This window comes from Roseixanthobacter psychrophilus (genome assembly GCF_043195195.1).
GTDB lineage: Bacteria > Pseudomonadota > Alphaproteobacteria > Rhizobiales > Xanthobacteraceae > NCEH01.
This window is the reverse complement of record NZ_JBAFWT010000007.1, coordinates 56,854-114,524: the sequence shown is the minus strand read 5'-3', so window position 1 is coordinate 114,524 and position 57,671 is coordinate 56,854. Positions and strand designations below refer to the sequence as shown.

The 57,671-nt window shown below is 65.0% G+C and carries 39 protein-coding genes and 1 pseudogene (2 of these 40 only partly in view); 21 read left to right on the top strand and 19 right to left on the bottom strand.

The features are described 5' to 3' along the window. From V5F77_RS09585 to V5F77_RS09575, 3 genes and pseudogenes are all read left to right on the top strand, one after another. Window positions 1–408, top strand: the 3' portion of a protein-coding gene (locus V5F77_RS09585; RefSeq protein WP_429005117.1) for a peroxiredoxin. The gene continues 66 nt to the left of window position 1, outside the view; 408 of the gene's 474 nt are visible here — the last part of the coding sequence; its start codon lies beyond the left edge, outside the window; its stop codon occupies window positions 406–408. A gap of 57 nt (window positions 409–465) precedes the next feature. Further along, window positions 466–594 (top strand): annotated as a pseudogene (locus tag V5F77_RS09580) (Nmad2 family putative nucleotide modification protein); the annotation flags it as partial. A 71-nt stretch (window positions 595–665) separates the two neighbouring features. Continuing rightward, window positions 666–1,076, top strand: coding sequence for an Nmad2 family putative nucleotide modification protein (locus V5F77_RS09575; RefSeq protein ID WP_429005116.1), 411 nt, complete (start codon window positions 666–668; stop codon window positions 1,074–1,076). A 31-nt stretch (window positions 1,077–1,107) separates the two neighbouring features. On the opposite strand, the gene prfB is transcribed toward V5F77_RS09575, so the two are convergent. The 3 genes from prfB to V5F77_RS09560 form a co-directional block, all read right to left on the bottom strand. Continuing rightward, window positions 1,108–2,238, bottom strand: coding sequence for a peptide chain release factor 2 (prfB, locus tag V5F77_RS09570; RefSeq protein ID WP_429005115.1), 1,131 nt, complete (start codon window positions 2,236–2,238; stop codon window positions 1,108–1,110). Window positions 2,239–2,398: 160 nt separating this feature from the next. Continuing rightward, window positions 2,399–4,849 (bottom strand): penicillin-binding protein 1A, encoded by a 2,451-nt coding sequence (locus tag V5F77_RS09565; protein ID WP_429005114.1) that lies wholly within the window; start codon window positions 4,847–4,849, stop codon window positions 2,399–2,401. A 220-nt stretch (window positions 4,850–5,069) separates the two neighbouring features. Next, window positions 5,070–6,527: an N-acetylmuramoyl-L-alanine amidase gene (locus tag V5F77_RS09560; protein WP_429005113.1), complete on the bottom strand. Its 1,458-nt coding sequence runs from the start codon at window positions 6,525–6,527 to the stop codon at window positions 5,070–5,072. Between the two features lie 702 nt (window positions 6,528–7,229). Here V5F77_RS09560 and V5F77_RS09555 point away from each other — a divergent pair. The 6 genes from V5F77_RS09555 to V5F77_RS09530 all read left to right on the top strand — a co-directional run bounded on the left by V5F77_RS09555 (window position 7,230) and on the right by V5F77_RS09530 (window position 15,668). Further along, window positions 7,230–10,466: an Rne/Rng family ribonuclease gene (locus V5F77_RS09555; protein ID WP_429005112.1), complete on the top strand. Its 3,237-nt coding sequence runs from the start codon at window positions 7,230–7,232 to the stop codon at window positions 10,464–10,466. Window positions 10,467–10,684: 218 nt separating this feature from the next. Next, on the top strand, window positions 10,685–10,915 hold the full coding sequence (gene rpsU / locus V5F77_RS09550) for a 30S ribosomal protein S21 (protein WP_348847404.1): 231 nt from the start codon (window positions 10,685–10,687) through the stop codon (window positions 10,913–10,915). A gap of 422 nt (window positions 10,916–11,337) precedes the next feature. Then, window positions 11,338–12,813, top strand: coding sequence for a glucose-6-phosphate dehydrogenase (zwf, locus tag V5F77_RS09545; protein ID WP_429005111.1), 1,476 nt, complete (start codon window positions 11,338–11,340; stop codon window positions 12,811–12,813). A 52-nt stretch (window positions 12,814–12,865) separates the two neighbouring features. Next, window positions 12,866–13,579: a 6-phosphogluconolactonase gene (pgl, locus tag V5F77_RS09540; RefSeq protein ID WP_429005110.1), complete on the top strand. Its 714-nt coding sequence runs from the start codon at window positions 12,866–12,868 to the stop codon at window positions 13,577–13,579. Window positions 13,580–13,592: 13 nt separating this feature from the next. Further along, window positions 13,593–15,245, top strand: coding sequence for a glucose-6-phosphate isomerase (pgi, locus tag V5F77_RS09535; protein WP_429005109.1), 1,653 nt, complete (start codon window positions 13,593–13,595; stop codon window positions 15,243–15,245). Window positions 15,246–15,434: 189 nt separating this feature from the next. Beyond that, window positions 15,435–15,668 carry a hypothetical protein gene (locus tag V5F77_RS09530; RefSeq protein WP_429005108.1) on the top strand — a complete coding sequence of 78 codons (234 nt, stop codon included), beginning with the start codon at window positions 15,435–15,437 and terminating at the stop codon, window positions 15,666–15,668. 116 nt (window positions 15,669–15,784) lie between these two features. On the opposite strand, the gene oxlT (V5F77_RS09525) is transcribed toward V5F77_RS09530, so the two are convergent. From oxlT (V5F77_RS09525) to V5F77_RS09510, 4 genes are all read right to left on the bottom strand, one after another. Continuing rightward, window positions 15,785–17,044 (bottom strand): oxalate/formate MFS antiporter, encoded by a 1,260-nt coding sequence (oxlT, locus tag V5F77_RS09525; RefSeq protein ID WP_429005164.1) that lies wholly within the window; start codon window positions 17,042–17,044, stop codon window positions 15,785–15,787. A gap of 514 nt (window positions 17,045–17,558) precedes the next feature. Then, window positions 17,559–18,863 (bottom strand): oxalate/formate MFS antiporter, encoded by a 1,305-nt coding sequence (gene oxlT, locus V5F77_RS09520; RefSeq protein ID WP_429005107.1) that lies wholly within the window; start codon window positions 18,861–18,863, stop codon window positions 17,559–17,561. Between the two features lie 88 nt (window positions 18,864–18,951). Beyond that, window positions 18,952–20,181 (bottom strand): formyl-CoA transferase, encoded by a 1,230-nt coding sequence (gene frc / locus V5F77_RS09515; protein ID WP_429005106.1) that lies wholly within the window; start codon window positions 20,179–20,181, stop codon window positions 18,952–18,954. 211 nt (window positions 20,182–20,392) lie between these two features. Further along, window positions 20,393–20,863, bottom strand: coding sequence for a CBS domain-containing protein (locus V5F77_RS09510; RefSeq protein ID WP_429005105.1), 471 nt, complete (start codon window positions 20,861–20,863; stop codon window positions 20,393–20,395). A 315-nt stretch (window positions 20,864–21,178) separates the two neighbouring features. Here V5F77_RS09510 and V5F77_RS09505 point away from each other — a divergent pair, with 315 nt between their 5' ends. Then, window positions 21,179–21,868, top strand: coding sequence for a GntR family transcriptional regulator (locus tag V5F77_RS09505; protein ID WP_348847416.1), 690 nt, complete (start codon window positions 21,179–21,181; stop codon window positions 21,866–21,868). A gap of 58 nt (window positions 21,869–21,926) precedes the next feature. Here V5F77_RS09505 and carA read toward each other — a convergent pair whose 3' ends face one another. Beyond that, on the bottom strand, window positions 21,927–23,132 hold the full coding sequence (carA, locus tag V5F77_RS09500) for a glutamine-hydrolyzing carbamoyl-phosphate synthase small subunit (protein ID WP_429005104.1): 1,206 nt from the start codon (window positions 23,130–23,132) through the stop codon (window positions 21,927–21,929). A 198-nt stretch (window positions 23,133–23,330) separates the two neighbouring features. On the opposite strand from carA, the gene V5F77_RS09495 reads away from it, so the two are divergent. The 3 genes from V5F77_RS09495 (at window position 23,331) to rpoD (ending at window position 28,164) form a co-directional block, all read left to right on the top strand. Continuing rightward, the gene (locus V5F77_RS09495) at window positions 23,331–23,789 is read left to right on the top strand and encodes a GatB/YqeY domain-containing protein (protein ID WP_429005103.1); all 459 of its coding nucleotides are present in this window, start codon (window positions 23,331–23,333) and stop codon (window positions 23,787–23,789) included. A 243-nt stretch (window positions 23,790–24,032) separates the two neighbouring features. After that, on the top strand, window positions 24,033–25,955 hold the full coding sequence (dnaG, locus tag V5F77_RS09490) for a DNA primase (protein WP_429005102.1): 1,923 nt from the start codon (window positions 24,033–24,035) through the stop codon (window positions 25,953–25,955). A 205-nt stretch (window positions 25,956–26,160) separates the two neighbouring features. Further along, entirely contained in the window at window positions 26,161–28,164 is a 2,004-nt protein-coding gene (rpoD, locus tag V5F77_RS09485; RefSeq protein WP_429005101.1) for an RNA polymerase sigma factor RpoD, read from the top strand. A 418-nt stretch (window positions 28,165–28,582) separates the two neighbouring features. On the opposite strand, the gene V5F77_RS09480 is transcribed toward rpoD, so the two are convergent. Beyond that, window positions 28,583–31,903 (bottom strand): autotransporter outer membrane beta-barrel domain-containing protein, encoded by a 3,321-nt coding sequence (locus V5F77_RS09480; RefSeq protein WP_429005100.1) that lies wholly within the window; start codon window positions 31,901–31,903, stop codon window positions 28,583–28,585. A gap of 145 nt (window positions 31,904–32,048) precedes the next feature. Beyond that, window positions 32,049–33,434: a glutamine synthetase family protein gene (locus tag V5F77_RS09475; protein WP_429005099.1), complete on the bottom strand. Its 1,386-nt coding sequence runs from the start codon at window positions 33,432–33,434 to the stop codon at window positions 32,049–32,051. A 316-nt stretch (window positions 33,435–33,750) separates the two neighbouring features. On the opposite strand from V5F77_RS09475, the gene V5F77_RS09470 reads away from it, so the two are divergent. Genes V5F77_RS09470 through V5F77_RS09460 form a run of 3 tightly spaced genes read left to right on the top strand, consistent with a single transcriptional unit; the run spans window position 33,751 to window position 36,741 of the window. Beyond that, a complete protein-coding gene (locus V5F77_RS09470; RefSeq protein WP_429005163.1) occupies window positions 33,751–35,181 on the top strand; it encodes a sensor histidine kinase in 1,431 nt (476 codons plus the stop codon). Beyond that, complete coding sequence (locus tag V5F77_RS09465) at window positions 35,174–35,611, top strand: response regulator (RefSeq protein WP_429005098.1); 438 nt, start codon at window positions 35,174–35,176, stop codon at window positions 35,609–35,611. The genes V5F77_RS09470 and V5F77_RS09465 overlap by 8 nt, the downstream gene beginning before the upstream one ends. Next, window positions 35,611–36,741 carry a response regulator gene (locus tag V5F77_RS09460; RefSeq protein ID WP_429005097.1) on the top strand — a complete coding sequence of 377 codons (1,131 nt, stop codon included), beginning with the start codon at window positions 35,611–35,613 and terminating at the stop codon, window positions 36,739–36,741. Before V5F77_RS09465 ends, V5F77_RS09460 begins: the two co-directional genes overlap by 1 nt. A 102-nt stretch (window positions 36,742–36,843) precedes the next feature. Here V5F77_RS09460 and V5F77_RS09455 read toward each other — a convergent pair whose 3' ends face one another. Both V5F77_RS09455 and chrA read right to left on the bottom strand, forming a co-directional pair. Further along, window positions 36,844–37,185, bottom strand: coding sequence for a rhodanese-like domain-containing protein (locus V5F77_RS09455; protein ID WP_429005096.1), 342 nt, complete (start codon window positions 37,183–37,185; stop codon window positions 36,844–36,846). A gap of 120 nt (window positions 37,186–37,305) precedes the next feature. Then, window positions 37,306–38,460 carry a chromate efflux transporter gene (gene chrA, locus V5F77_RS09450; protein WP_429005095.1) on the bottom strand — a complete coding sequence of 385 codons (1,155 nt, stop codon included), beginning with the start codon at window positions 38,458–38,460 and terminating at the stop codon, window positions 37,306–37,308. Between the two features lie 519 nt (window positions 38,461–38,979). On the opposite strand from chrA, the gene V5F77_RS09445 reads away from it, so the two are divergent. Beyond that, window positions 38,980–39,915 carry an ArgK/MeaB family GTPase gene (locus V5F77_RS09445; RefSeq protein WP_429005094.1) on the top strand — a complete coding sequence of 312 codons (936 nt, stop codon included), beginning with the start codon at window positions 38,980–38,982 and terminating at the stop codon, window positions 39,913–39,915. A 69-nt stretch (window positions 39,916–39,984) separates the two neighbouring features. Next, complete coding sequence (locus tag V5F77_RS09440) at window positions 39,985–41,292, top strand: cell wall hydrolase (RefSeq protein ID WP_429005093.1); 1,308 nt, start codon at window positions 39,985–39,987, stop codon at window positions 41,290–41,292. A 79-nt stretch (window positions 41,293–41,371) separates the two neighbouring features. On the opposite strand, the gene V5F77_RS09435 is transcribed toward V5F77_RS09440, so the two are convergent. Then, window positions 41,372–43,654: an NADP-dependent malic enzyme gene (locus V5F77_RS09435; RefSeq protein ID WP_429005092.1), complete on the bottom strand. Its 2,283-nt coding sequence runs from the start codon at window positions 43,652–43,654 to the stop codon at window positions 41,372–41,374. Window positions 43,655–43,811: 157 nt separating this feature from the next. On the opposite strand from V5F77_RS09435, the gene V5F77_RS09430 reads away from it, so the two are divergent. Further along, on the top strand, window positions 43,812–45,815 hold the full coding sequence (locus V5F77_RS09430) for a hypothetical protein (protein WP_429005091.1): 2,004 nt from the start codon (window positions 43,812–43,814) through the stop codon (window positions 45,813–45,815). Window positions 45,816–45,875: 60 nt separating this feature from the next. Here V5F77_RS09430 and aspS read toward each other — a convergent pair whose 3' ends face one another. Beyond that, on the bottom strand, window positions 45,876–47,660 hold the full coding sequence (gene aspS / locus V5F77_RS09425; RefSeq protein ID WP_429005090.1) for an aspartate--tRNA ligase: 1,785 nt from the start codon (window positions 47,658–47,660) through the stop codon (window positions 45,876–45,878). Window positions 47,661–47,891: 231 nt separating this feature from the next. Between aspS and V5F77_RS09420 the strand changes: the two genes are divergently transcribed. Further along, window positions 47,892–50,204, top strand: a complete 2,313-nt coding sequence (locus V5F77_RS09420) for a putative bifunctional diguanylate cyclase/phosphodiesterase (RefSeq protein ID WP_429005089.1) — start codon at window positions 47,892–47,894, stop codon at window positions 50,202–50,204. 57 nt (window positions 50,205–50,261) lie between these two features. After that, window positions 50,262–51,434 (top strand): ribonuclease D, encoded by a 1,173-nt coding sequence (gene rnd, locus V5F77_RS09415; RefSeq protein ID WP_429005088.1) that lies wholly within the window; start codon window positions 50,262–50,264, stop codon window positions 51,432–51,434. 123 nt (window positions 51,435–51,557) lie between these two features. On the opposite strand, the gene V5F77_RS09410 is transcribed toward rnd, so the two are convergent. The 5 genes from V5F77_RS09410 to V5F77_RS09390 form a co-directional block, all read right to left on the bottom strand. Then, window positions 51,558–52,220: a class I SAM-dependent methyltransferase gene (locus V5F77_RS09410; RefSeq protein WP_429005087.1), complete on the bottom strand. Its 663-nt coding sequence runs from the start codon at window positions 52,218–52,220 to the stop codon at window positions 51,558–51,560. Window positions 52,221–52,373: 153 nt separating this feature from the next. Beyond that, a complete protein-coding gene (gene ppx / locus V5F77_RS09405; RefSeq protein ID WP_429005086.1) occupies window positions 52,374–53,861 on the bottom strand; it encodes an exopolyphosphatase in 1,488 nt (495 codons plus the stop codon). A gap of 34 nt (window positions 53,862–53,895) precedes the next feature. Next, window positions 53,896–56,091, bottom strand: coding sequence for an RNA degradosome polyphosphate kinase (locus V5F77_RS09400; protein WP_429005085.1), 2,196 nt, complete (start codon window positions 56,089–56,091; stop codon window positions 53,896–53,898). Between the two features lie 49 nt (window positions 56,092–56,140). Next, window positions 56,141–56,923 (bottom strand): chromosomal replication initiator DnaA, encoded by a 783-nt coding sequence (locus V5F77_RS09395; RefSeq protein ID WP_429005084.1) that lies wholly within the window; start codon window positions 56,921–56,923, stop codon window positions 56,141–56,143. A gap of 4 nt (window positions 56,924–56,927) precedes the next feature. After that, window positions 56,928–57,671: the 3' portion of an AI-2E family transporter gene (locus V5F77_RS09390; protein ID WP_429005083.1), read on the bottom strand. It continues 348 nt past the right edge of the window; the window shows 744 of its 1,092 coding nt (coding positions 349–1,092); its start codon lies beyond the right edge, outside the window; it ends in the stop codon at window positions 56,928–56,930.

The following is a 57,671-nucleotide window of genomic DNA, read 5'->3' as shown; positions in this document are numbered from 1 at the left end:
AGCGTCTCCCTCAGCGACTTTGCCGGCCGCAAGCTGGTGCTCTATTTCTATCCCAAGGCTGATACTCCGGGATGCACCAAGGAAGCCATTGCCTTCAACCGCCTGCGGGCGGAATTCGCACGGGCCGACACCGACATTCTCGGCGTCTCGGCCGATCCGGTGGCGAAGCAGGACAAGTTCAAGACCAAATACGACCTCGAAATTCCGCTCGCTTCCGACGAGGCCACGGCCATGCTCGCGGCCTATGGCGTCTGGGGGGAAAAGAGCATGTACGGCCGAAAATACATGGGGATAGAGCGCGTGACCCTGCTCATCGGCCGCGATGGCACCATCGCCAAGGTCTGGCCGAAGGTGAAGGTGGACGGCCATCCGGAAGAGGTGCTGGAAGCCGCGAAGGCGCTGGCTTAGCGGTTGCCAACCCAGGATAGTCCCTGCAATTATCGACCAACTCAGGGATATTTAGCCATGAACCTCTGGCGATACGTCATCACGGCGGATAACGGCTCCGCACCGAATTTCGAATCGCCAGCGACCACGCTAGCAATCTGCAAGCCCCGGATCCGCCGACATGCCCAAGTCGGGGATCTGGTGGTGGCCTTCGCCGGGGGCCCCTGGGGAGGCATCCTCATGCCGTTGTCTGGGGCGGCGAGGTTACAAGAAAACTATTGTTTCGTGATTATTGGAATTCTGAAGACTTTCAATGCAAAAAACCAAATAAGAGCGCGTGGCCTGATAATATCTATCAGCCAAATGGTCCCGCATCTCTTAAACAAGTCCACAATCCCGTGCATTGTCCCGCTGAAAAAGAAACCGACGTTTCGGGAAAATACGTTCTGATCTTCGATCGCGCTTGGCGAATCAGCAGCGATGAGGAGCCATTTCCCGGCGAAGGCTATCGCCTGGAAATGAATGCCCGGCGCGGCCATCGCAAGTCACCTCTGGCGACGGACGAGCGAGACCGTTGGCTCGACTGGCTGAAATCGCACGCGAGCCCATTCGATCCGAAAGAGGTCGGGGGTCACGGCACATGCAAGCAGGAGAAACGGCGCCACCGCACTTCCTGCGGACCCTGTTAAGCGGCGCCATCCCGGTGGCGCCGCTGCGCGCTCACTCCACGTCTTCGACCTGATCCGGCCCGCCGCCATAGGCGCGCTGGGCGAGGGCGGCTTCCATGAAGGGGTCGAGATCGCCGTCCAGCACTTCCTGCGGCGTGCCCGACGTGACGCCGGTGCGCAGGTCCTTCACCAGCTGATAGGGCTGGAGCACGTAAGAGCGGATCTGGTGGCCCCAGCCGATATCGGTCTTGGCCGCCTGCTCCGCGATCGCCTCGGCCTCACGCCGCTTCAGCTCCAAATCATAGAGCTTGGCGCGCAGCATGTTCCAGGCGGTGGCGCGGTTCTTGTGCTGGGAGCGGTCGCCCTCGCTCACCACCGCGATGCCGGTGGGAATATGGGTGAGGCGCACGGCCGATTCGGTCTTGTTCACGTGCTGCCCGCCCGCGCCGCCGGAGCGCATGGTGTCCACCCGCACGTCGGCTTCCTTGATGTCCACCACGATGCGGTCGTCCACCACCGGATAGACGTCGACGCTGGCGAACGAGGTCTGCCGCCGGGCGTTGGAATCGAACGGCGAGATGCGCACCAGGCGGTGCACGCCCGCCTCGGTCTTCAGCCAGCCATAGGCATTATGGCCCTTCACCTGGATGGTGGCGGACTTCAGGCCGGCCTGCTCGCCCTGTGATTCGTCCATCAGCTCCACCTTGAAGCCGTGGCGCTCGCACCAGCGCCGGTACATGCGCAGCAGCATCTCGGCCCAGTCCTGGCTGTCGGTGCCGCCGGCGCCGGCATGGACTTCCAGATAGCTGTCGTTGGAATCCGCCTCGCCCGCAAGCAGGGCGTCCAGTTCGCGGCGCGCCAGCTCGGCCTTCAGCCCGTCGAGCGCGGCGGCAGCTTCCGAGATGACCCCCTCATCGCCCTCGGCCTCGCCAAGCTCGATCAATTCGACATTGTCGGCGAGATCGCGATTGACCCGGTCGATGGCGCCGAGCGCGTCCTCAAGGCCGGTGCGCTCCTGCATGATCTTCTGCGCCCGCTCCGGATCGTTCCAGAGGTTCGGATCCTCGGCGATGTTGTTCAATTCGGCGAGGCGCCGACGCGAGCGGTCCACATTGAGATGCTGACGCAGCAGATCAACGGACTGATTGATCTCGTCGACTTTCGCGGCGAGCTCCGCACGCATGGGAAACCTTTCTGATCCGAGGGCCGCGGAAAATAGCGGCGGTGCACCGGCCTGTAAACGGGCGCCGGGCAAAGAGCGAGATGCTTGGGTGGCGTCGCTCAGCTTGAGTGCCCCTCCCCTCGCCCTTCCCCCGCACACGGGAGAGGGAACGGGAAGGCGCTCAGTACAGCCCGCCGGTGCCGCTGCGCACCGCCCGGTCGGCTTCCGGCGTCACGGTCATCGGCGCATCGCTCGCCCCGATCACCGAATAGCTGTCGGGCGGCGCCGTCCCCGGCTTGAAGGCCTCCAGGATGGCGTTTTCGCCCGTGCTCGCCCTCAGGCCGCTCTTGGGATTGATGCGCACCAGCTTGATGCCCGGCGGCACGCGGAACGGAATGGCGGGACGATCGGCCAGCGCGGTCTTCATGAATTCACGCACGATCGGGGCGGAGAGAACGCCGCCGGTCGAGCCCTTGCCCATGGGCTTGGGCTTGTCGTAGCCGAGATAGACGCCCACCACCACTTCCGGTGTGAAGGCGATGAACCAGGCGTCCTTCTCGTCATTGGTGGTGCCGCTCTTGCCGGCCACCGGCTTGCCGAGGTCCTTCAGCGCCGTGCCCGTGCCGCGCTGGACCACGCCCTCCATCATGGAGGTGATCTGATAGGCGGTCATGGGATCGAGAACCACCGGGCGGCGATCGATCAGGGTCGGCTCGGGCTGGTTCTGCCAGCTCTCGGCGTCACAGCCCCGGCACTCGCGCTCGTCGTGGCGGTAGATGGTATGGCCGTAGCGGTCCTGGATGCGGTCGATCAGCGACGGCGTCACCTTGCGCCCGCCATTGGCCATGATCGCATAGGCGCCGACCATGCGCATGAGCGTGGTCTCACCGGCGCCGAGCGCCATGGAGAGCACCGGCAGCATGTCGTCATAGACGCCGAACTTCTTGGCATATTCGGTGATGATCGGCATGCCGACATCCTGGGCCAGGCGCACGGTCATGACGTTGCGCGACTGCTCCAGGCCGAACCGCAGGGTCTGCGGGCCATAGAATTTCTTGGCGTAGTTTTCCGGCGCCCAAACCCCAAGGCCTGGGCCCTGGTCGATCTCGATCGGCGCGTCCAGCACCACCGTGGAGGGCGTGTAGCCATTATCGAGGGCCGCGGAATAGACGATGGGCTTGAACGAGGAGCCGGGCTGGCGCAACGCCTGGGTGGCACGGTTGAACTGGCTTTCGTCATAGGAGAAGCCGCCGGACAGCGCGAGCACGCGCCCGGTCAGCGGCTCCATCACCACCATGGCTCCCTCGATCTCGGGAATTTGGTGGAGGCGGTACTGGCCGTCCTTGCCGGCGATCGGCTCGACATAGACCACGTCGCCCGGCTTAAGCACCTGTGCGACCGAGCTTACCGCCTTGCCAGCGTCCGGCCCCTTGACCCAGCGCGCCCATTTGACGCCGTCCAGATTGATCAGGCCGAGGTCACGCTGCGTCGAGGTGCTGCCCGACTTCTCGCGCGGCGGCTGCAGGCCGATGCGCGCGGTGTCCTTGCCCGAATCGAGCACCACCGCGAGCTTCCAGGGAATGTCGTAATAGGCCTTCAGCTCGGCGAGCTTCTGGCCCCAGTCGCCGGAAATGTCGATGTGATTCACCGGGCCGCGCCAGCCGCGCTGCTCGTCGTATCGCACCAAGCCGTCGGAGAGCGCCTTCTTGGCGATCATCTGCATCTTCGGATTGAGCGCCGTGCGCACCGAGAGGCCGCCCTCGTAGAGCTTGGTCTCGCCATAGCGCTCGTAGACCTGGCGGCGCACTTCCTCAGCGTAATATTCCGCCGCGAAGATCTGCGCGCCGGTGGGACGGGGCGTCACGTCGATGGAGGACTTCTTGGCGACTTCCGCCTGGGCGGCGGTGATGAAGCCGTTTTCCGCCATGCGGTCGATGACCCAGTTGCGGCGGTCGGTGGCGCGCTCGCGCTCGCGGAACGGATTGTAGGAGGACGGCGCCTTTGGCAGCGCGGCAAGATAAGCCGCTTCCTGGACGTTCAGGTCCTCGACCGATTTGTCGAAATAGACCAGGGCGGCAGCCGCGATGCCGTAGGCACCCATGCCGAGGTAGATTTCGTTCAGATACAGCTCAAGGATGCGATCCTTGGAATAGGCGCGCTCGATGCGCAGCGCCAGCAGCGCTTCCTTGATCTTCCGGTCGAACGACACCTCATTGGTCAGCAGGAAGTTCTTGGCCACCTGCTGGGTGATGGTGGAGGCGCCCTGGGGCCGGCGGTTCGAGCCGAAATTCTGGAGATAGACCATGCCGGCGCGGAAGATGCCGACGGGGTCGATGCCGCCGTGCTCGTAGAAATTCTTGTCCTCGGCCGAAAGGAACGCCTCGATCACCAGCTTCGGCACCGATTGGATCGGGATATAGAGCCGGCGCTGGCGCGCCCATTCAGCCACCAGCGACCCGTCGTCGGCATGGACGCGGGTCATCACCGGCGGCTCGTAATTCTGGAGCTGGGTATAGTCGGGCAGGTCCTGGGAGTATTTCCAGACGAAATAGGTCGCCCCCGCCGCCCCCACGAGCAGCACAAGCGTGCCGAGGGCGAACAGAAACCCGAAGAACCTCAACAGCAGCCGCATTTCGCCGGCTCTCCCACCACGACACCCTGAAACAGCAGCCTTGCTGCCTGGCGAGGCCAAGCCTGTCCAAAAGCCGCATTCGCCCCCTTTGCGCAAGGGTCACGGCGCCCAAACAGACGAATTCGGCACCGACGTCACGGCTATGTTGGCCAAAAGTGGCTGCTTCACGACCGCTGGGGAAAAAGGAGAGGACCTTCCCCTGAGGCAAGGGTGGCAAGGGTCAGCGCGGCAGGCTCCCCGTGGCGACCGGCTCGGGAGTGACCGCATTGCCGCCGGCCACCCGCGTGGCGAAGAATTCGTTGATGGCGCTCTGCATCGCGTCCGTCACCTTCTCGCGCCAAGCGTCCGAGGTCATCAGCTTGAGATCCTCGCGGCTCGACATGTAGCCCACTTCCACCAGCACCGAGGGGACGTCGTGCGCTTTCAGCACCCGGAAGCCGGCCGATTTCAACGGCGACTTGTGGATGCGGCCGGCGCCCTTCATGGCCCCGACGAGGGTTCGGGCGAACAGGGCTGAAAAATTCTTGGTCTCGCGCTGGGCGAGGTCGAACAGGATGCCGGCAACTTCGTTGCTCTCTTCCGAGAGATCCACGCCCGCGATGAGGTCGGCTTTGTTTTCCTTTTCCGCGAGATGGGCGGACTCGGCGTCGCTGGCGGTTTCCGACAGGGTATAGACGCTCGCGCCCCGCGCCTGCCCGTCGCCGCTGGCAAGCGCGTCGGCATGGATCGAGACGAACAGGGCGGCGCGATTGGCGCGCGCGATTCGCACCCGCTCCCCAAGCGCGATGAAGGTATCGGTGGAACGCGTCATCACCACGCGATATTTCCCGCTCGCCTCCAGCTTCGCCTTCAGGGCGAGCGCCACATCAAGCACGATGTTCTTTTCCGAATAGGCGCTCGCGCCCGTGGTGCCCGAATCGATGCCGCCATGGCCCGGGTCGAGGCAGATCACCGGCCGCGTATCTCCGTCGGCCACGCCATCGGTCGCCACCGGCATCGCGGCGGGGGCCCCGCGCGCCTCCGCCGCGGTCGCAACGGTGGAGGTAAAATGCGCCGCGTCGGTCTTGACGAGGTCGAGCACCAGCCGTGCCGGCTGGTCGTCGATCGCATCCAGGATGAAAGCCTTGTCGATGGCGACGGGCTCGCCGACGTCGATCACCACCCGCGCCTTGCCGGGTGCGAACTCGCCGTAACGGTATGCATTCACCAGGCCCCGCTTGGTCTGGCCCTTGGAGGCGTCGAACGCGAAGCGGACCGCCGGCAGGTCGAGAATGACGCGATAGGGATTGGCTAAGGTGAAAGCTCGAAACTCCACCTTCCGATCGAGGTCGATCACGAGGCGGGTTCGCTGGGCATCGCCAGCGAGGCGCGCGCCCGTGGCGATGGCGGGACCCGGAGGGATGGCAGGACCCTGGGCGGCCGGTTCGTTCGGCAGCCCTTGCTCGGATGCCGCGGGGGCAGGTAATTCATCGGGGCGCGCGGCGATCTGTAGCGCCGTCGGGTCGGCAGCCGATGCGGGGCCGGCCCAGCCGAAGCTGGAAATGGCAAGGGCGGCCGCGACGATGACCACTGCGATGGCACAGCGGGCGCGGAGCAGCGCGACGCTCGGAGCATGACCCCGCAGGCGCGGTGCCGGCGCGGCTTCAGCTCTCCTGGGGCGCGCGTCGCGTGCCGTCATGGCCAGCACCTTCCCCTGTCCGCCCGCCGGACGGCACCATTCACCGATTTGTAACGGATAGCGGCCGTCTCGTTAATCGAAGGTTGACGCCAACCCCTGTTTTCCTGCCCTCGCCCGCGGGACTATAGGGCTGTTGTGACATTGTTGCCGGCGAAACAGGCATGAACCTTGCCAAGTGGCGAGCGGGGCGGGTAAGAAGGAGGGGTATACGGTTCGCGTTCCGGAACAGGCTCTTCGGCCCCCGGCTGCCGCGGCTGCCGCTGATGGCGTCCTGCTTGGGAACTTCCACTTTCCTGAAGCCGGCCGGGCATCTCCCGTCGCAGGCTGCTCAAGCAAATTGAGTGTGCCATCCTGCGGCGCGCGCGCCGCAAGCGCGCGAATGGACGGCCGCTTGCGTCGCTCATGCCGCCGAAGAGGCCGTCTGTCGGGGGGAAAATGGCTGCCGTATGCCGGGGCCGGGCACTCGCCTGGTCTGATGCTTCGCTGAGGAACGAGTAGCCGAGGGCATGACTTTCAACCCGCACGAACAGCGCGCACTGCGTGCGCCCGTGTGTCTCGATGCGGAGGGTGTCGAAATGACCCCCGCGCGCCGCAGCTCCTCTGTCTCCTCCCGCTTCAATTTCAGGCGTATCGGCGGTTCGCAGGCATTGCCGCGCCGACCGTCGCGGAGCTGTGTCTCCGACGCCGCGCAGAGAGATCTCCATGGCCAACAAAATGCTCATCGATGCGACCCACCCGGAGGAAACCCGGGTCGTGGTCGTGCGCGGCAACAGGGTCGAAGAATTCGACTATGAATCCGCATCCCGCAAGCAATTGCGGGGAAACATCTATCTGGCGAAGGTCACGCGGGTCGAGCCCTCGCTGCAAGCCGCATTCATTGAATACGGCGGCAACCGCCACGGCTTCCTCGCGTTCAGCGAGATCCACCCCGACTATTACCAGATCCCCGTCGCCGACCGCCTGGCGCTGATCGAGGAAGAAGAGCGGGCCGCGCGCGCCGCCGATGAAGAGGACGAGCGCCGCGAACGCCGCCGCGAGCGTCCCAAGTCGCGCCGCCCCGCGTCCGACGAAAGCATCTCCGGCAATGTCGAGGAGATCGACGAATCGGATGTGGTCGAGACCATCGAGGACGGCCAGATCTCCGGCGGCTCCGCCTCGGACGACGATGACGACGTGCCCGAGCGGGTCGGCGGCGACTATGCCGAGACCGATACCGGCGAGGAAGTGCCCGTCGATCCGCGCGACCTGCCGGCATCCACCGATGTCGAGGACATCATCGCCCATGAGGCGGGCGCGGCGCATGGGCGCAGCGCCGACACGGCGATGGAAGGCGAACTTCCCACGCCGCAGGATCAGAGCGACCTGCATGCTAGTGCCGCCCTCGAAAGCGAGCGGCAGCAGGAAGCTCCGTTCGCCGAGGCGGAGGAAAACCCGATCCTGCCGGCCGAGGGCAGCGCGGAATCCGGCGAGGAAGAACCCGCCGCCGAGGCACGCGCGCCGCGCGGCCGGTCGCGCCGGTCCGAAAGGTCGCGCCGGTCCGAAGAGGACGATGAGGACGAGGACGGCGAGGAAGAAGACGAGGGCGTGGAGCAGATGGGCTCCGACGACGCCATGGAAGAGGTGCCCGAGCGCTCGCACCAGCGCCGCGCCCGCTCCTACAAGATTCAGGAAGTCATCCGTCGCCGCCAGGTGATGCTGGTGCAGGTGGTCAAGGAAGAGCGCGGCAACAAGGGCGCGGCGCTCACCACCTATCTCTCGCTCGCCGGTCGCTATTCCGTTTTGATGCCGAACACCGCCCGGGGCGGCGGCATCTCGCGCAAGATCACCAATGCGGTGGACCGCAAGCGCCTGAAGGAAGTGGTGCAGGATCTGGAGGTGCCCGAAGGGATGGGCATCATCCTGCGCACCGCCGGCGCCAACCGCACCAAGGTCGAGATCAAGCGCGACTTCGAATATCTCCTGCGCCTGTGGGAGACGGTGCGCGAGTTGACCCTCACCTCCAGCGCCCCGAACCTGGTCTATGAGGAAGGCTCGCTGATCAAGCGCGCCATCCGCGACCTGTTCAACAAGGACATCGACGACATCCACGTCGCCGGCGAGGAGGGCTTCCGGGAAGCCCGCGACTTCATGCGCATGCTCATGCCGAGCCATGTGAAGAACGTCATCGCCTATAACGACCACCAGCCGATCTTCGCCAAGCATGGCGTGGAACATCAGCTCGATGCGATGTTCTCCCCCGTGGTCCAGCTCAAGAGCGGCGGCTATATCGTCATCAATCCGACGGAGGCCCTGGTCTCCATCGACGTGAACTCGGGCCGCTCCACCCGCGAGCACCATATCGAGGACACCGCGCTCAAGACGAATCTGGAAGCCTCCGAGGAAATCGCCCGCCAGTTGCGGCTGCGTGACCTTGCCGGCCTGATCGTCATCGACTTCATCGACATGGAGGAGAAGCGCAACAACCGCTCGGTTGAGCGCAAGCTCAAGGATTGCCTGAAGAACGACCGCGCGCGCATCCAGGTCGGCCGCATCTCGCATTTCGGCCTGATGGAAATGTCGCGCCAGCGCATCCGCACCGGCGTGCTGGAAAGCTCCATCGAGGTGTGCCCCACCTGCGGCGGCACCGGCCATGTGCGCTCCGCAGCCTCCGTGGCGCTGCAATTGCTGCGCAGCTTCGAGGAGCAATTGGTGCGCGGCACCACCCATAATCTGGTGGCCCGCACCCGCGCGGAAGTCGCGCTCTATGTGCTCAACCAGAAGCGCGCCCATCTGCGCGAACTGGAGGAGCGCTTCTCCGTCACCCTGCTCGTCACTGCGGACGAGAGCGTCACCGGCCACCAGCCGTTCCTGATCGAAAAGGGCGATCTTGCCGCGCCGCCGCCGGCCGCGCCGCGCCTGTCGAAGGCCGTTCATCCCGATTCCATCCTTCCCGAAGAGGATTACGAGGAGGAGGACGAGGACACCGGCGATGAGGCCGAGGCCGGAGAGGCCGAGGTCGATGCCGATTCGGAAGCCGATGGCGAGAATGGCGCCGAGCGGACCGACGAGAACGGCAACCGCCGTCGCCGCCGCCGCCGTCGTCGTCGCGGGGAGCGCGATGGCGAGCCGCGCAGCCTGCCCGCCGAGGGCGAAGGCGAAGCCGCTGAAGGTGAAGATATCGCCGCTGCCTCCGAGGGCGAGGCGGACGGCGAAGAGGGTGATGAGGAAGATCGCGCCGAAGGTGATGTCCGGGGCGAGACCGAGGGCGAGCGCCGTCGGCGCCGTCGTGGGCGTCGCGGTGGCCGTCGCAACCGGCGTGAGGGCGAGGACGGGGCTCCCCGCACCGGCGATGAGGAGGACACAGTCGAAGGCGGCCTTGCCGCCGAAGGCGAGACCGAAGGCGCCGAAACCACGCTGAGCGCGGATTCCCCGGTTGCTATCGCGGTCGCGGCCATCGAAGCCGCGCCGGTCAGCACGCCAGTGGATGCGTTGCCCGCACATTTCGAGGCCGCCGCCTTGGAAGCCGAGGCGCCCGCGCCTGTGGTGGTGGAATCCGTGGCCCCGCGCGCCACGGTTCCCGCGCCGGCCCCAGCGCAGCCCGTCGCTGCGGCGCCTGCTCCGGCTGAAGCCGAGCCGGCTCCCGCACCCCGTCGGCGTTCGACCGTGCGCGAAAAGGCGCCGGTGGTCGTGCTTGCGGATGCAATCGCGGTCGAAGAACCCGCCGCTGGGGAGGTGACCGCGCCGGATAGCGCGGTTGCCGAGCCGACGGCATCCAACCAGGAAAGCGCCAGCGTGCCGATCTCGGACGCCGACATCGCTTCTTCCGAGCCCATGGCCGAGGGTGAGGCCGAGACGCCCGCCGCACCCGCGCCGCTTGCGGCTAGCGGCCGCCAGGACGCCGAGCCCGGAGCCAAGCCGCGCTCTGGCTGGTGGCAGCGCAAGCTGTTCGGCGACTCCTGACGCTCATAGGACACGCGAAAGGGCGGCGCATTGCGCCGCCCTTTTTGCTGCGCGGGCCGCGCGACACGCGCAGCACGTGTGGACAATAACCAGAGGCTCTGATATGAGAGCGCTCCTCCGGCAGAGCTCGGTCCGGCGCGAGAGCGCCCCTCCTGCTCCCGGATCCGATTTCAGACCAGTCCAAGTTCGCTCGGCGCAACAGCTCGAAGAGGCAACACGTGCAAGTTCTCGTCCGCGATAATAATGTCGATCAGGCCCTCAAGGCGCTCAAGAAGAAGATGCAGCGCGAGGGGATCTTCCGCGAGATGAAGCTGCGTGGTCACTACGAGAAGCCGTCCGAGAAGCGTGCCCGCGAAGAGGCGGAAGCCGTTCGCCGCGCCCGCAAGCTGGCCCGCAAGCGCGCCCAGCGCGAAGGCCTGATCCCCAGCAAGCCCCGCCCCACCCGCTGAGCGGGTCTCCAGCCGCCGATGCGGCTGGCGAGGGATTGAGCTGAAGCGACACCTGCGTGGCCCATGCCGCGCGGGTTTTTTGTGTTTTCTTTGCAGCGCAGAATTTGCCGCCCCAGGAATTTATCGCCCCGAGAATTCGTCACCCTAAGAATTTGTCGCCCCAAGCGTGACTGCCGAAGCGGAGGCGGAGGGCCGGCGAGGTGTTTTCGATTCGGATCGACCTGGCTCCAAAAGCAGGGCGGCCGGCTGCCAGGCCCCGCATCTGCCACGGATCGCAGCGAAGATAGAGCATCTGGCGCGCGACCTGACAAAAGGCGATATCACCATTCGACCCTCGCAGTCGCAGCACAGACGCAGAGGATTTGGTAGAAGACGGCTATCGTCTCGTGTGACGGCCCCCGTGCCGTCGGCTGGAGGTCCATATGGTTGCGCGCGTCATCACGGTCGAACCCTTCGATATCATCGTGTTCGGAGCGACCGGCGACCTCGCGAAACGCAAGCTCCTTCCCGCCCTTTACGAGCGCGACCTCGCCGGCCAGATTCCCGACGATGCCCGCATCATCGGCGTGTCGCGCCGGCCCATGTCGCGCGCCGAATTCCAAGAGTTCGCCCGCGATTCGGTCGAGGATCGCGACGGCATCGACCAGATCGAGCGCGCCCCGCTCGCGCGCTTTCTCGATCGGGTGGATTATGTCGCCGTGGACGCGGTGTCCGACGAGGGATGGGACGATCTCGCGGCCGTGCTCGCCCCGGGTGCCGAAAAGGTGCGGGTGTTCTATCTCGCCGTCGGCCCGGACCTGTTCGACGACATCTGCGCCCGCATCGGCTCGCACAATCTCGTGACTCCGCTGACCCGCGTGGTGGTGGAAAAGCCGGTCGGCAAGAACCTCGCCTCCGCCCGCGCGGTGAACGAGGCCGTGGGCCGCGTCTTCCCCGAAGAATCGGTGTTCCGCATCGACCATTACCTGGGTAAGGAGACGGTGCAGAATTTGATGGCGTTGCGCTTCGCCAACGCTTTGTTCGAGCCGGTGTGGAACCACGCCCATATCGACCATGTGCAGATCACCGTGGCGGAGAGCCTCGGGGTTGCCGGCCGCGCGGGTTATTATGACACCGCCGGTGCGCTGCGCGACATGGTGCAGAACCACATGCTGCAATTGCTCTGCCTGGTGGCCATGGAGCCCCCGGTGTGTATGGACGCCGACGCGGTGCGCGATGAGAAGCTGAAGGTTCTGAAAGCCCTGGAGCCGATCGACGAGAGCAATGTCAACGCCTTGACCGTGCGCGGCCAATATCGCGCCGGTGCCTCCTCCGGCGGGGCGGTGTCCGGCTATCTCGACGAACTCGGTTCCAACACCAGCCAGACCGAGACGTTCGTTGCCCTGAAGGCGGAGATCGGCAATTGGCGTTGGGCCGGCGTGCCCTTCTACCTGCGCACCGGCAAGCGCCTCGCCAGCCGGGTCTCCGAAATCGTGGTGGCGTTCCGCCCCATTCCCCATTCGGTGTTCGACGAGCAGGCCGGCCCGATCGTGGCCAACCACCTCGTCATCCGCCTCCAGCCCGACGAGGGCGTGAAGCTGTGGCTGATGATCAAGGATCCCGGCCCCGGCGGCATGCGCCTCCAGCACGTCCCGCTCGACATGAGCTTCGCGGAAGCCTTCGGCGTGCGGAACCCGGATGCATACGAGCGGCTTCTCATGGATGTGGTGCGCGGCAACCAGACCTTGTTCATGCGCCGCGACGAAGTGGAAGCCGCATGGAAATGGATCGATCCGATCCTGGACGCCTGGCGCAACCTGCGCGAGCCGCCCAAATCCTACACCGCCGGCACCTGGGGCCCTTCCGCCTCCATCGCGCTGATCGAGCGGGATGGGCGCACCTGGATGGACGACGTCTGAAGTCGGCGCCCGCTCCTTTTCCTGTCCTTCCCGTCCAACGCCGGTCTCCCGCATGAACGACAGCGCGTCCACTCCCGTCGCCCTCGCCGCCTATGATGGGCCGGAGGCGCTCGCCCGCGCGCTGGCGGCCCATGTTGCGGACGCGTTGCGCGGGCAGATCGCGGCGACCGGGGCGGCGAGCCTCGCGGTTTCCGGCGGGCGCACACCGACGCGATTCTTCGAGACGTTGGCGCAGGCGCCGATCGACTGGAGCCGCGTGAGCGTGACCCTGGTGGACGAGCGCTGGGTCGGAGAGCAGTCGCCCCGCTCCAACGCTGCGCTGGTGCGCCGGCACTTGTTGCAGGGCCCCGCCGCCCGGGCCCGGTTCCTGCCGCTGTTCACCGGCGCGGATACGCCGGAAGACGGCCTCGCTGAGGCCGAGGCAGCGCTTGCCGGCTTGCCGGCTCCTTTTGCCGCCGTCGTGCTCGGCATGGGCGATGATGGGCACACCGCCTCCTTCTTCCCCGGCGCCGATGCCTTGGCGGCCGCGCTTGATCCGCACACCCCGGCGCGACTGATCGCGATCCGGGCGGAAGCGGCGGGCGAGCCGCGCATCACCCTCACCTTGCCGCAGCTCCTGGCGGCGCGGACCTTGCTGCTGCACATCGAGGGCGCCGGCAAGCGTGCGGTGCTCGATGCCGCGCTTTTGCCCGGCCCCGCCGAGGCCCTGCCGATACGTGCCGTGCTGCGGGCACATGCGCCCCTCGATGTGCTCTGGTGCCCCTGACGGAGATCCGACCATGACCGATGCCCAAGCTTCCGCGTCCGGGACCGATACGCAATCGCTCTGGAAAGCGCTCGACGATGCGCGGACGCGGAGCACCGGCACCTCGCTGGCGGCTCTGTTCGCCGATCCTGGCCGCTTCGCCCGCTTCTCCTCCAGCACCGGCGACCTGCTGCTGGATTATTCCAAGACCGCGCTGACCGACGAGACCCTCGGCCTGCTGCTGGACCTCGCCCGCGCCACTGGCGTCGAAGCGCGGCGCGAAGCCATGTTCCGCGGAGACCGGATCAATTCCACCGAGCAGCGCTCGGCGCTGCATGTCGCCCTGCGCGATGGCGACCCGACGCCACTCGACATCGACGGCACCGACGTGAAAACGCAGGTGCGCGAAACCCTCGCGCGCCTGAGCGACTTTGCAGATGGCGTGCGCGGCGGAACCATCGCCAGCCATCGCGGGCAGGCCTTCACCGACGTCGTGAACATCGGCATCGGCGGCTCCGACCTCGGCCCGGTGATGGCCACTCTCGCGCTGGCGCCCTTTCACGACGGGCCGCGCCTGCATTTCGTCTCCAATGTGGACAGCGCGCACCTCAACGACGTGCTGAAGCCGCTGTCCCCGGCCACCACCTTGTTCATCGTCGCCTCGAAGACCTTCACCACCATCGAAACCATGACCAATGCCGGCTCCGCTCGCGCCTGGATCGCGGCGGCGCTGGGCGAGGAAGCGGTGGGCGCACATTTCGCGGCCGTCTCCACCGCGCTCGACAAAGTCGGGGCATTCGGCATTTCGGCCGATCGGACATTCGGCTTCTGGGATTGGGTGGGCGGACGCTATTCGCTCTGGTCCGCCATAGGCCTGCCTTTGATGATCGCCATAGGTCCCGCCGCATTCGACGATTTCCTGGCCGGTGGGGCGGCCATGGACGACCATTTCCGCCATGCCGCGCTGGAGCAGAACCTGCCGGTGCTGCTGGCGCTGGTGGGGGTGTGGCATCGCAACGTGTGTGGCTATGCAAGCCGCGCCATCATTCCTTACGATCAGCGTCTCGCGCGCTTTCCCGCCTATCTCCAGCAATTGGATATGGAGAGCAACGGCAAGAGCGTGACGCTGGATGGCACACCCGTGACCCGTCCCACCGGGCCGGTGGTGTGGGGCGAGCCGGGCACCAATGGCCAGCACGCCTTCTTCCAATTGCTCCACCAGGGCACCGATGTGGTGCCGGTGGACTTCCTGATCGCCGCCCAGGGCCACGAGCCGGGCCTTCGTCCGCACCACGACCTGCTGATCGCCAATTGCCTCGCCCAGTCCGAAGCCCTGTTGCGTGGCCGGTCGGTCGCCGAGGTGGCCGCGCACTTGCGGGCCGGCGGCATGGACGAAGCGCGCATCGCCGAACTGGCGCCGCACAAGGTGTTTCCCGGCAACCGTCCCTCGGTCACGATCGCCTATACCTTGCTCGATCCCTTCACCCTCGGCCGCCTCATTGCGCTTTATGAGCACCGCGTCTTCACCGAGGCCGCCATCTGGGGCATCAACGCCTTCGATCAATGGGGGGTGGAACTGGGCAAGGAGATGGCCACCGCTTTGCTCCCCGCAGTGAAGGGCGGGCCAGCCCCGCAGGGCACCTCCGGCTCGACCGCAGGCCTGATCTCGCATCTGCGAAGTCTTTGACGGAAGCGCGATGAACGCGGCTCATTCTCATGCTGCTATGCAGCAATGGAGGGGGCCTCTGCGTATTATGTATACCACGACTGAGGCAAACTAGGTCAGTATGACATCCGGAAATGAGCGCAGGCGTCGCCACCCAGGCGGTGCCAGCTCCTGACGCAAGCGGCGTGACACCACGCCCCGGAGGCTTAAATGACCGCATTCGACCTCGTTGCCCTCGGCATCCTCGGCGTCGCCCTGACTGGCGCCATCATCGGCTTCAGCAATCCCAAGAGCTTCATGGCTGCCGCCGGTGGCCCTGGCGTTCCCCCGGAGCTCGCGCTGCTCGATCAGGATCACACCCGCACCGCCGGCACCCTGTTCGGCGGCGAAAAGGGTAAGCAGGACCGCGAGCCCGCGATTGCCGCTTTCCCGCGCGCCTTCTGAAGCGCTGCAGCCCGAGAATAAAAAAAGGCAGGCCCAGGGGCCCGCCTTCTCTCGCATCTTGGTCGCGCACCTCTCCGGTCGAGCCCTGACCAGTGCCCGAACGGACCAATGGGAATTCAGTGAGCGACCTGAGCGGCCTTGGTTTCCGCCGCCGTCGTGAGCTTCGCATCTGCAACGAAGCGGGCGCGCATGGGCTTGAGCACGAACAGGGCCATCAGCGCCGCCAGGGCATTCACGCCAGCGGTGATGAGGAACACCAGGTCCCAGTTGCCGAGCTGCGCCACCGCGACGCTGGCGATCGGCACCACCAGGGAGGCCGTGCCCTTGGCGGTATAGAGGAAGCCGGCATTGGTGGTGGCGAACTTGGAGCCGAACGTGTCGCCGCAGGTCGCCGGGAACAGCGAATAGATCTCGCCCCAGGCGAAGAAGACGAGACCTGTCAGCAGCACGAAGGCGAGCGGGTTGGAGCCGAAGTGCCCCAGCGCGAGGACGCCGACCGCCTCCAGGGCGAACGCGATGAACATGGTGTTCTCGCGGCCGATGTTGTCGGAGACCCAACCGAAGAATGGACGGGTCAGGCCGTTCAGCACGCGGTCAATGGACAGGGCGAAGGTGAGTGCCGGAAGGGTGATGCCCATCAAGCTCACGGGAACGCCGGCGATATTGAAATCCTTGGCGATGGAGCCGAGCTGGGCCGTGGCCATGAGGCCACCGGCGGCAACCAGCACGAACATCGCATACATGACCCAGAACACCGGAGCCTTCAGCATCTGGCCCGGGCCGTAATCGCGACGGCTCTGCGTTGCGGCCTTGTTGGTGACCGGCGGGAGCTGACCGGCCTTCGGGGCCTGAAGCAGCAGCGAGAGGGCCATCACCACAACGCCCTGGAACAGGCCGAACACGAGAAAGGTCTGCTGATAGCCCTGGGAGGCGATCATCGCCGCGATCGGGATGATGGTTATGGCCGATCCGGCGCCGAAGCCGGCGGCGGTGATGCCGGCGGCAAGGCCGCGGCGATCCGGGAACCACTTCAGCGCGGAGCCCACGCAGGTGCCATAGACAGCGCCGGCACCGACGCCGCCCACAGCCGCGGCCACATAGAGCAAGGCCAGCGTGTCGGCCATGGAGTTCAGAACCCAGCCGAGGCCGCACAGAAAGCCGCCGATGAGAACGACAATGCGCGGGCCGTATTTATCCACGAACCAGCCCTCGATCGGGACCAGCCAGGTTTCCGTGAGGACGAAGATGGTGAAGGCGACCTGGATGGCGGCGCGGCCCCATTGATGCTTGTCGTTGATGGGCTCGACGAACAGCGTCCAGCCATATTGAAGATTGGCGATCATCGACATGCAGATCACGCCGATGACGAGTTGCATCCAGCGCCCGCCAATGGGGCCCTTCTGCACAGATTCCACAGATGGCATTTCCTACCCTTCCCTATTGGGTCATCGAATTCGAGTCGATGAACGGCCCGTGACGGTCGCCATTCTTGATGGTGGCGGGCTCGTTTCGAGAGGCCCGCTGCGAACCAGGCTCGAATGTTTCGATGCAAAATACCGTATGCAACATGCAATTTACGGTAATGTAACCGCTACAAAGACAGTCACAGCATAGATATCACGGGATTTTTTGGCAGGCTCGACGCCGATATCAGATATGAATTCTACGTGTTATTGCGTATTTCTGAAAAAATCACGCCTGTAAACGCGAATTAAACTCTATTTTGGCATGCGAACACTTAATAGATACAAATATGAAGCGTCTGTACTGAAATGCAATTGGAATTAATTGCGCGAGGTATAAGCCGGAACTCCCGCGCAGGCGCAAAAAAAGGCCCCGGCAAAACCGGGGCCTCAAGGGGCCGCCAAAAGGCGGCAGAGGGCTGTTTGATCAGGCGCCGACTGGTGCCCGAAGCGTTGCGGCGGCGGCAGCATCCGCGTTCATCTTGTGATGCTTCTTGAGCATCGGACGCAGAACGAAGAGCGCCATGAAAGCGGCGGTCAGGTCCATGATCGCGACGGTATAGAGAACCGTTGACCAGCTTCCCGTCGCTTCCATCAAAATATTTGCAAATGGCACAAGAAGAGCGGCTACACCCTTGGCGCAGTAAAGAACGCCATAGATTTTGCCGACATGTGCACTGCCGAATGTATCAGCAGTCGTCGCTGAGAACAGCGAATACACTTCGCCCCACGCCAGGAACACCACGCCCGAGAGGATAATAAAGGCCCACGGATTGTGGCCGAACGCGCCGAGTGCGACGATGCCGATGCCTTCCATCGCGAACGCGAAAAACATCGTCTTTTCGCGGCCGATATGGTCGGAAACCCAGCCGAACAGCGGCCTGGAAACGCCGTTCAAGATGCGATCAAGCATCAAGGCAAACGGCAGAGCTGCCATGGCGAAGAAATAGAGATTGACCTCGACCTTCTTCACGCCGAGATCCTCGGCAATCACGCCAAGTTGGGCCACAGCCATCAGACCGCCGGTAACGGTCAAGATGAACATGGTCATCATGACGTAGAAGACCGGTGTCCGCAGGGCTTCGCCGAGGGTGTAATCCCGACGGCTCTGCGCAACGCTGGAGGAAAACGTCACTTCACCCTTCTTAGGCGCCCGCAGGAAGCCGGCAGCGAGAAGAATGACGGCACCCTGGATCAGGCCGAACAGGAAGAAGGTCTCCGAATAGCCGGAGGTCTTCAACATGTTGGCGATCGGGATGATGGTGAGCACCGTGCCCGAACCATAGCCCGCCGCCGTCAGACCGACCGCAAGGCCGCGCTTGTCCGGGAACCATTTCAGCGCGCTGTTGATGCAGGTCGCGTAGACGCAGCCGACACCGATGCCGCCAACGGCCGCACCGAGATAGAAACCGGCGAGCGAGGTGGCATAAGAATTCACGATCCAGGACAGGCCCGTGAACAAGCCGCCGACCAACACCACGTTCCGTGGGCCGTACTTGTCGATGAAATAGCCTTCGATGGGCGTCAGCCATGTCTGAACGACCACGAAGATGGTGAAGGCAATTTGAATGGACGCCCGGCTCCAGCCGTGCGCGCTCTGAATTTCCGGGACAAACAAGGTCCACGAATACTGAATATTAGCTGCCGCAACCATGCAGACGACGCCGGCAATCAATTGCAGCCAGCGATTTGTCGTCACAACGGCGGTGCCACCTGACTCCGACGATCCCATTTTCCTACCCTTTTCACGTCATTCTCTTTTTTATTTTTAAAGATGAACCGCTCCACCCTTGTCCCTCTTGGAGCGGCATGTTGACGGATTACACGACGCCGGTGGCGCGCATAGTCGCGAGTTCTTCGGCACTGAAGCCGACCCAGGAGAGCACCTCTTCCGTGTGCTCTCCAAGCAGGGGCGCCCGCTCCACCGGCACGTCGTTGTCCGACAGGCGAATGGGGGAAGCGACGGTCACATAGGTCCCCCGCTCTGGATGGGGGACCTCCACGAGGAAGCCGCGGTCGTAAAGCGCGCGGTCCTCCATGATATCCTTGGTGGACAGGATGGGGCCGCAGGGCACATCGATGGCCTGCAGGGCCTTCATCACCTCGAATTTGGTGCGCTGACGCGTCCAGGCTTCGATCAGCTCGAAGCACGCCTCCAGGCGCTGCGCCCGCGCCTCGTGGCTGGCGAACCGCTGGTCGTCGATCAGGTCCTTGCGGCCGATCAGGCGCATCAGCGGTGCCCAACCCTGAGGCTGGATGATGACATAGCAATAATCATTCTCGCCGCCTGGCGCGCAGCGCAGGGCCGCCCCCGGCTGGCCCCCACCCGAAGCATTGCCCGCACGCGGTACGCTGTCGGTCGCGGGCGCGCCGGGATATTCGGTCAGCGGTCCGCTGGCGAGCCGCTGCTGGTCGCGCAGCTTGACCCGCAACAAGTTCATGACGCAGTCCTGCATGGCGACGTCGACACGCTGCCCGCGCCCGGTCACGGTGCGCTGGAACAGCGCGGCGAGGATCCCCGCCACGCAATGAATGCCGGTGCCGGTATCGCCGACCTGCACGCTCGCCGCCGTGGGCGGACCTGAGCGCCAACCCGTGGTGCTCATGGCCCCGCCCATGGCCTGGGCGATGGTTTCATAAGCTTTTGCCTCAAGCCCGCTCTCTTCGGCGAAGCCCTTGATGGAGGCATAGATCAGGCGGGGATTGATGGCTTCGATGCGCTCCCAGGAGAACCCCTGGCGCTCCAGCACGCCGGCGCCGAAATTCTCGACCATGATGTCGCAGCGCTCGATCAGGCGGACCAACGCGTCCTGCCCCTGCTGCGACTTGATGTTGAGGGTGACGCTGCGCTTGTTGGCGTTGAGCATCGTGAAATAGAGGCTGTCCACATTGGACTTGTCGCGCAATTGCGTGCGCGTGATATCGCCCCGGCGCGGCATCTCGACCTTGATCACGTCGGCACCCAGCCAGGCCAGCAATTGGGTTGCCGACGGACCGGATTGCACGTGCGTCATGTCGAGCACGCGCACACCATCAAGTGCCTTGCTCATGCCAAACCCCTGGAACCGTCCCCGACGACTTGTGCGATGCCGATCTGTGCCGGCTTGCAACGGCTTGATCATGCACGTCGCATGATATGCCGTCTATTGAATTTCGTATGCCAAATACAGAAATATCACCGTCACTCCACCGTCGCAAACCCTTTGCGGCGGCGATCTGCAAAAATTCTATCGAAAGACGATGCGGACGCCCGCGCCAGCCTCAGCGCAGCGCCGCGAGCCCGGCCACCAGGCCGGTGTCGATCTGCTCGGCATGGGTCTGCACTTCTTCCTCGTGCAGATAGTGGCGCATGAGATCGGTGGCGCTGATCACGCCGACCAGATTGTGCTCCACCATCACCGGCAAATGTCGCACCTGATGCTCATTCATCAGCCGCAGCACGGTAGCGATGGAATCTTGCAGACCGCAGGAAACCACCGCCCGCTTCAGCAGCACGGCTACAGTGACGTTCGGGGTGTTGGCGCCGTGCTCTGCCAGGGCGCGTGTCACGTCGCGCTCGGAGAAAACGCCCACGACCGTATTCCCTTCCGTCCGGCAAACATCCTTGACCACGACGCTGGAAATATTCTCGCGCTTCATCACCATCACCGCGGTCGCCACGGTCTCATGCATGCGCACGGTAACGATGCGCGTGTCACGCTTCTCGCGCAGAATGTCATCGACGGTAATCATGAGCAGTTTCCTCACCTTATGCGCCCGCAGTTGATCCGCGGTTGTCAAAGGCCCGGGCCACGCCTCTCCCAAGGGGAGCAACCAGCCACATCATTGCCTATATGCTGGTATGCAAAATACGTGATGTCAATAAGCGATGCGGAATCACTCCAATCTGCCTGCGCTGCACTGCAGCGGAATCAGGTGCGACTCTTGGCTTTGCCGGCATTACTTGCTCAAAGCTATATTCGATGCCATCACAGTATGAAGTATATCGCCCGCCGGGCGGGCGGAGCGTCACGGGCCGCGCGCAGCGCTGTCAGGGCAAGGGTTGAGATGACGTACCAGGACATCAACGTGAAGCCGATCGAGACCGAATCGAGCTTCCGCATGAAGGCATACAAGGCGCTTAAGGCGGCCATCATGGAGATGGACATCTATAGCCACGCCGAGGAGATCCGGCTGGAGGAACGACAACTCTCAGAAAAGCTCGGCGTCTCGCGCACCCCGATCCGCGAGGCCATGACCTTGCTGGAGCAGGAGGGCTATGTGCGCTCGGTGCCCCGTCGCGGCATCTTCGTCGTGCGCAAGACCAAGCAGGAAATCCTGGAGATGATCACGGTCTGGGCAGCGCTCGAAGGTATGGCCGCGCGCCTCGCCTGCCAGCACGCCTCGGACGCGGAAATTCGCATGCTGCGCGAGAATGTCCGCGCCTTCGCAGATCGCAACCCGGAAGAATTCGTCTCGGAATATTCCGCGGCCAATCTCGCCTTCCACCGGCAGATCATCCGCATGTCCGGCTGCCAGCTCATCGCCGATACAACGGACAGCCTGTTTCCCCACATGCGCGGCGTGCGCAAGGTGACGATCGCCCAGGATCATCGCGCCCAGCGCTCCATCGTCGATCATACCCGCATCGTCGAGGCGATCGAGAAGCGCGACGGGGATCTGGCCGAACGGCTCGTGCGCGAGCACACGCTCGGCATCGCCAAGCATGTGGAAGCGCACGGGGATTTTCTGGACTGAGGTTTTGACGGCCCAAGGGCCTCAATGGCGCTCCCCCTCGGGAGGAGCGCCAGGAGCGTCAGGCCGCCTTGTTCTTCGCCATCAGCTCGACGAAGCGATCGAACAGATAATGGCTGTCCTGCGGGCCGGGGCTCGCCTCGGGATGGTATTGCACCGAGAACACTGGCTTGTCGGCGAGCGAGAGCCCGGCATTCGATCCATCGAACAGCGAGACGTGGGTCTCCACCGCGTTTTCCGGCAGGCTCGCGCGATCGACGGCGAAGCCGTGGTTCATGGAGGTGATCTCCACCTTTCCGGTGGTCAGGTCCTTCACCGGGTGGTTCGCGCCGTGATGGCCCTGATGCATCTTCAGCGTGCGCCCGCCCACCGCAAGGCCAATCATCTGATGGCCAAGGCAGATGCCGAAGGTCGGCACGGCGCGCGCAATGAGGTCGCGGATCACCGGAACCGCGTATTCCCCCGTCGCCGCGGGATCCCCCGGGCCGTTGGAAAGGAACACCCCGTCCGGCTTCAGCGCCATGACCTCTTCCGCCGTGGTGGTGGCAGGCACCACCGTCACCAGGCAGCCGGCGCGGGCGAGCAGGCGCAGGATGTTGCGCTTCACGCCATAATCGATGGCGACCACATGGAACTTGCCCTCAGTGCGGGTGCCGTAGCCGGCGTTCCACTGCCAAGGCGTCTCGTCCCATTCGAAGCGCTGCACCGAGGTGACCCCGGGCACCAGGTCCATGCCTTCCAGGCCGGGCCAGACGCGCGCCTTCTCCTTCAGCGCCGCGATATCGAACACGCCGTCGGGCGCATGCGCGATGACCCCGTTGGGCATGCCCGTGTCGCGGATCAAGGCCGTCAGCGCGCGCGTGTCGATGCCGCTGATGCCGGCGATGCCGCGCGCCTTCAGCCATTGGTCGAGGCCGCGCGTGGCGCGATAATTGGAAGGGTCGCTGATTGCTGTACGCAGCACCACGCCGCGCACGCCGGACGCCGAGGCCATGGACACCGTCTCGATGTCCTCCTCGTTGGTCCCCACATTTCCGATGTGCGGAAAGGTGAAGGTGATGATCTGGCCGGAATAGGAGGGGTCCGTGAGGATTTCCTCATAGCCGGTTATGGCGGTGTTGAAGCACACCTCGCCAACACCCTCTCCTACAGCGCCGAGGCCGAAGCCTTCGAGCACGGTGCCATCGGCGAGCACGAGAAGCGCGGTCGGCTTCGGCTCGGCCCAGCCTTCGGCCGGGACGTTTGCGTGATCTTGTTCCTGGGTCATGGCTCGCCTAGATAATGAGTCACGCGCCGCACTTCCAGTGCTTCGCGCACGAAGCCAGCCATTGGGCTCGGGATTTTTCCGGTTTCAGGGTATATCCGGGGTCGAGGGCAGCTTTACGGCCTGCCGGCGCCAACTGCCGCCGCGTGCCGCCCCGCGACGAACCCATTCGGCCGCGCTACAGCTTCAAGAGGACAGACATTGCTTCGCGACGATATTAACACCGCTCTTAAGGATGCGATGAAGGCCCACGACAAGGTGCGCCTTTCCACGCTGCGGCTGGTCAACGCCGCCCTGAAGGACCGCGACATCGAGGCGCGCGGCCAGGGCAAGGACCCGCTGAGCGATGACGATCTGCGCGCCCTGCTCGCCAAAATGGTGAAGCAGCGCGAAGAGAGCGCGCGAATCTACACCGAGAACAATCGCCCCGAGCTTGCCGAGCAGGAGCGGGCCGAAATCGCCGTGATCCAGGATTTCATGCCGCGCCAGTTGGGCGAGGACGAAACTCGCGCCATCATCGCCCATGTGGTCGCCGAGATCGAGGCCAAGGGCATCAAGGACATGGGCCGCACCATGGCGGTGCTGAAAGAGCGCTACGCCGGCGCCATCGATTTCGGCAAGGCCTCGGCCTGGGTCAAGGACGCGTTGACGGCGGCGTGAGCGCAGGCGCGCGCAGGGGGCGGTTACGCCCCGCGCAGGCTTGCCTGTGCCTCCCCAACCCTCTCCCGCACACGGGAGAGGAGCATTTAGATCACTGAGGGAGCCTTGCCTCAGGAAGGCCAGCCCCTGTGAATTGAGGGGATAGCGGGCATAGACGGGAAACGGGCCCGCGCCTGCGCTATGGTGCCCGATTGTCCATTCCCGCGCTAAAATGCGCATGAGACGCGAGTCGACACCCAGCCCATGCGCTTTCCACCCTCATTCCTTGATGAGATCCGCGCACGGCTTCCCGTGTCGGAAGTGGTGGGTCGGCGCGTCAAGCTGAAGAAGCAGGGGCGCGAGTTCGCCGGTCTCTCGCCCTTCAATGCCGAGAAGACACCATCCTTCTTCGTCAATGATCAGAAGGGCTTCTACCATTGCTTCTCGTCGGGGAAGCATGGCGACGTGTTCGACTTCCTGATGGAGACCGAGGGCCTGCCCTTCTCCGAGGCGGTGGAGCGCCTTGCCTCCATGGCCGGCCTGTCCCTGCCCCAGGTGACGCCGGAGGCTGCCGCCAAGGAGGAACGCCGCCGCACGCTGCACGAGGTGATGGCGCTCGCCGCCAGCTATTTCGAGGACACTCTCCAGGCCCGCGCCGGCGCCAAGGCCCGCGGCTACCTTGCCGACCGTGAACTCGGCCCCGCCACCCAGAAGCGCTTCCACCTCGGCTATGCCGCGGCGGATCGTTACGCCCTCAAGGAAGCGCTGGGCAAGATGGGCGTCAGCGTCTCTGACATGGTCGAGACCGGCCTGCTGATCGCGGGCGACGACATTCCCGTGCCCTATGATCGTTTCCGCGACCGCGTGATGTTCCCCATCACCGACCTCAAGGGCCGGGTGGTGGCGTTCGGCGGCCGGGCGCTGGAAAAAGAGGTGGCGGCGAAATACCTCAATTCGCCGGAGACCCCACTCTTCCACAAGGGGTCCTTGCTTTACAACGGTTTTTCCGCCCGCGCCGCGGCCCATAAGGGCGCGCGGGTGATCGCCGTGGAAGGCTATGTGGATGTGATCGCCATGGTGGAAGCGGGCTTTGATGGCACGGTCGCCCCGCTCGGCACCGCGCTCACCGAGGACCAGCTTCAATTGCTGTGGCGCATGGCGGATGAGCCCTTGCTGCTGTTCGACGGCGACAAGGCGGGCCGGCGCGCCGCCTTCCGCGCCATCGATCTTGCCCTGCCCCATTTGAAGCCCGGCCGCAGTTTGTCCTTCGGCATGCTCCCCGAGGGACAGGATCCGGACGATCTGATCCGCCGCAGCGGTCGCGAAGCGATGGAAAACGTGCTCGCGCGCGCCGAACCTTTGGCCTCCATGCTGTGGGCGCGCGAGATCGAAGGCGCCAATCTGGAAACCCCGGAGCGCCGCGCCGCCCTTGAAGCGCGAATCGGCGAAGTGGCCGCCAGCATCGCCGACGACAATGTCCGCCGCCATTATCGCCAGGATTTGAACGAGCGGCTGAAGCGGCTGCTCGCCCCACCGCGCGAGGCGCGGGGATTTGTTGCCGCGGGCCGTTCACGCAACCCGGATATGCGCACAGGGCGGTTCAAGCCGCGCGAGGAGCCCCTTGTGGTGCGCGGCGGCGGGGAATTGTCGCGCACGGCGCTGGTTCGCGGTCCGCTCTCCTCGCTGCCACGCGGCGAGGCGCTGCTTTTGTTCTGCCTGCTCAACCATCCCTGGCTGATGGACGAAAACGGTGAGGATATCGCCGATCTTCCGTTCGCCAATGCGGACGCCGACACCCTGCGCCGCGCCCTGCTCGATGCCCATATGGAGGGCAAGGCGACCGATTCGCAGACCCTCGCCCGGCAGTTGGAAAAAATGGGCGTCGACGCCCTGATTCGGCGAGCGCGGTCGGTCGCAAACCCCAGAATGGACTGGCCGGCATATCCAGATACCGGCGCGGAGGATGTCAGGCTCTGGTGGAGCCAGTGTACGGCCTTGCATCGCAAGGCTTACGCGTTATCTAGAGAATTGAGGGAGGCTGAACGCTCTCTGGGAGACGACCCGAGCGAAGCCAATTTTGCGTGGCTGCGCGATGTGCGGGAACGCCTCTCGGCCGTAGAGGGGACCGAAGCCCTGGTTGAGGGGTTCGGCGCGTCGTCTGGACGCGGCTCTGCGCGGTCGGTGTGATTCACCGAGTGTGACCCTTTCTTGCCGCAGTGTGGTGTGCTGCGCAAATGGAACCTTCCGCTTTCACCAGCGATCGGGTTCAGGCTGCTTTAACGGGACGGCTCTAGGGTCGCCCAAACGATATTAAGGAAGGCGGCGCGGTCCTCGTGGGGGTGCGTCGCCATTTCGCCGTGGAAGACACGCGGCGACTTGTCAGGAGATGTCCATGGCGAAGCAGGCGACCGAAGCGACCGAAGCGCCGGAGAAGGAGAACGACAGCCCCGACGGGCCGTTGCTCGACCTGTCGGACGCGGCCGTTCGGAAAATGATCAAGAATGCCAAGCGCCGCGGCTATGTGACCTATGAGCAGCTCAACGAAGTGATGCCATCCGAGGAAGTGACGTCCGAGCAGATCGAGGACACCCTCGCCATGCTCAACGACATGGGCATCAATGTCGTTGAAGCCGAAGAGGCCGCCGAAGAAGAGCAAGCGGAAGAGACCGAAGCCGCCGACGAGCCGGAAGAGGTCGAGGGCGGCGAGCTGACCGAAGCCGCGCCCCGCGCGGTCGCCCGCTCCGAGACCAAATCCGAGCCGGCCGAGCGCACCGACGATCCGGTGCGCATGTATCTGCGTGAGATGGGCACGGTTGAATTGCTCTCGCGCGAGGGCGAAATCGCCATCGCCAAGCGCATCGAGGCCGGTCGCGAAGCGATGATCGCCGGTCTGTGCGAAAGCCCGCTGACCTTCCAGGCCATCATCATCTGGCGCGACGAGCTGACCGAAGGCCGCGTGCTGCTGCGCGACATCATCGATCTCGAAGCCACCTATGCCGGTCCGGAAGGCAAGAACGTGCCGCCGGCCGCCATGGAAGGCGAGACCGCGCTTGCCCCCGAAGCAGGCGAAGACGGCCTGCTGGGCGACGGCGCCTCTCCCGGCGACGACGAGGACGACATGGAGAATTCCCTGTCGCTCGCCGCCATGGAAACCGAGATCAAGCCCAAAGTCGTGGAGACGTTCGACCGCATCGCCGACAGCTACAAGAAGCTGCGGCGCCTGCAGGACCAGAATGTCGAATCCAAGCTGAACAACGAGACCTTGTCCCCGGCGCAGGAGCGCAAGGCCAAGAAGCTCAAGGAAGACCTCGTCCTCGACGTGAAGTCGCTCTCCCTCAACCAGGCGCGCATCGACGCCCTGGTGGAGCAGCTCTACGAGATCAACAAGCGCCTGGTGGGCCTGGAAGGCCGCCTGCTGCGCCTCGCCGAGAGCTATGGCGTGCAGCGCGAGGACTTCCTCAAGCAGTACCAGGGCTATGAGCTGGACCCGAAATGGGTGCTGCGGGTCTCCAAGCTCGGCTCCAAGGGCTGGAAGGCGTTCGTCGCTCACGAGAAGGACGGCATCAAGGATCTGCGCGGCGACATCCACGCCCTCGCCACCGAGACGGCGCTGGAGATCCTGGAATTCCGCAAGATCGTCCAGATGGTCCAGAAGGGCGAGAAGGAAGCCCGTCAGGCCAAGAAGGAAATGGTCGAGGCCAACCTGCGCCTCGTCATCTCCATCGCCAAGAAGTACACGAACCGCGGCCTGCAGTTCCTGGACCTGATCCAGGAAGGCAACATCGGCCTGATGAAGGCGGTCGACAAGTTCGAGTACCGGCGCGGCTACAAATTCTCGACCTATGCCACCTGGTGGATTCGGCAGGCCATCACCCGCTCGATCGCCGATCAGGCGCGCACCATCCGCATTCCCGTGCACATGATCGAGACCATCAACAAGATCGTGCGCACCTCCCGCCAGATGCTCCACGAGATCGGCCGTGAGCCGACCCCGGAAGAGCTGGCCGAGAAGCTGGGCATGCCACTCGAAAAGGTGCGCAAGGTTCTCAAGATCGCCAAGGAGCCGATCTCCCTCGAAACGCCCATCGGCGACGAGGAGGACAGCCACCTCGGCGACTTCATCGAGGACAAGAACGCGATCCTGCCCATCGACGCGGCGATCCAGTCGAACCTGCGGGAGACCACCACCCGCGTGCTCGCCTCGCTCACGCCGCGTGAGGAACGCGTGCTGCGCATGCGCTTCGGCATCGGCATGAACACCGACCACACCTTGGAAGAGGTGGGCCAGCAGTTCAGCGTGACGCGCGAGCGTATCCGCCAGATCGAGGCCAAGGCCCTGCGCAAGCTCAAGCACCCCAGCCGCTCGCGTAAGCTGCGCTCGTTCCTGGATAATTGAGGCCAACGGTCCCGGTTTCGACCGGTGCCGAGAGGGCTTGACCCTAGGCCTATGAGGCCAAACGCATGGGCTTTGGTATCAGCGGGCGCTTCGACGTTCCAAATAAAAAGGCCCGGCAAGCGCCGGGCCTTTTTTCATGTCCGCGTTCCGATTCTTCAGGGTTTCGCGGAATTGGTGAAATGGTCGGCCCAAGCGAGCACGCCGGCGAAGCCGACGAAAGCCAGGACGATTGCGGTAATGGCGATTGCTACATCTGCAGGCATGGCACGTTTCCCTTCCTGCAACGGAAGCTAAGCCGTCCCCTCCCCCGCGCTTTGATCTGCCGCAAACCCAGGCGCCCCGCGACGTCCGCGCGGGCGGTGCGTCAGAACCGCCAAATGATCCAGAACGGGCGCGTGATCTAGAAGCGCAAAGTCATCTAGAAGCGCCAGGTGAAGTTCCCCTTCACCGCATTCTCGGTGAGGTTGGACGCGACCTGGCCGGTGTAGGAGACCCCGAGGTCCATCGCCGCGCCGAGCTTGGTGGTGAGGCCCGCGCCGACCACCAGCGCATCCTCGGAGAGCGGCGCGCCGGCGACGGTGAAGGCCACCGGCGAACCGGCGAAAGCCAGGGTGGTGGTGGGCGTCAGGTCGCCGAAGGCATGCTGCCAGCCGAGGGTTCCGGACAAGGTCAGCGCCGGCAAGGCCCCAAGCCGAAGCGCGGTCGATCCTCGCACGCCGAGCACCGTGCTCAGCGTGTCGAAATCGGCATCCCGGCCGGACAGCATGGCGACGCCCAGGCTTTCCGTGAAGCCATTGGTGGATTGGGTGACATAGGAGAAGCCCGCGAAAGGTTCCAGCACCGACGCCGTACCCAGCGTCGGCAGCGCAAAGCCGTAGCCGAGTTCACCGAAGACCTGCCCGGTTCGTCCGGCGTATCCGGCGCTGTAGGCCTGGGCGAGGCCCGGCAGCACGACGGTGCGGTCGGTGGAGATGTCGTGCCAGGAATAGGCGGCGCCGAGGCGCACCGCCCATGTCCCCAAGGCGCTCGCGCCGAAGCTGCGGCCGGCATAGAGCGCGAAGTCGTACGTGTCGCTGGAGCCGCTTGCGGGAGTGGAATCAAGGTCGAACGTGCTCTGCCCGAAGCCCGCCGCAAGACCGAGGCGCCAGTCGGCCCATGCGCCGTCGAGCCCGATCAGGAACCCGCCGATGGAGCTGGAATAACCGGAGGCGTTGGCATCGCCGTCATTGTCACCCCAACCACCATAGGCCTGCGCCCACAAGGTGGCGCCGAGCGAGGCCAGCGCGGCCGTCGTCGGGGCATCGCCGACGACCGTTCCCGACGTGGCCTGCCTCAAGCGGCCGGAGATGGCGTCCCGCACATAGGTGGATTGGGTCTGCAGCACGCTTTGGGCGGTGGCGTGCACGTCGCCGGAAAGGGATGAGAAAGCGGCGGGCGCGGCGCCGGCGGTCAACGTGGCGAGCGCGGCGGTAAGAGGAGATGAGGCCGACAGATGGTCGGCCGCGAACGCGGTCGCTGCCTGGTTGGGTGTCTGGGCCAGCGCCGTGAATGGAACGGCGCTGCGGCCGAGGGTTGCCACCAGATCACCTCCCGAGACCGAAAAATCGGCGCCGAGGAAGGGATAGAGCGAGCCGACGGTTCCGATCTCGGAATTTCCGGCAAAGACGAAAGAGCCGGAAATGCTGCTGGCGGTGATCAAGGTGTAGGTGGCGCCATATTGGGGCAAGAAGCCGGCGCCCGGCTTGAGATGCACCATCGCCCCGTCCGAAATCACCGCCCCGCCAACCAGGATCTGGTCCGAAGCGCCATTCGCGCCAAGCTCCATCAGCAGCGTCGAGCCAGATGCGAAGGCGGCATTGTTGCCGACCAGGATCTTGCCGATGGAATTGCCGGGGGCCACCGTCGAGCCGGTCTGGGCGAGCAGGTTCGTCACCGTGCCGCTGCCGGAATGGGTTCCGGTCACGGTCACGGTGCCATTCAACGTTCCGTTATTGGTGAACGCCCCGTTGTTGACGATGTCGGCGTTGATGATGCCGGTATTGATGATCGTGCCGTCGTTTATCAGCATGCCCTGCTGGCTGCCGGTGGTGACGCCGCCGCTCTGCACCACGGTGGTCGCAGTGAAGGTGCCGGCATTGGTGAGCGTGGCGCCGCTTGCAATGCTGTAGCCCCCGGTTGCGTTACCGCTGGTGTCACTCACCGCGAAGGACTGGAACGCCGCCCCTTTCGCGATATTCAGCGCGCCGGAATAAACCGCGCCAGTACCGGCATTGTTCAGCACCGCGGTCCCGCCGATCACCGACACCGACCCGACGTTCGTGATACTGCCGTTCAGATAAATGGTGCCCCCGGCCAGGGCCAGGGTCTCCGCCCCCGTGAAGCCGGAAATCGGGCTGTTAAAAGTGGCCGCTCCGGTGGTGGAGACGGTGCTCGCGCCCATGAGGAGGACCGGCAGATTGGTGGCGAAGTCCTGCGTCAGCGCAAGATTGCCCTGGGCGGCGATGAGCTGCTGCACATTGGTTTTTGTCTTGTCGCTGAAGTCGTTCTTCGCGATGCCGATGAAGCCGCCGTCGGCATCGTACAGGACGTCGAAGCCGGCATAGGTGTGCAGGCTGGAATTCACGAACTGGCTCGACGGGCTGAACAGATTGACCACGCCGGGGAGCTGGGGATTGGTGGTCCCCGTGGTGACGCTGTAGGTGGCGCTGCCGCCGACGAAGGAGATGCTGATCGTCGTGTTTGCGGGCGCCACGCCGTCCGGCGCTCCGGGCACCTCGACGAAGGCGTCCGTCACACCGGTATCCATGAGCAGCGTGCCGGTACCTGACACGGTGCTGCTCCCGGGCACTTGAATCGTCACCTGCGCCTGCACCGCCTGCCAATTGTCGGGACCACCGGCCACTGCCGGGTTCGCGAGGGCGAGCTGGCCATAGGTGAAGGCTTCCGCCGAGGTATTGGAGCTGGTCAGCCCGAGTTCGACCTGGGTCGGGGTGATGATGTAGCCGCGGCGGACCGTATTTTCGTTCATGCCGCTGATATTGAGGAACGGGTTGTAGATCGCCGACGTCGTGGGCTTGCCGTTGAGAACCTTGATCGCCTGCGTCGTGTTCGACACGTCGACGGTTCCCTCCCCCATCGTATTGCGGTCGAAGCCCACCCCCATCATCAGCGCGCCGGCGCAATTGACCCCGGTCGTGCAGTTCGGCGTGGCGGTGACGGGGCTGGAGTTCGGCGAATTGACGCTCCCAGCCGGGCAGCCGTTCACGCTCTCGGGGTTGAGGCACTGGCTATGCGTCACCACCAGGATGGGCATCGTGTCCGTGGCGACCGTCACGCCGGTCTGGGTGCTCGTTCCATCCACCTTGCTGCCGCTGAACGACACAGTGGCGTTCGTGAAGTATCCGGTCAGCAGGACATCGGTGCTGTTGTAGAACACCCAGCCGACCGTACCGTTCGAAACGGGGATGGCCTGGTTTTTGTTGATGAAGTCCTGCGTCCCCACGGCGATGCCGGTCGAGCCGGTGTCCAGGGTGGGATAGAAGGCCGGGCCGCCATTGATCGACATGGCAACAGTCAGCGACTGGCCAGGTTTCCCCGCTGCGGCATTCGCCAAGGCCTGACTCAGGTCTGTCGCATAAGGAACGATATAGGACGTAGTGTAGCTGTCATAAAGATTCCAGCCGAGCGCAGCGCTCTGCGCCAATACGACACCGTTGCTTGCAGCCAGAAGCAGAAGCACCAGAGGTGCGGGCGCTAAAAAACGCCTGCACATCACACATAGGAATCGCACGAGAAGCCCCCCAAGCCTATCCGCGAGAAACGCTAGGCGTGGCGTTTAGCACGGTCAAGGCTTACCATGCTACCGGATGAGGCGAGGCACAATTTTATAGATAGGTCTCGTATTCCAGCGGCAGGATCACCCGCATAAAGGCGTCCAGCTCCGCCTGCTTCATCACGGAATAGACCCGGCGATATTCTTCGCCGAAGGCACGGGCGATGAAATCCGAGGTGGCGAAGCGCTGCACCGCTTCCGCCATGGAGGGTGAGAGGCGGGGCACGTCGTAATCATAGGCATTGCCGATCAACGGCTCGGGCGGCTCGATCTGCGCCTCGATGCCCTCCAGAAGACCCGCGAGGATACCCGCCAGCACGAGATGCGGATGGGCCTCGGCGCCGGCAATGCGATGCTCCAGGCGCTTGGCCTGCGGCGGCCCGTTGGGCACCCGCACGGCCACGGAGCGATTGTCATAGCCCCAGGTGATGCCGGTGGGCGCGTAGGACCCCGGCACGAGACGGCGATAGCCGTTGAAGCTCGGCACGAACAGCAGCGTCGCATCGGCCATGGTGGCGAGCAGGCCGCCGGCGCCGTGACGCAACAGCCGATCCCCCTCCCCGCCCTCGCGCGCGAAAACGTTGCGGCCGTCGCGGTCCTGCATGCTGACATGGACATGCATGCCGTTGCCTGCGAAATCGGCCAGGGGCTTGGCCATGAAGGTGGCACGCAGCCCATGCTTGCGGGCGACGCCCTCGATGGCGCGGCGCAGCAGGATCGCCTCGTCGGCCGCCTTCAGCGCGTCGGCGCGATGATAGAGATTGACCTCGAACTGGCCCGGCGCCGCTTCCGAGATCACCGTGTCGGTGGGCAGGCCCTGGACCTCCGCGGCAGCACGCATGTCGTGCAGCACCGGGGCGAAGGCATCGAGATCGGACATGGCATACATGTTCTGTCGCGCCTGCCCGGTGGCGGGGAACACCGGCTCCGGCGGCGCTCCCTCCGCACCGGGCTTCAGCAAATAGAATTCCAGCTCGAAAGCGACACACGGCGTCAGGCCGAGGGCGGCAAGCCGATCCACAATCTTCGTCAATTGCTGGCGCGGGTCGAGCACCCAGGGCGTTCCGTCCGGCTCGTGCATGGTGATCAGCACCTGCGCCGCCGCACGCGGCGACCAGGGTACGGGCTTCAGCGTGCCCGCAACCGGCCAACATAGCCCGTCCCTGTCCCCCGTCTCCAGATGGATGCCGGTTTCAGCAACCTCACAGCCCCAGACGTCGAGGCCAAAGATGGAAAGCGGGATCGGAACGCCGGCATCCCACACCTTGGAGAGCGCATGGCCCGGAAGCCATTTGCCACGCAGCACGCCGCTGGTATCCGGCAAAAGCACTTCGACGATATCCGGCACGCCATGGGCCTGAACATAGGCTTCGGCTTCGCCAAGGACGCTGGTCGCATTGGCATCCTGAGGATGGGTGCCGGCTCCGGGGTGCTGCATGATACTCCAACTTGCATTTTGATCGCGCGCTTATCCAAGCGCGTCGGCACAGAACCTACAAGCTGGGGCTCTGCCTTTATTTTTCATCTGCTGCAACTTCTCTAGACGGCCGTTGTTTCCACATCCGCATTCACGCTATTCTTGCCCCGCTCGCTCCGGGGGGAATCGCAGCCGATCGTTGCCGCCATGCGCAGACCTCACTGCATGCATGAGGCCTCGCTTCCCGGAGACCCTATCCTTGACGCCTCTGCCTCTTCTTGAATCCCTGCGCCGTTCGCGCAGCTTGAACCAAAGCGCCGTTCTCGCAGCCGGATTTGTGGTTTTGATCGCGATCAGTGCGGCATCGATCTGGCTGGTCAACCGCACCAAGGAGGACACCGCCCAGGTCAGCCACACGCTGCGGGTGGAAAACACCCTCTCGCAGCTGCAGGTCATGGTGCGGCGCGCGGAGAGCGCGCAACGCGGCTACCTGCTGACCGGGGATGCGAGCTATCTGCAGTTCTTTGAGGAGACGCTGGCCGAGGTGCCGCAGGCGCTGGACCAGGCGCGCGCAAGCACCACCGACAACGGTGCGCGCCAGATCGCCCTGTCGGCGCTCGAACCGAGCATCGAAAAGAAGCTCGCCGAGCTGCGCCAGACCGTCGACTTGTTCAAGGCCGGCCGCGCGGACGAGGCGATGCACATCGTGCGGACGGGCGAGGGCGAGACGCTGATGCGCGAGATCACCGCGCGGGTCGAGGCCATGAAAGAGGAGGAGGAGCGCCTGCTCGGCCAGCGCACCACCTCATCCAACCGGACCAGCCTGTGGCTGCTGCTGGTGAACCTGGTTGGCGTGGTGACCATCATCGGGCTTGCCGGCCTGTCGATGCAGTTAGTCCAGCGCAACACGTCCGCGCTGCGCCAGGCGCACAAGGAGGTGGCCCAGGCCAACCAGAGCCTGGAGCGGCGGGTGATCGAGCGCACCGCCGATCTCCAGGAGGCCAATAACGAGATCCAGAGCTTCGCTTATATCGTCAGTCATGATCTGCGCTCGCCGCTGGTGAACATCATGGGCTTCACCAGCGAGTTGGAAGCGTTGCGGACAGATCTGTTCGATCGGCTTGCGGCTTTGCGGGAGAAGGCGGGCGACGAAAATGAGGCCCGCGACGCCGAGCTCGGCCGCGACTTCGAGGAGGCGTTCAGCTTCATCAAGGCGTCGATCACAAAGATGGACCGCCTCATCAAGGCGATCTTGGACCTGTCGCGCCAGGGGCGCGCCGAGTTCCATCCGGTGCAGGTGGACATGACCCCGCTGCTGGAGGGGATCGGCGCAACCATGGCGCATCAACTGATCGAGCGCGACGCGACCCTGAAAGTCGCGCGTTTGCCCTCGATCATCAGCGACCGAATGGCCCTGGAACAGATTTTCACAAATCTGATAGACAACGCTGTGAAATACCTACGCCTTGATGTTCCAGGAAGAATTGACGTTTCCGCGAGCGAGACGCCGGGCTACGTCACCTTCATCGTGAGCGACAATGGGCGCGGCATCGATCCGCGGGACAAGGTGCGCGTCTTCGAATTGTTCCGCCGCTCGGGTCCCCAGGATCGACCGGGGGAAGGCATCGGACTTGCACATGTACGGACCTTGGTGCGACGAATGGGCGGCGCGATCATGATGGATTCCGAGCTTGGTCGCGGCACGACTTTCAAGGTCACGCTGCCGCGCCGTCTCCTGCTAAATGCCGAAGAGGGAAAGAATGACTGAGCACGTCACCATCATCATGATCGAAGATGACGAGGGGCATGCCCGTCTGATCGAAAAAAACATCCGCCGTGCCGGCGTGTTGAACGAGATCATGCCGTTCACCGACGGTACGAGTGCGGTGAACTTTCTCTTCGGCCCAGATGGTACCGCCGCTCACAATGCCGGCCGCGCGCTGCTGGTGCTGCTGGATCTCAACCTGCCGGACATGACCGGGGTCGATATTCTCCGGCGCATCAAGGAGAACGAGCATCTGCGCTTGTCTCCGGTGGTCGTCCTCACCACCACCGACGACAAGGTGGAAATCCAGCGCTGCTACGATCTCGGCGCGAACGTCTATGTGACCAAGCCGGTCAATTACGAGAACTTCGCCAATGCGATCCGCCAATTGGGCCTGTTCTTTTCCGTGATCCAGGTGCCGAAGGCGAAGTGATGCCCCATGCGGCGCAGCCCGACGAGATCGCCCAGCCCGAGCATGCCGATGCTGCGGGCGGCCCCGGCGTTCGGGTCTTGTACATCGACGACGATCCTGGCCTCGGCCGGCTGGTGCAGCGCCAGCTCAACCGGCTCGGCTTTGTCGTGGAAACCGCCACCTCCGGCACCGAAGGGCTCGCCCGCCTGGCGCGGGGCGATATCGACGTGGTGGCGCTCGATCATTACATGCCGGGGCAGGACGGTCTGGAGACGCTCGCTGCCATGCGCGCGCTGCCCGACCCACCGCCCGTGGTCTATGTCACCGGCACGCAAGAAAGCCGCATCGCCGTAGCGGCGCTGAAGGCTGGTGCCGCCGACTATGTGATCAAGGAGGTGCAGGGCGACTTCATCGAATTGTTGCGCTCGGCGCTGGCCGCCGCGCTCGATGCGGTGAAGATGCGCAAGGCGCACGAGGCCGCTGAAGCGGAAATTCGCGCGGCACGCGATCGGTTCGAGGCGCTGGCCGCCGAGCGTGCGCTGCTGCTGCGCGAAATGAACCACCGCGTCGGAAACTCGCTTCAGATCATCGTCTCCCTGCTGCATGTTCAGGCGAGTGCCACCGACAATGCCGAGGTCCAAGACGCGTTGAATGCGGCGCGCGGGCGCGTTGCCGCAGTCGCTCAGGTTCACCGTCGTCTCTATACCTCCGACCAAGTCACCTCGGTTGCAGCGGACCAGTATCTGTCATCCTTGCTTGAGGACCTGCAGATTTCCGCCAGGCACGGCGAATTTGGCGTCACCCTTTCGATCGAGGCCGATCCGCTCGAAATCGATCCTGATCGCGCGGTCGCGGTGGGCGTGATCGTGACGGAACTCGTGATCAACGCGTCGAAATATGCCTATCCCGGCGGTTCAGGCCCGGTCCGGGTGGAGCTGCGTTGCCTGGGCGAGCAGATCCTGCTCGCGGTGGAGGACGACGGTACCGGCATCGCGCCCGGCGATGCTGCGAAGTCCAGTGGCCTCGGCAACCGGATCGTGCGGGCGATGTCCAACAAGCTCGGGGCGGAGCTGGCCTTTGAGCCGCGCACGCAGGGCACGCGCGTCGCCCTGCGGTTCCCGCTTGCCCCATCCACATCCACTGGATTCTAGGTTTCGCAGCGTCGGTCGGACACCGGCACGCGTGACCAACCTTGCCGTTTCAAAGACCCGGGCGTTTTCGCAAAGTGCGGCGTTTGAAAACGCCCTCTCGTCTCAGCCGCGCTCTGTGGGGAAACCGGCCTGCTTCCAGCCGAGGATGCCGCCCTGCATATGCTGTTCAAGCTGTTGGCCTGACGCCTGGGCGATCGCCGCCGCACGCTGCGAGCGCTGGCCGGAGCGGCACGAGAACACGATCTGCTTTCCCTGCGCGTCCGGCAGCGCGGCGGCGTCGAAGGCCGACAGCGCCATGACGGCAGCGCCGGGAATGCGCTCGGCGCGGATTTCGTCGGGCTCGCGCACATCGATGAGGAGGATGCGGCCATCCTCCATGCCGGCTTTTACCTCGGCGGGCGTGAGGTGGGTGATGCGGCCGCCGAAGGGATTGGGTTCGCTCATGAGATCGGTCCTGGAAAAACTTGAAAGTGGAGAAGCCTACGCTGCTCCGCAAGGGGGACCTTGAGGCAAGCTCACACACAAAACGCGCGAGCCCGGCGGCGGCGCGACAGAGGTGGACCGTTACAAAACCAGAGCGCCGGCCAGCGCCGCCGCGCCCACCACGGCCCAGGCCGGGACCTGCCAGACCGCAAGTCCGAGATAGCAAGCGAGCGCAACGGCAAACGCCGCTGCGCCGGTGACGCCTTCCGGCAGCACCACGGTCCACAGTGCGGCACCGAGGAGGCCCACCACCGCGGCATTGACGCCGGCCAGGATACGGCGCGCGGCCGGGGCGGCCCGCAGACGCTCCCAGAATGGCACCGCTCCTATCACCAGCAGCGCCGAGGGAGCGAAGATGGACAGCAAGGCGACGAGGGCGCCCGCCACGCCGCTCGGCGGCTGTTGGGCCGCCGCGCCAAGGAACGCCGCGAAAGTGAAGAGTGGCCCGGGCATGGCCTGGGCCGCTCCATAGCCGGCAAGAAAGGCGTCCTTGGAGACCAGTCCGGTCCCCACCGTTTCCGCATCCAGCAGCGGCAACACCACATGGCCGCCGCCGAACACCAGCGCACCGACACGAAAGAAGCGCTCCGCCAGTTCCAGGCCGTTCGAGTGCAGCAGCCGCGCCGCGAGCGGCAGGCCCAGCAGGCACGCCGCGAACACGACCAGTGCCGTCACCGCCATGGCGCGCGAGATGCCCAGCGGCGGAAACGGCTCGCTGCCCGTGGCCGCCATCGCGTGCAACGCGCCATAGCCGGCAAGGGCGCCGAGGCCGATGGCCAGCAATTGGCCCGTGGTGCCCGGCAGCAGCACCGCAAGGGCCGCCGCACACAGGGCGATGGAGGTGGTCCGCCGCTCCGGGCACAGGCTGCGAGCCATGCCCAGGACAGCGTGGCAAACGACCGCCGCGGCGGCCGCCTTCAGCCCGGCAACCCATCCCGCTGTCCCGAGCCCACCCACGCTGTCGAGCACGAGCGCGAACACCGTCATGAGAACTGCGGACGGCAGCGTGAAACCGACGAAGGCCACGACAAGCCCAGGCACGCCCGCCCGCATGAGGCCGATCGCCATGCCCACTTGGCTGGAGGCTGGCCCGGGCAGGAACTGGCATAGCGCGACCAAGTCGGCATAGGCACGGTCCGAGAGCCAGGCACGGCGCACCACGAACTCCTCGCGGAAATAACCGAGATGGGCAATCGGTCCGCCGAACGCGGTAAATCCCAGACGTAGAAAGACCAAGAACAAATTAAACATTTTCTCGATGTTTAATGCACGCGGAGATTGCAGGTCCATTTTCAATATCTCCACAGGCGGAGCGGGACGCGCGCGGCGTGGCCGCGCCGTCGACGCCTCGCGCTGCGATCTCGCATCTGTGAATGAAAACAATAGGGTGGGGCAAGCCGCGATGCGTCTTATCGTGCCTTTAAGGCACATTGCGCTATTTTATTACCTCTAATGAACTTGATCTGAGTGGCTTGCTCATCTCTCGTTCATGTTGGCCCCGGTACGGTCGAACCAACAATTGACACCTTGTCCCTGCATCCCCGCGTTGCAGAGGACAGGGCGAGGTGGCTTCGGGTTTGGTGATGCTCCGTCCCGACGCGCCGCAAAAAGGGCTATTGATCGGGTCGTTCCCCCGCACGTGTCCGATCAGTGGAAAGGCGCCGGCGTAAGCCGGCGCCTTTTTATTTGGTCCGCCCGCGCCGGCGGCCGCGGCGGCTCTCGATCCTACGGGAACCATGCTCTAGTCTCCGCTCCATGCCTGCCCTCTCTCCCAAAATCCCCGACCTTGAAACCCTACGCGCCGGCGGCAAGCGCGTGATGGCCCTGGCGCTGGCAGCGGTGGAAACCGCGCGCGGCACCGCCCCCCTGGTCGCGCTGCTGGATCGCGCCGCGCGGGAGGCCCGTGCGCTTGTGCTTGGCCTGACCGGCCCGCCGGGGGTCGGCAAATCCACCCTCACCAATGCCCTGGTGCGCCGCGCCCGGGCAGACGGGCGGACGGTGGCGGTGTTGGCTGTGGACCCCTCCTCCCGCCGCACCGGCGGCGCCTTGCTGGGCGACCGGGCGCGCATCCAGACCGATCCCGAGGACCGTGGCGTCTTCGTGCGGTCCATGGCAGCGCGCGATCGTCTCGGCGGCCTCTCCGATGACGCGGTGGCCGCCGTGGTGCTGCTGCGTGCCGTGTTCGACCTCGTGATCGTCGAGACCGTCGGTGTTGGCCAGTCGGAGGCCGATATCGGGCTCGTGGCGGATACCGTGGTCCTGTGCATCCAGCCGGCCTCGGGGGACAGCCTGCAGTTCATGAAGGCGGGCGTGATGGAATTGCCAGACATCATCGTCGTCACCAAATCCGACATGGCGGACATCGCCCGGCGCGCCGCGGCGGATGTCAGCGGGGCGCTCTCCCTCGGCGGCCTGCCGACCGACTGGACCGTACCTGTCATCCGCCTCTCTGCCGCCAGCGGCGAGGGGCTGGAGGCGTTCGACGCAGCCATCGCCGCCCATCGGGCCCATCTTGAGCAGGACGGGCGATTGGCAACCCAACGCGCCGGGCAGGCAGAGCGTTGGGTGGAGGAGGCGATTCGCCTGCGCTTCGGCACCGAAGGGCTGGCCTTCGCCCGCAGAATGGCGGTTGCAGAGACCGGCCCCTTCGCCCGTGAGGCGGCATTCGCGGCACGCTTAACCCGCTCGTAAGGTTGATAGGAGATTTTTCTCTCCAGGCGCCGGCGTTCGTTCACCGGCTTCCCTGGCGAGGGCGATCTCATGGGTGTGTATTTCGGCGTGCGTCTGCCGGCCTGCCTTTTGGCTGCGGTCGGCTGCCTCGTCGCGACGGCCGCGCGCCCGCAGATGCTGCCGTCCGATATCTTTCTCTCCCGCGCGGCGGCCGAACGAGCCCAGGGCGGGCTGCTCTCCGGACCAATGCGCGCGCTGCGCGTCGCGACGTTGGAATGGCCCGAGCCCCTGGCCGGCGGCGTCCTCGATCCCGCCACGCCGCAGCCGCAGGCGCAAACGCAGATTGCCGCTCTGGCGAGTCCCGCCGTGACGTCCTTCGGCGACGCCACCTACGCCTATCCTCCACCGTTGGTGCTGGGCGGCGCCCTGCCCGCGAGCGATCCGGCAGGACTGCTTTCCGACCGGGAGGACGTGGACACGCCAACCGTGTTCGGCCCTTCCCCCAACGCCGATGCCGCCTACCTCGAGCTCGCACTGGATTTGGTGCTGAGCCTGCCGGGCCTCGACGAGGAGAGCATGGCCGCCGACGACCAGGGACCGCCGACGTTCGGTCCCGACATGAGCGAACTCGACGTCGCCGAAGACCCGCCGCAGGCCCTGATCTTCGGCGAACCGCCGCCTCCCGGTGCGACGCTGGACAGCGCCGAGCTCGAGGCGCCCTACAGTGCCGGCCTCTCGCTCGACGCGAGCGAGGGTGCCGCACAGGGCATCCAGGCATCGCGGGACATGCCGATCGTGCATGATATGCGTGTGGTGTTCGGCCTCAGCGGTGCCCTGTTCCCACCCCTCGCCTTCGAATATGCGGCCTTGCCGCCGAGCGCCGCGCCGCTTCCGCCGATGCCTCCAGTCCCCCCCGGCGACGAGGAAACCGACGGTATCGCGGCGGGCGACCGCAGCCCCGCCGAACGCCTCAGCCTGGATGGGCCGGCGCGCGCACGGGCGGAAAAGTGCCTCGCCGAGGCCATTTATTTCGAGAGCCGGGGCGAACCCAAGCGCGGACAGATCGCGGTCGCCCAGGTGGTGATGAACCGGGTGTTCTCGGGCTATTATCCCAACGACGTCTGCAAGACCGTCTATCAGAACGCCCACCGCCATCTCGCCTGCCAGTTCACCTTCGCCTGCGATGATGTGAAGGACGTGATCCGCGAGCCCGACATGTGGGTCCAGGCGAAGCAGATCGCCTCCGACATGCTGGACGGCAAGCTCTGGCTTTCCAGCGTCGGGCGGGCGACCCACTATCACGCCTATTGGGTGCGGCCGAGCTGGGTGCGCGAGATGCGCAAGCTGGACCGGATCGGCGTGCACACCTTCTATCGCCCGCGCCGCTGGGACGGGTGACGGGCACGGCACGCGCACATGAAAACGGCCCGGGAGCATCTCCCGGGCCGTTTCTTTATTCAGAAGACGAAAGCCGAGGTCAGAGCGCGCCCTGCGCCTCGACCACCGCGACCGCCGTCATGTTGACGATACCGCGGGTCGTCACCGATGGGCCGAGGATATGGGCGGGCTTCGCCGTGCCCATCAGGATCGGGCCGACCGGAAGCGCATCGCCCAAAACCTTGATCATGTTGTAGGCGATGTCGGCGGAATCGAGGTCCGGCATCACCAGCACGTTCGCCGCCCCGATCAGGCGCGAGCCTGGGAAGGTGCGCTGGCGGATCTCTTCCAGCAGCGCAGCATCGGCCTGCATCTCGCCATCCACCACCAGCGAGGGATCGCGCTGGATGATCAGGTCGAGCGCCGCGCGCACGCGCTTGGCGCTATGGGTCTCATGCGAGCCGAAGTTGGAATGGGACAGCAGCGCGATGCGCGGCTCCAGTCCGAACCGGCGCACATGGGCGGCGGCCAGGATGGTCATCTCGGCAAGGTCGGCCGGCGTCGGCTCGCTCTGAATCTGCGTATCGCAGATAAAGAAATTGCCCTTGGGCGTGATGAGCAGCGACAGCGCCGCCAGTTCGTGGACGCCCGGCGCGAGGCCGATAATGTCCCGGACCTGACGCAGGTGGCGCATGAAGCGGCCTTCGATGCCGCACAGCATGGCGTCCGCCTCGCCGCGATAGACCGCGAGCGCCGCGATCACCGTGGCATGTGTGCGCACCAGCGTGCGCGCCGCATCGGGGGTCACGCCCCGGCGGCCGGCCACTTCCACCATGGTCCGCACATAGTCGCGATAGCGCGGGTCGTCCTCGGGATTGATGAGGTCGAAATCCACGCCCGGCCGGATCGAAAGGCCGAAGCGCTGCAAGCGGGTTTCGAGCACGGTCGGCCGCGCGACCAGGATCGGACGGGCGATGCCTTCTTCCACCACCGCCTGGGCGGCGCGCAGCACGCGCTCGTCCTCGCCCTCGGCATAGATCACGCGCTTCTTGTCCTGCTTCGCGCGGGCGAACAGGGGGCGCATGATGAAGCCGGAGCGGAACACGAAATGATCGAGCTTGCCGATGTAATCCTCGAAATCGGCGATCGGCCGGGTGGCGATGCCGGTTTCCATGGCGGCACGCGCCACCGCCGGCGCAATGCGCAGGATCAGGCGCGGATCGAACGGCGAGGGGATGATGGAATCGGCGCCGAACGAGCGGGTCTCACCGCCATAGGCGCGGGCCACCACGTCGGAGGGCGTTTCACGGGCCAGCGCCGCGATCGCCTCCACCGCCGCCATCTTCATTTCGGCATTGATGTCGGTGGCGCCGACATCCAGCGCGCCACGGAAGATGTAGGGGAAGCACAGGACGTTGTTGACCTGGTTCGGGAAGTCCGACCGGCCGGTGCAGATCATCGCGTCGGGGCGCGCGGCGCGCGCCTCTTCCGGCATGATCTCGGGCGTGGGATTGGCGAGCGCCAGAATCAGCGGGCGATCCGCCATGCGCTTCACCATGTCCTTGGTCAGCACGCCGCCGGCGGACAGGCCGAGGAAGATGTGCGCCCCGTCGATGACTTCGCCGAGCGAGCGGGCGTCGGTCTTCTGGGCGTAGACCGACTTGTAGGGGTCCATGAGGGTCTCACGGCCCTCATAGACCACGCCCTCGATGTCGCAGACCCAGATGTTCTCGCGCTTCGCGCCGAGGATCACCAGCAGGTTGAGGCAGGCAAGCGCGGCCGCACCCGCGCCCGAGGTGACGATCTTCAGTTCCTCGATCTTGCGGTTGCCGATCTCCAGCGCGTTGCGGACCGCCGCGCCGACGATGATCGCCGTGCCGTGCTGGTCGTCGTGGAACACCGGGATCTTCATGCGCTCGCGCAGGCGCTTCTCCACCTCAAAGCATTCCGGCGCCTTGATGTCCTCAAGGTTGATGCCGCCGAACGTGGGTTCGAGCGCCGCCACCGTCTCGACGATGTGGTCCACCTCGTTCGCGGCGATCTCGATGTCGAACACGTCGATGCCGGCGAACTTCTTGAACAGAACCGCCTTGCCTTCCATCACCGGCTTGGAGGCGAGCGGGCCAATATTGCCGAGGCCGAGCACGGCGGTGCCGTTGGAAACCACGCCCACGAGATTGGCGCGGATGGTCAGCTCGGCCGCCTGGAGCGGGTCGGCCTGGATCGCGAGGCAGGCGGCAGCCACGCCGGGGGTATAGGCGAGCGCGAGGTCGCGCTGATTGCCCAAGGGCTTGGTGGCCTGAATTTCGAGTTTTCCGGGCCGGGGCAGGCGATGATAGATAAGAGCACCCGAGCGCAGATCATCTGAGATGTTGGACGCCATTCCCTTCCCCAACCCTTCTTCACACCGCTTGTTTCAAATCCGGCGGCACGGTAGCCCTCGGCGGCAGGGATGTCACGGGCAAGCGCTACGTTTTTCATGACCTGAAAGCCCGCTGCGGCTCTTTCGAGCGCAACCACAGACTGAAGAAGGTGCAGCCATGAAAAAGCTCGTCCTCGCGCTGGTGGCGCTCGCCGTTCTGGGCATTGGCGGTTATTTCGGCTTCAGCTATTGGAGCGCGGCTACGGCACGCGCTGAAGTTGAGAAGGTGTTCGCCGCGCTACGCCAGTCCGGAGCGCAGGCCAGCTATGCAGCAACTGGGTTCGACCTTCCCAGCCGGACGCTGACGATCTCGGACATCGCCATCACCTCGGCCGAAGGGTCGGGCACCGTGAGAATCGCCCATATGACGGCGCGCGGAATCACCCCTCCGTCCGGGGGGCGGTTCACGGCGGACCTGCTGCGCTTTGATGGTGTGGAGGCTGGCCTCAAGACCGACACCGAGGAGGCGAGCTATATCGCGCCTCTGCTGGAAATCACGCGCTATTCGGGTCCCACCGACGTGATCCTCCCGCCGGGCGGCAAACTGCAGGAAAACCTGCGCGCCACGCTCCAGCATTTTGCCGAGGTCAGCGCGGAGCGGCTGACGGTGCCGCAGATGACCGCCCGCGTCCGCGTTGCCGCGATCCCCGCCAGCACCCAGGCGCAGGGGAGCGAGGCGCAAACCACGGTCGAGGAGTATGGCCCCTTCCACGCCGAGGGCATCGGCCAAGGACGGATCGCACGCATCCGCCTTGAACGCATGACACTTAAATCCGAGCTGACCGGGCACACCCCACCGCTGGGCTTTTCTGCCACGCTTGAGGGCATCGAGGCCACTGCCCTCGACACCGCGCCGCTGCGCGCGCTTTCCCAGCCCGGCGCCGCGGCGATTGCGCCCGGCTACCAGCCGCTCTACGGCCGCATCGCCGCCGCCAGCTATTCGCTGTCGCAGGATGGTGGGGCCACGATCATGGCCAGCAATCTCGCGGCGGACGCCATTGCCATCGATCCGAGCCTGCTCAACCTCAGCCGGATCGATGCGCTGAACGCCCTGTCCGCGCCCGGGCACGCGCTGACCCCGGACGAATCGGTGCGCCTGTTCGCCCTCACCTCGGACGTGCTGAAGAGCGTGAGCTTCGCCTCCATCTCGGTCACCGACACCTCGGTCTCGGACGCCACCGGCAAGGTGGACATCGGCCGGCTTGCCATGACCGGCTATTCCTCGGGCAAGCTGCAGACGCTGCAGGTGGACAAATTCGCCGGCACCGGCGCCAATTCCCAGCCCCTCACCTTCGGCAGCGCCTCGCTGAACGGGCTCTCGTTGACGGCGATGATGGACCTGTCGGCCAAGGCCGTGACCGAGGGCGCGGGTGCCTCGGCCGACTCCATCCTCGCGCTATTCCATATCCTGGACGGAGTCGCGGTCACCGATCTCGCGGTGCCGCAGGAAGGATCGGCCGGCACCATATCCGTGGGCAGCTTCGCCTTGAACTGGGGCCAATTCATCGGCGCGGCGCCGACGCGGTTCACGCTCAAGGCGTCCGACATCAAGGGCCCGATCTCAGACGAGGACAGCCCGCCGTTCAGCTTCCTCGCGGCCGCCGGCATGACCAGCGCGACGCTGAACTTCCAGATGGACCTTGCCTATGACGAGGCGTCCCGGGCGATCGTCCTCGGGCCGGCCAGCGCCGATGTGGCGCAGGCGTTCAGCACGACCCTGGATGCCCGCCTCACCGACGTGCCACGCAGCGCATTCGAGGATGCCACCTCGGCCCTCTCCGCCCTGAACCAGATCGGCCTCGGACCGGTAAAGCTCATGATCGTCGATCACGGCCTCGCCGAACTGGCGCTGAAGCAATATGCGGACCTCGCCAATGTCGGGGTCGAGGAGATGCGCGGCGAACTGGTGGCGGCGGTGGAGGAGCAGGCGAAGGCGCTCTCCGCCGAATTTCCCAATGCCGAACGCGTCGGCGCGGCGCTGGTGCAATTCCTGAAAGCGCCGAAAACCCTCACCCTCACGCTGAGCCCCCGGGACAACGTGAAACTGATGGACCTCGTGCTCGCGGGAGACCCGATCGATATCGCCCGCCTGCTCTCGCTGGATGCGGTCGCCGGTCCCTGAAACGCAAGACGCCCTCCGCGAGGAGGGCGTCCGGCTCTTCGGCGGAGCAACCAACCGCGCTTATTTCTGCGGCAGGTTCAGGCGGATGTGCAGGTCCTTGAGCTGCTTGGGCGTCACCTCGGCGGGCGAGCCCATGAGCAGGTCCTCGGCGCGCTGGTTCATGGGGAACAGCGAGATTTCGCGCAGGTTGGCGGCGCCGCATAGCAGCATCACGATGCGATCGATGCCGGCGGCCATGCCGCCGTGGGGCGGTGCGCCATATTGGAACGCGCGGTACATGCCGCCGAACCGCTCCACCACGGTCTCCTCATCATAGCCCGCGATCTCGAATGCCTTCAGCATCGCCTCGGGGCGATGGTTGCGGATGCCGCCGGAGGCGATCTCAAAGCCGTTGCAGGCGATATCGTACTGGAACGCCTTGATGGTCAGCGGGTCCTGCCCGTTCAGCGCATCGAGCCCCCCTTGCGGCATGGAGAACGGATTGTGGGAGAAGTCGATCTTCTTCTCCTCGTCCGACCATTCGTAGAACGGGAAATCGACGATCCAGGCCAGCTCGAACCGCTCGGTGTCGATCAGCTTGAGTTCCTCGCCCACCTTGGTGCGGGCAAGGCCGGCGAACTTGTAGAATTTCGACGGGTCGCCGGCGACGAAGAAAGCGGCGTCGCCATCCTTCAAGCCGAGCGCCTCGCGGATCGCGGCGGTGCGTTCCGGACCGATATTGTTGGCGAGCGGACCCGCCCCCTCGCCGCCTTCGCGCCACATGATATAGCCGAGGCCCGGCTGACCTTCGCCCTGGGCCCAAGAATTCATGCGGTCGCAAAAGGCGCGCGAGCCGCCGGTCGGGCCGGGGATCGCCCACACCTGATTCTTCGGGTCTTCGAGCATGCGCGCGAACACCTTGAAGTTCGAGCCGCGGAAATGCTCGGAGACATCCTGCATCACCAGCGGGTTGCGCAGATCCGGCTTGTCGGAGCCGTATTTGCGCAGGGCCTCGGCATAGGGAATGCGCGGCCAGCCCTTGGTCACGGGCTTACCGCCGCCGAACTCCTCGAACACGCTCGTGATCACCGGCTCCATCGCCGCGAACACGTCTTCCTGCTCGATGAAGCTCATCTCCAGGTCGAGCTGGTAGAATTCACCCGGCAGCCGGTCGGCGCGCGGGTCCTCGTCGCGGAAGCAGGGCGCAATCTGGAAGTAGCGGTCGAAGCCGCTCATCATGATGAGTTGCTTGTACTGCTGCGGCGCCTGCGGCAGCGCATAGAACTTGCCGGGATGGATGCGCGAAGGCACGAGAAAGTCGCGCGCGCCCTCCGGCGAGGAAGCGGTGAGAATTGGGGTCTGGAATTCGAAGAAACCGCCCTGCTTCATCCGCTGGCGCAGGCCGTCGATCACGCGTCCGCGCAACATGATATTATTGTGAAGCTTCTCCCGGCGCAGATCGAGGAAGCGATACTTCAGGCGAATGTCCTCGGGATAGTCCTGATCGCCGAACACGGGCAACGGCAATTCCGCTGCTGCACCAAGCACTTCCAGCTCGGTCGCATAGACCTCCACCTTGCCGGTGGGCAAATCCGTGTTTTCGGTGCCAGCCGGCCGGTTGCGCACCTTGCCGTCGATCCGCACCACCCATTCCGCGCGAATCTTTTCCGCCGCGGTGAACGCCGGGCTATCGGGATCGACCACCACCTGCGTCAGGCCGTAATGATCCCGCAGGTCCACGAACAGCACGCCGCCATGGTCGCGAATGCGGTGGCACCAGCCGGAGAGTCGGACGCTTTCGCCCACCTGGGCGTCGGTAAGCGCACCGCAGGTATGCGTGCGGTAGCGATGCGGGGCGGGCGACATGGCGAACGGCCTTTCGGACAACCTTGAAACACGGGGCGCGCGGCCGCAAACGACTGGCGATGCTGGCCGCGGGAAGGTGCATGGGCGTCCCTGCTTGTCAAGGCCGCGTCAGCTTCCGCAACGAATTCAGGCCCCTATGCTGCTGTGCATCATCACGAGCCCCCTGTTGGGGCGCGCGGACAATCCGTATAAGATCGAACTCGGCGCGCTTTACGCTCCGACGAGACATGAATGGAAGCGACGGTTCGTTTGTCCGATTCTGGGAACGCCACCGGCGCTTTGGATCGCGCGCGCGGCTGGGATGCGGCGCGCTGGGCGGTCGGCCTCGGCGGCGCATTCATCGTCACCGTCCTCGCCGCGACGATTGCCCTGACCATATATCTGCGGGACCGCGCCCTGGGCGACCGGCATCGGGAACTGGAAAATCTCGCCCTCACCCTCGCCGAGCAGACCGACCGCGCCTTTCAAGCGACGGAGCAGCTCCAGCGCAGCCTGGTCGAGCGCCTGATCAGCCAGGGCGTGAAGGATGAGGCAAGCTTCGTGCGGATCGCCTCGACCCACGCGATGCACGAAATCATCGGCGAGCGGGTGCCGGCCCTGCCGCAGCTCGATGCCCTGACCATCATAGGCTCCAACGGAAAGCTGCTGAATTTCTCACGCTACTGGCCGATCCCCGACGTCAACGTGGCGGATCGCGATTATTTCAAGGCCCTCAGCACCGATCTCGCGGAAGCCCAGTTCGTCAGCGCGCCGGTGCAGAACCGCGGCAGCGGCACGCCCACCGTCTATCTCGCCCACCGCCTCTCGGGGCCGGACGGCCACTTCCTCGGCCTGATCCTCGCCGCCATGCGGCAGGATTATTTCGAGCAGTTCTACGGCGGCATCGACCTCGGCCCCGGCGGTTTCATCGCCCTGAACCGTGAAGATGGAACCATCCTCGCAAGCCACCCGACCGTTGCCGAAACCATAGACCCCGGGACCCAGCGCGCGCTGATGCGCCGCTTGATCCTCCACCCCGCCACCCGCAATCGGCTCATCCCGCCTGGGCTCGTGGACCAGCACGAGCGCGTGGCAGCGTTCCAGAGTCTCGCGCATTTCCCGCTCACCATCATGGTCAGCGACACGTCGCAGGACGTCGCGCGTTCGGTGCGCGCGCAGATATTGCCAATCCTGGTGGCCTCCGGCCTGATTTGCCTCGCTATCACCGTTGCCGTCATCATGGCGGTGCGCCAGCTACGGGCGCAGCAGGAATTCGCGCGGAACGCCTATCGCACCGCCCGCCAGGACGAGTTGACCAGCCTACCCAACCGCCTCTGCTTCCTTGAGCAGCTCGACACCCTGCTGGCCGGCGACCTCAGCGAACGCCGATTCGCCCTGCTGTTCCTCGATCTCGACTATTTCAAGTCGGTCAACGACACGCTCGGCCACGCCATTGGCGACGAATTGCTGTGTGCGGTCGCGCGGCGGCTGGAGGATTATCTCGCGCCGGGCGACATGCTGGCGCGCATCGGCGGCGACGAATTCGGCATTCTCCAGCCGGGCGCCGGAACGCCCGAGGCGCTGATGCTGTCGGAACATCTCATTGCCGCGATTCGCGAGCCTTTCACGCTGAGCCATCACCGGGTCATCGCTGGCGGCAGCATCGGCATCGCGCTTGCGCCGCAGGATGCCCGGCTCGGGGTGGAACTGCTTAAGAATGCCGATCTCGCCTTGTATCGCGCCAAGGCTGACGGACGCGGGCTGGCCCGCATGTTCGAGCGGCAGATGGAGCGGGCGGCCATCGCCCGGCGCACCCTGGAGCTCGATCTGGACGAGGCCTGGCGCCAACAGCAATTCTTCCTGTGCTACCAGCCCATCTTCGCCGCCCAGACCGGCGCCCTGTCCGGGTTCGAGGCGCTGCTGCGCTGGCGCCATCCGAGCCGCGGGATTGTTTCGCCCGCCACCTTCATCCCGGCGGCCGAGGACACCGGCCTGATCGTTCCCATGGGAGCATGGGTGCTTGAACAGGCCTGCCTCGCGGCCGCGAAATGGCCGACCTCGCTCACCATCTCGGTCAATCTTTCGCCGATTCAGTTCCGCGCCGGCGAGGTGGAAGCGCAGGTCAACGCGGCGTTGCAGCGCGCCGGGCTGTCGCCGCAGCGGTTGGAACTCGAGCTCACCGAGACCACTCTGCTGCAGGAAGGCGCGGCGGTGCGCGAGATGCTGCAGAGCTTCCGCGCGCGCGGCATCCTGATCGCCATCGACGATTTCGGAACCGGCTATTCCTCCCTCGGCTATCTCCGCACGCTGCCGATCGATCGAATCAAAATTGACCGGACTTTCGTCAACGGCCTGGGACAGGATACCCATTCCCTACCCATTATCCGCGCCATGCAGGCCCTCGCCGATTCCATCTCCGTGTCCACGACCGTGGAAGGGGTGGAGCGGGCGGAGCAGCTGGAAATCCTGCGGGCAGAACGCTGTACCTATGTTCAGGGCTATTTTCTCGGCCGTCCCAGCAGCGAGGAGGATGCCTTGCGCATGGCGAAAGAGGCAAAGGTTTGACGCTCATATGCGCGGGGCCCTTTCGCCGTGCGCATGCCTTCCGTTATGGTTTGCCACATGGATCCGATCACCTCTACCGAGGCGCTCGCAGCGGCCTGCGAGCGTCTGGCCCGCCACGATTTCGTCACCGTCGATACTGAATTTCTGCGCGAGACGACGTTCTGGCCGAAATTATGCGTCATCCAGGCGGCTACGCCGGACGAGGCCATCATCATCGATGCCCTTGCAGAGGGCATCGATCTCTCGCCTTTCTTCGCCTTGATGGCGAACGAGCGGGTGATGAAGGTGTTCCACGCCGGTCGCCAGGATATCGAGATCGTCTGGCACCTCGCCGGCATCATTCCGCACCCGGTGTTTGACACCCAGGTGGCGGCCATGGTGCTCGGCTATGGGGACAGCATCTCCTACGACCAGCTGGTGCAGCGCGTATGCGGCCACGCCATCGACAAGTCCTCGCGCTTCACCGACTGGTCGCGCCGGCCGTTGAGCCAGGCGCAGTTGGTCTATGCCATCGCCGACGTCACCCATCTGCGCGATATCTACCTGAAACTGCTGGAAGATCTGCAGACGCGCGGGCGTGGCGAATGGGTCGGGGAGGAGATGAAGGTGCTCACATCCCCGGCCACCTACAGCCAGGAACCGGAGAATGCCTGGGAGCGGCTGAAATCGCGCGTGCGCAAGCCGCGCGAACTGGCCGTGCTGGTCGAACTCGCCGCGTGGCGCGAGCGCGAGGCGCAGGCCCGCGACCAGCCACGCGGGCGCATCATAAAGGACGACGTCATCGGCGAAATCGCCTTGCAGCAGCCGCAGACGCCGGAGAAGCTGGCCGAGCTGCGCTCTCTACCCAAGGGGTTCGAGCGCTCGCGCTATGGGGAAGCGGTGCTGGAGGCGGTGCGCAAGGGCCTTGCCCGCGATCCCAAGACCCTGCCGCGCATCGAGCGCGACAAGCCGCTGCCCAACGGCGCCTCTGCCACGGTGGAACTGCTGAAGGTGCTGCTGCGCATGACCGCGGAGCAGCACGCCGTCGCCGCCAAGGTGATCGCCACCACCGACGACCTGGAGCGCATTGCCGTGAACGATGAGGCGGAGGTCCCCGCCATGAGCGGTTGGCGCCGCGAATTGTTTGGCGAGCGTGCCCTGGCACTGAAGGCCGGCAAGCTCGCGCTGGCGGTGGAACGCGGGCGCGTTGTGGCCGTGGAACGCGCGCCGAGCGCAAGTTCGACCGTCTGAAGGCTGGTGGACGCATGCGCCCGCGCGGCTTGCGTCCATTTGGCTGCGAGGCCGGCTGATGGTCGGGCGGCTTGCGGATCGAGCTGAACCACGGCCCGGGTCGAAACGCCGCAATGCCTGCACTCAGCGGATTGGCTTCTCGCCCACCACGAGAAACTGCTTGCCGAACAGCGGCCAGACAAACGGCATCTTCAGATAGGCTGAAATGAGGAAACCTGCCGTCGGCAGGCTCGACTTCATGGTGTACGGCAGGAAGCGCGGAATATTGCGAACCACCTTGAAGCCGGTCTTCTTCAGTCCCTCTTCAAGCGAGAGGTGCGATAGCGGGAGATAATGGTCGTAATAGTCCCAATACTCGCGATAGGCATAGCGAATGTTCGGACCCATAATGATGAAGCGTCCGCCCGGCCGCAGAACGCGCAGAATCTCACCAAGCACGAGGTCGCAGCATTCCTTGTTGGGCAGATGTTCAAGAAAATTGGATGTAAAGGCAACGTCTAAGCTGTCGCTGGGAATCGGCGCGAGGTCAGTCGCCGGTGTCATGACGAAGCGCACATCCGAATTGAGGTGACTGGGCGCATCGGGGTTGATGTCGATTGCGGTCTTGCTCTTGGCCGAGACGTTGTTGATGAACTCCCCATAGCCGCAGGCCAGATCAAGAACATCCTTCTTATCGCCGATCAACGGATTGAAAAATTCCGCGCAGAGAATCCGCCACACTTCGGCGCGCTTGCTCAGACCCGTTTCCAAAAATCTCGCTCGATAAATTTCCTGCACGTCAACCATCAGTATGCATCCCACCCGTTCGAGCCTGAACTAGAACACCTCACCTCGGCGGGCGTTTCTTTATCAAATTATACGATTTATGAACGAGCAACATTCGAAAATCTCCGCAAAGTGGTGCCGGCAACGGAGCACCACCTGACGGGAGGGCATCGCTCAGATCGTCACCACCACGGGTTCGCGGCCGATCAGTTTGCTCAGTTGGCGCAGGCGGCTCTGCACGCGATCGTTGACGAGGTCCGCGAGATCCTGCGGCACGCTCAGCACCACGGTTTCCCCGCGCACCTCCAGCTCCGTGCGGGGCAGAATGCCGGGCATGGCGGCCGACAGAAGGTAGGCGACGCGCATGCATGCGCCGAGAATCCGCGCCCGGTCCAGCATGCCGGTGGAGACCAGCTCGAGGATGCGCGGGGCGGCTTCGTCCTCGGACAGGCCGATATGGCGGAAATAAACCGCCAGCGCGATATAGGCCCGGCCGGGATGGTCCACGCCCACGAATGCGGCATGGGCGATGATGTTCAGGCTCTGCTCGCTGCGATAATCGGGATGGGCGCGCCAGCCGATATCCGCGAGCAGGCAGGCGGCCTGCCGCAGGCGGCGCTCGTCGGCGCTCTCCTCCAAGGCGCGTGAGGATTCGAAGAAGGAATCCGTCCACAGCACCAGTTCCTCGCCATGCTGCGGCGAGCGCGAGCGCAGCTCGTTCAGCTCGCGCGCGGCTGCGAGCAGGGGGTCTTCCTTGCGTTGCTCGGCATCGAGCAGGGAATAGAGCAGGCCCTCGCGCACGCCGAGGGCGGAGATCGCCACTTCCGACGGGCGGCCCTCGCGCACCACATTCTCCAGCACCAGCGCGCCATAGGCGAGCAACGAGCGGCGAGCGTCAGAGATGGCGTCGATGTGGGACAGCGCCTCGGCGTCGGCGCGATGGACGATGCGGGTGAAATCCAGCGCTTCCTTCGCCGACATCACGTAGCCGTGCATGACGTGCAGCGGATAGCCCTTCTGGAACATGTGCAGCCGCGCGAGCGCGCGCCAGGTGCCGCCTACCGCATAGAAGGTCCGTCCGGCGAGGCCGGTGAGCACGGGCGCCTCACGCACCGCGTCGCGGATGATCTTTTCCGACTTGCGCAGCGACTTGCCGGAGCGGTCCTGCAGCGCCAGCACGCCGAGCGGCAAGGTGATACCGGCACCGACCTTGAGGCGCTTCACGTCCACCAGTTCCAGCGATCCGCCGCCGAGGTCGCCCACCACCCCGTCCGGCGAATGGACACCGGAGACGATGCCGAAGGCGGCGAGTTCCGCCTCGCGGCGGCCGGAGAGAATCTCCACCTGCGTGCGGCAGATCGATTCGCATTCGGCGATGAAGGTGGGGCCGTTCTCCGCATCGCGCGCGGCCGCCGTGGCGAGGGCATAGACCACGCCCACCCCCATGGCGTCGCACAGGGCGCGGAAGCGCCTCAGCGCCGAGAAGGCCCGGTCCACCGCGTCCTGCGCGAGGCGCCCGGTGGACAGCACTTCGCGGCCGAGACCGCAGAGCGCCTTCTCGTTGAAAATGGGCGTCGGCGCGCGGTTCAGCGCCTCATACACCACGAGCCGCACGGAGTTCGACCCGATGTCGATGACGGCAACAGGTGCCGTCACCGCCATGTGGTCGGACGTATGCGGCGCGGGCCCGCCGCCCTTAGCGGCGGACGTAGAGGCTGCGCGGCGAAGAATCTTTGAGAGACTTTCCACGTCCGGACAAGCTCGGATTGGTCATGAAATAACGATGAGCGTTGAACGATTCTTCGCCCGGCGCCGGGACTATGCGTTCGGAAGAGCCATCGGGCAACACCCGCCAGCTCTGTTCGTTGTCGATAAGATTGGCCACCATGATCTGATCCAGCACCTGCTCATGCACGGTGGGGTTCATGATCGGGCAGAGCGTCTCGACGCGGCGGTCGAGATTGCGGGTCATCAGGTCGGCCGAGGAGATGTAGACCAGCGCAGCCGGGTGGGGCAGCGCATGGCCGTTTCCGAAGCAATAGATGCGGCTGTGCTCCAGGAACCGGCCGACGATGGATTTCACCTGGATGTTCTCGGACAGGCCGGGAATGCCGGGGCGCAGGCAGCAGATGCCGCGGATCACGCAATCCACCCTTACGCCGGCCGCGCTGGCGGCATAAAGCGCGTCGATGATCTCGGGATCCACCAGCGAGTTGCACTTCAGCCAGATCGCCGCCGGGCGGCCGGCACGGGCGTGCTCGATCTCCTCGGCGATGTTCTGGAGAATGCGCGGCTTCAGCGTGGTGGGGGAAACCGCCATCACGTCCAACTCGCCCGGCGTCGCATAGCCGGTGATGAAATTGAAGATGCGCGCCACGTCCTGCGCGATCACCGGGTCGGCGGTGAAGAACGACAGGTCGGTGTAGATGCGCGCGGTAATGGGGTGATAATTGCCGGTGCCCACATGGCAATAGGTGGCGAGCGCACCGCCTTCGCGGCGCACCACCATGGACAATTTGCCGTGGGTCTTCAGGTCGATGAAGCCGAACACCACCTGCACGCCGGCACGCTCCAGGTCGCGCGCCCAGCGGATATTGGCTTCCTCGTCGAAGCGGGCCTTCAGTTCCACCAAAGCGGTCACGGACTTGCCGGCCTCGGCGGCTTCCGCCAGCGCCTTCACGATCGGGCTGTCGGAGGAGGTGCGGTAGAGGGTCTGCTTGATGGCGACGACGTTGGGGTCGCGGGCGGCCTGGCGAAGGAACTGAACCACCACGTCAAAGGATTCATAAGGGTGGTGAACCAGAATGTCCTTCTCGCGAATGGCCAGAAAGCAATCTCCGCCATGGTCGCGGATGCGCTCGGGAAATCGCGCATTGTAGGGCGGAAACTTCAGGTCCGGCCGATCCACCGAGACCAGCTGGGAGAATTCGTTCAGCGCCAGCACCCCGGTGACGACGAAGATCTCCTCGTCCTTCACGTTCAGCTCGCGGGCGACGAAATTGCGCAATTCGTCGGGCATGGCCGAGTCCGCTTCCATGCGGATCACCGAGCCGTAACGGCGCTGCTTCAGTGCGCTTTCGAACAGGCGCACCAGATCCTCGGCCTCTTCCTCGATGTCGAGGTCGCTGTCGCGGATCACGCGGAACACGCCCTGGCCCTTCACCGCATAGCCCGGGAACAGGCGGGCGATGAACAGGCCGATCATCTGCTCAAGGGTGATGAAGCGCTGGCCCTGCCGTTCGCTATCGGCGAGGCGGATGAAGCGCTCCACCTTCGCGGGGATGCGGATCAGCGCATTCATGCCGCGCCCGTCGCTCTGCCGCACCAACTGCAGGGCCAGGGAAAAGCCGAGGTTGGGAATGAAGGGGAAGGGATGGGCGGGGTCGATGGCGAGCGGGGTGAGCACCGGAAACACATGGTGCAGGAAATGGGCTTCCAGGCGCTCGATGTCGGCCGCGGTCACGTCCGCGCCGTCCACCAGCGTGACGCCGACGCCGGCCAGTTCCACACGCAGCTCGCGCCAGCGCGCCTGCTGATCGAAGATCAGATTGCCGGCGCCGTCCATGATGGTCGCAAGCTGCTCGGAAGGGGAGAGTCCGTCAGGGCTCAGAGTGGTGACGCCCTCGCGGATCTGCTCCTTGAGGCCGGCGACGCGCACCATGAAGAATTCGTCGAGATTGTTGGCCGAGATGGAGAGGAAGCGCAGCTGCTCCAGCAGCGGATGATTCTTGTTTGAGGCTTCTTCGAGCACGCGCCGGTTGAAATGCAACCAGGAGATTTCGCGGTTGATGAAGCGCTGCGGCGCGGCCGCTAGATCGAGAACGGTATCCACACTGGTCTCCGGAGCATAGTCCTCGACCAAGGCCAAGGCGACGGTGTCATTCGCGTTCATCGATAGACCCCCATTTTCCGGCGGAACATGGCCGTCTTGCATGACCACTCTATGACGGTTGACTTGACGTGTCCTGGCCGTCCTTCGGAACATCGCCCTCATCGTTAGACGGCTCGTCATCGAGGGCGCCCTGCCCCTCCCCGCACAGGTTCTTTTCTTCGCGCAGCACCTGCGCCGCGAGGGCCCGCGTCACCGGACGGCGCGCCGCCAGCGCGGTGCGGTCGATCGCCGCCACCAGCGCCTGCGCGCCCTCCACCGTGCGTTCCATGCGCAGGAGCAGATATTGCACCGTCGCATCGTCGACGGGGATTTGACGGTCACCGAACAGCTTGACCAGGACCGCACCGAGCAAGGCATCGTCCGCAGGCGCGATTTCGACGCTCGGCACCGCCCGCAGGCGCGAGACCAAGTCCGCGGTGGCGAGCGCAAAGCCCGAGGGCGGAGTGCGCGCGGTCATCAGCACGAACGCATTCTGCTCGCGGGCGAGGTTCAGCAGGTGAAACAGCGCCGCCTCGTCGAACGCTCCGGCCACCAGATCTTCCAGCAGCAGGGCACCGTGAGCCAGCGCCTGCGGCACCCCGGCGCGGGTAAGATCGCGCGCCGGGAGGGTCAGGGCATCGGCGGTGCGCGCGAAGATGGCGCCGAGATGGCTCTTGCCGGCGCCGGCCGGGCCGACCAGGCAGACGACGCGCGCGGGCCAGTCGGGAAAGGTGTCCACCAGCGCGAGCGCGGCGGCATTTCCCGGCGCGGCAAGAAAATCCTCCCGCAGCAGGGCCGGCTGGGTGGGCAGATCGAGCGGAAGCTGTCGGATCGTGGGGTCGCGCCCGGCCATGGGCTCACACCGTCTCGCGCGGCGGGGAATCGGCGTCTTCATCGCCGGTATAGAGCGGGCTGTGGAAATATTGGCTGAAGGCGAAGCGCACCAGAACGCCGGACGCCGCCGTCAGCGGCACCGCAAGCAGCAGGCCGACGAAGCCGAAGAGATAACCGAAGGCAAACAGGGCGAACATCAGCCAGACCGGATGCACGCCGATGCTGTCGCCGACCAGCTTGGGGGAGAGGATGTAGCCTTCCACCGTCTGTCCGACGAGGAAGATGCCGAGGATGATGCCGATCATGGTCCAGTCGGGGAAAAACTGCACGATCGCGACCCCCATGGCGAGGATCAGCCCGGTGAGCGAGCCCACATAGGGAATGAAGGTGATGAAGCCGGAGACGATGCCGATCAGCAGGCCGAAGTTCAGCCCGGCCATGGTCAGCGCCACGGCATAGAAAGTGCCGAGGATGAGGCACACCAGCGCCTGACCGCGCACGAAGCCGGCCACCGCCATGTCCATCTCGCGGCCAAGCCGGCGGATCAGCGGGCGCTGGTGAACCGGGATCCAGCTGTCCACCGTCATCAGCATGTGGTCCCAGTCGCACAGCACGTAGAACACCACCACCGGGGTCACCACCACCAGCGCGAACACCGAGAGCAGGGCCTGCCCGCCCGACCAGAGCGACGTGAGCAAGCCGAGCAGATAGCTCACCCCCTGGGACATCAGGTCCGACAGCGAGCGTTGAACGTCGGGAAGGCGATC

Bases quoted from the DNA above. Each gene is read 5' to 3' on its own strand.
- prfB (WP_429005115.1), bottom strand. From the start codon at position 2,238: ATGCGTGCGGAGCTCGCCGCGAAAGTCGACGAGATCAATCAGTCCGTT.
- V5F77_RS09565 (WP_429005114.1), bottom strand. From the start codon at position 4,849: ATGCGGCTGCTGTTGAGGTTCTTCGGGTTTCTGTTCGCCCTCGGCACG.
- V5F77_RS09560 (WP_429005113.1), bottom strand. From the start codon at position 6,527: ATGACGGCACGCGACGCGCGCCCCAGGAGAGCTGAAGCCGCGCCGGCA.
- V5F77_RS09555 (WP_429005112.1), top strand. From the start codon at position 7,230: ATGGCCAACAAAATGCTCATCGATGCGACCCACCCGGAGGAAACCCGG.
- zwf (WP_429005111.1), top strand. From the start codon at position 11,338: ATGGTTGCGCGCGTCATCACGGTCGAACCCTTCGATATCATCGTGTTC.
- pgl (WP_429005110.1), top strand. From the start codon at position 12,866: ATGAACGACAGCGCGTCCACTCCCGTCGCCCTCGCCGCCTATGATGGG.
- pgi (WP_429005109.1), top strand. From the start codon at position 13,593: ATGACCGATGCCCAAGCTTCCGCGTCCGGGACCGATACGCAATCGCTC.
- V5F77_RS09530 (WP_429005108.1), top strand. From the start codon at position 15,435: ATGACCGCATTCGACCTCGTTGCCCTCGGCATCCTCGGCGTCGCCCTG.
- oxlT (WP_429005164.1), bottom strand. From the start codon at position 17,044: ATGCAACTCGTCATCGGCGTGATCTGCATGTCGATGATCGCCAATCTT.
- oxlT (WP_429005107.1), bottom strand. From the start codon at position 18,863: ATGGGATCGTCGGAGTCAGGTGGCACCGCCGTTGTGACGACAAATCGC.
- frc (WP_429005106.1), bottom strand. From the start codon at position 20,181: ATGAGCAAGGCACTTGATGGTGTGCGCGTGCTCGACATGACGCACGTG.
- V5F77_RS09510 (WP_429005105.1), bottom strand. From the start codon at position 20,863: ATGATTACCGTCGATGACATTCTGCGCGAGAAGCGTGACACGCGCATC.
- V5F77_RS09505 (WP_348847416.1), top strand. From the start codon at position 21,179: ATGACGTACCAGGACATCAACGTGAAGCCGATCGAGACCGAATCGAGC.
- carA (WP_429005104.1), bottom strand. From the start codon at position 23,132: ATGACCCAGGAACAAGATCACGCAAACGTCCCGGCCGAAGGCTGGGCC.
- dnaG (WP_429005102.1), top strand. From the start codon at position 24,033: ATGCGCTTTCCACCCTCATTCCTTGATGAGATCCGCGCACGGCTTCCC.
- rpoD (WP_429005101.1), top strand. From the start codon at position 26,161: ATGGCGAAGCAGGCGACCGAAGCGACCGAAGCGCCGGAGAAGGAGAAC.
- V5F77_RS09475 (WP_429005099.1), bottom strand. From the start codon at position 33,434: ATGCAGCACCCCGGAGCCGGCACCCATCCTCAGGATGCCAATGCGACC.
- V5F77_RS09465 (WP_429005098.1), top strand. From the start codon at position 35,174: ATGACTGAGCACGTCACCATCATCATGATCGAAGATGACGAGGGGCAT.
- V5F77_RS09460 (WP_429005097.1), top strand. From the start codon at position 35,611: ATGCCCCATGCGGCGCAGCCCGACGAGATCGCCCAGCCCGAGCATGCC.
- V5F77_RS09455 (WP_429005096.1), bottom strand. From the start codon at position 37,185: ATGAGCGAACCCAATCCCTTCGGCGGCCGCATCACCCACCTCACGCCC.
- V5F77_RS09445 (WP_429005094.1), top strand. From the start codon at position 38,980: ATGCCTGCCCTCTCTCCCAAAATCCCCGACCTTGAAACCCTACGCGCC.
- V5F77_RS09440 (WP_429005093.1), top strand. From the start codon at position 39,985: ATGGGTGTGTATTTCGGCGTGCGTCTGCCGGCCTGCCTTTTGGCTGCG.
- V5F77_RS09435 (WP_429005092.1), bottom strand. From the start codon at position 43,654: ATGGCGTCCAACATCTCAGATGATCTGCGCTCGGGTGCTCTTATCTAT.
- V5F77_RS09430 (WP_429005091.1), top strand. From the start codon at position 43,812: ATGAAAAAGCTCGTCCTCGCGCTGGTGGCGCTCGCCGTTCTGGGCATT.
- aspS (WP_429005090.1), bottom strand. From the start codon at position 47,660: ATGTCGCCCGCCCCGCATCGCTACCGCACGCATACCTGCGGTGCGCTT.
- V5F77_RS09420 (WP_429005089.1), top strand. From the start codon at position 47,892: ATGGAAGCGACGGTTCGTTTGTCCGATTCTGGGAACGCCACCGGCGCT.
- rnd (WP_429005088.1), top strand. From the start codon at position 50,262: ATGGATCCGATCACCTCTACCGAGGCGCTCGCAGCGGCCTGCGAGCGT.
- V5F77_RS09410 (WP_429005087.1), bottom strand. From the start codon at position 52,220: ATGGTTGACGTGCAGGAAATTTATCGAGCGAGATTTTTGGAAACGGGT.
- ppx (WP_429005086.1), bottom strand. From the start codon at position 53,861: ATGGCGGTGACGGCACCTGTTGCCGTCATCGACATCGGGTCGAACTCC.
- V5F77_RS09400 (WP_429005085.1), bottom strand. From the start codon at position 56,091: ATGAACGCGAATGACACCGTCGCCTTGGCCTTGGTCGAGGACTATGCT.
- V5F77_RS09395 (WP_429005084.1), bottom strand. From the start codon at position 56,923: ATGGCCGGGCGCGACCCCACGATCCGACAGCTTCCGCTCGATCTGCCC.